Source organism: Helicobacter didelphidarum (assembly GCF_003364195.1).
GTDB lineage: Bacteria > Campylobacterota > Campylobacteria > Campylobacterales > Helicobacteraceae > Helicobacter_A > Helicobacter_A didelphidarum.
In genome coordinates, this window is record NZ_NXLQ01000007.1 from 1 (window position 1) to 57,671 (window position 57,671).

Annotated in this window: 50 protein-coding genes, 1 tRNA gene and 4 pseudogenes (1 of these 55 running past the window's edge); 35 read left to right on the top strand and 20 right to left on the bottom strand. The window is 30.8% G+C overall.

All coding sequences use genetic code 11. The annotated features are described in order from the left end of the window. From CQA53_RS04465 to CQA53_RS04480, 4 genes are all read left to right on the top strand, one after another. Positions 1-913, top strand: a 913-nt coding sequence (locus CQA53_RS04465; protein ID WP_115542833.1) for an ATP-binding protein, incomplete at its 5' end; no start/stop codon positions are given. Then, complete coding sequence (locus tag CQA53_RS04470; protein ID WP_115542834.1) at positions 910-1,317, top strand: hypothetical protein; 408 nt, start codon at positions 910-912, stop codon at positions 1,315-1,317. The genes CQA53_RS04465 and CQA53_RS04470, both read left to right, overlap by 4 nt. A gap of 10 nt (positions 1,318-1,327) precedes the next feature. Beyond that, the gene (locus tag CQA53_RS04475) at positions 1,328-1,654 is read left to right on the top strand and encodes a hypothetical protein (RefSeq protein ID WP_115542835.1); all 327 of its coding nucleotides are present in this window, start codon (positions 1,328-1,330) and stop codon (positions 1,652-1,654) included. Positions 1,655-1,691: 37 nt separating this feature from the next. Further along, entirely contained in the window at positions 1,692-2,078 is a 387-nt protein-coding gene (locus tag CQA53_RS04480; protein ID WP_115542836.1) for a hypothetical protein, read from the top strand. 119 nt (positions 2,079-2,197) lie between these two features. Here CQA53_RS04480 and CQA53_RS04485 read toward each other — a convergent pair whose 3' ends face one another. Together CQA53_RS04485 and CQA53_RS04490 are read right to left on the bottom strand one after the other, a co-directional pair. Further along, entirely contained in the window at positions 2,198-2,743 is a 546-nt protein-coding gene (locus tag CQA53_RS04485; protein ID WP_115542837.1) for a L,D-transpeptidase family protein, read from the bottom strand. A gap of 57 nt (positions 2,744-2,800) precedes the next feature. Then, positions 2,801-3,313, bottom strand: coding sequence for a hypothetical protein (locus tag CQA53_RS04490; RefSeq protein WP_115542838.1), 513 nt, complete (start codon positions 3,311-3,313; stop codon positions 2,801-2,803). 155 nt (positions 3,314-3,468) lie between these two features. Here CQA53_RS04490 and CQA53_RS04495 point away from each other — a divergent pair, with 155 nt between their 5' ends. Then, complete coding sequence (locus CQA53_RS04495; RefSeq protein ID WP_115542839.1) at positions 3,469-4,158, top strand: hypothetical protein; 690 nt, start codon at positions 3,469-3,471, stop codon at positions 4,156-4,158. Between the two features lie 59 nt (positions 4,159-4,217). On the opposite strand, the gene gap is transcribed toward CQA53_RS04495, so the two are convergent. Beyond that, on the bottom strand, positions 4,218-5,201 hold the full coding sequence (gene gap / locus CQA53_RS04500) for a type I glyceraldehyde-3-phosphate dehydrogenase (RefSeq protein ID WP_115542840.1): 984 nt from the start codon (positions 5,199-5,201) through the stop codon (positions 4,218-4,220). 285 nt (positions 5,202-5,486) lie between these two features. On the opposite strand from gap, the gene hypE reads away from it, so the two are divergent. Continuing rightward, positions 5,487-6,572: a hydrogenase expression/formation protein HypE gene (hypE, locus tag CQA53_RS04505; protein WP_115542841.1), complete on the top strand. Its 1,086-nt coding sequence runs from the start codon at positions 5,487-5,489 to the stop codon at positions 6,570-6,572. Positions 6,573-6,678: 106 nt separating this feature from the next. Here the strand turns inward: hypE and CQA53_RS04510 are convergent, their stop codons facing one another. Beyond that, positions 6,679-9,402 carry a Kae1-like domain-containing protein gene (locus tag CQA53_RS04510; protein WP_456237295.1) on the bottom strand — a complete coding sequence of 908 codons (2,724 nt, stop codon included), beginning with the start codon at positions 9,400-9,402 and terminating at the stop codon, positions 6,679-6,681. A gap of 288 nt (positions 9,403-9,690) precedes the next feature. Continuing rightward, a pseudogene (locus CQA53_RS13770) lies at positions 9,691-9,834 on the bottom strand (acylphosphatase); the annotation flags it as partial. A gap of 564 nt (positions 9,835-10,398) precedes the next feature. Between CQA53_RS13770 and gatB the strand changes: the two are divergent. Further along, the gene (gatB, locus tag CQA53_RS04515; RefSeq protein ID WP_115542842.1) at positions 10,399-11,829 is read left to right on the top strand and encodes an Asp-tRNA(Asn)/Glu-tRNA(Gln) amidotransferase subunit GatB; all 1,431 of its coding nucleotides are present in this window, start codon (positions 10,399-10,401) and stop codon (positions 11,827-11,829) included. 78 nt (positions 11,830-11,907) lie between these two features. Here gatB and CQA53_RS04520 read toward each other — a convergent pair. Then, positions 11,908-11,983, bottom strand: a tRNA-Ala gene (locus CQA53_RS04520). Positions 11,984-12,227: 244 nt separating this feature from the next. On the opposite strand from CQA53_RS04520, the gene CQA53_RS04525 reads away from it, so the two are divergent. The 5 genes and pseudogenes from CQA53_RS04525 (at position 12,228) to CQA53_RS04540 (ending at position 17,621) form a co-directional block, all read left to right on the top strand. Then, entirely contained in the window at positions 12,228-13,007 is a 780-nt protein-coding gene (locus tag CQA53_RS04525; RefSeq protein ID WP_115542843.1) for a tetratricopeptide repeat protein, read from the top strand. Between the two features lie 150 nt (positions 13,008-13,157). Next, positions 13,158-13,922: pseudogene (locus CQA53_RS13775) on the top strand (anaerobic C4-dicarboxylate transporter family protein); the annotation flags it as partial. A gap of 411 nt (positions 13,923-14,333) precedes the next feature. Then, on the top strand, positions 14,334-14,921 hold the full coding sequence (locus tag CQA53_RS13780; protein ID WP_456237296.1) for an anaerobic C4-dicarboxylate transporter family protein: 588 nt from the start codon (positions 14,334-14,336) through the stop codon (positions 14,919-14,921). A gap of 327 nt (positions 14,922-15,248) precedes the next feature. Beyond that, positions 15,249-16,421 carry an aminoacyl-tRNA hydrolase gene (locus CQA53_RS04535; RefSeq protein ID WP_115542845.1) on the top strand — a complete coding sequence of 391 codons (1,173 nt, stop codon included), beginning with the start codon at positions 15,249-15,251 and terminating at the stop codon, positions 16,419-16,421. 198 nt (positions 16,422-16,619) lie between these two features. Next, entirely contained in the window at positions 16,620-17,621 is a 1,002-nt protein-coding gene (locus CQA53_RS04540) for a lipid A deacylase LpxR family protein (protein WP_115542846.1), read from the top strand. A 114-nt stretch (positions 17,622-17,735) separates the two neighbouring features. Here CQA53_RS04540 and CQA53_RS04545 read toward each other — a convergent pair whose 3' ends face one another. The 8 genes and pseudogenes from CQA53_RS04545 to CQA53_RS04580 form a co-directional block, all read right to left on the bottom strand. Further along, positions 17,736-19,736, bottom strand: a complete 2,001-nt coding sequence (locus CQA53_RS04545; protein ID WP_115542847.1) for a methyl-accepting chemotaxis protein — start codon at positions 19,734-19,736, stop codon at positions 17,736-17,738. A 240-nt stretch (positions 19,737-19,976) separates the two neighbouring features. Further along, positions 19,977-20,186 carry a hypothetical protein gene (locus CQA53_RS04550; RefSeq protein ID WP_115542848.1) on the bottom strand — a complete coding sequence of 70 codons (210 nt, stop codon included), beginning with the start codon at positions 20,184-20,186 and terminating at the stop codon, positions 19,977-19,979. 171 nt (positions 20,187-20,357) lie between these two features. Then, positions 20,358-21,023, bottom strand: a complete 666-nt coding sequence (locus tag CQA53_RS04555; RefSeq protein WP_115542849.1) for an amino acid ABC transporter permease — start codon at positions 21,021-21,023, stop codon at positions 20,358-20,360. A 7-nt stretch (positions 21,024-21,030) separates the two neighbouring features. Beyond that, positions 21,031-21,726: an amino acid ABC transporter permease gene (locus CQA53_RS04560; protein WP_115542850.1), complete on the bottom strand. Its 696-nt coding sequence runs from the start codon at positions 21,724-21,726 to the stop codon at positions 21,031-21,033. Between the two features lie 27 nt (positions 21,727-21,753). Next, positions 21,754-22,575 carry a transporter substrate-binding domain-containing protein gene (locus CQA53_RS04565; protein ID WP_115542851.1) on the bottom strand — a complete coding sequence of 274 codons (822 nt, stop codon included), beginning with the start codon at positions 22,573-22,575 and terminating at the stop codon, positions 21,754-21,756. 169 nt (positions 22,576-22,744) lie between these two features. Beyond that, the gene (locus CQA53_RS04570) at positions 22,745-23,473 is read right to left on the bottom strand and encodes an amino acid ABC transporter ATP-binding protein (protein WP_115542852.1); all 729 of its coding nucleotides are present in this window, start codon (positions 23,471-23,473) and stop codon (positions 22,745-22,747) included. Between the two features lie 203 nt (positions 23,474-23,676). Next, positions 23,677-24,981 (bottom strand): annotated as a pseudogene (locus CQA53_RS13650) (MATE family efflux transporter). Positions 24,982-25,195: 214 nt separating this feature from the next. After that, positions 25,196-25,489: a LicD family protein gene (locus tag CQA53_RS04580; RefSeq protein WP_115542853.1), complete on the bottom strand. Its 294-nt coding sequence runs from the start codon at positions 25,487-25,489 to the stop codon at positions 25,196-25,198. Positions 25,490-26,044: 555 nt separating this feature from the next. Here CQA53_RS04580 and pyrD point away from each other — a divergent pair. The 5 genes from pyrD to pseB all read left to right on the top strand — a co-directional run bounded on the left by pyrD (position 26,045) and on the right by pseB (position 31,474). Continuing rightward, positions 26,045-27,124, top strand: coding sequence for a dihydroorotate dehydrogenase (quinone) (gene pyrD / locus CQA53_RS04585; RefSeq protein WP_115542854.1), 1,080 nt, complete (start codon positions 26,045-26,047; stop codon positions 27,122-27,124). Positions 27,125-27,146: 22 nt separating this feature from the next. After that, positions 27,147-28,415, top strand: coding sequence for a M16 family metallopeptidase (locus CQA53_RS04590; protein WP_115542898.1), 1,269 nt, complete (start codon positions 27,147-27,149; stop codon positions 28,413-28,415). A 365-nt stretch (positions 28,416-28,780) separates the two neighbouring features. After that, positions 28,781-29,434 carry a hypothetical protein gene (locus CQA53_RS04595; RefSeq protein ID WP_115542855.1) on the top strand — a complete coding sequence of 218 codons (654 nt, stop codon included), beginning with the start codon at positions 28,781-28,783 and terminating at the stop codon, positions 29,432-29,434. Positions 29,435-29,461: 27 nt separating this feature from the next. Further along, on the top strand, positions 29,462-30,154 hold the full coding sequence (gene ung / locus CQA53_RS04600) for a uracil-DNA glycosylase (RefSeq protein WP_115542856.1): 693 nt from the start codon (positions 29,462-29,464) through the stop codon (positions 30,152-30,154). 327 nt (positions 30,155-30,481) lie between these two features. Beyond that, entirely contained in the window at positions 30,482-31,474 is a 993-nt protein-coding gene (pseB, locus tag CQA53_RS04605; protein WP_115542857.1) for a UDP-N-acetylglucosamine 4,6-dehydratase (inverting), read from the top strand. A gap of 500 nt (positions 31,475-31,974) precedes the next feature. On the opposite strand, the gene CQA53_RS04610 is transcribed toward pseB, so the two are convergent. Continuing rightward, positions 31,975-32,313, bottom strand: a complete 339-nt coding sequence (locus CQA53_RS04610) for a histidine triad nucleotide-binding protein (protein WP_115542858.1) — start codon at positions 32,311-32,313, stop codon at positions 31,975-31,977. A 212-nt stretch (positions 32,314-32,525) separates the two neighbouring features. Here CQA53_RS04610 and pheS point away from each other — a divergent pair, with 212 nt between their 5' ends. Both pheS and pheT read left to right on the top strand, forming a co-directional pair. Beyond that, positions 32,526-33,539 carry a phenylalanine--tRNA ligase subunit alpha gene (gene pheS, locus CQA53_RS04615; RefSeq protein ID WP_115542859.1) on the top strand — a complete coding sequence of 338 codons (1,014 nt, stop codon included), beginning with the start codon at positions 32,526-32,528 and terminating at the stop codon, positions 33,537-33,539. Beyond that, positions 33,539-35,926, top strand: a complete 2,388-nt coding sequence (gene pheT / locus CQA53_RS04620) for a phenylalanine--tRNA ligase subunit beta (protein WP_115542860.1) — start codon at positions 33,539-33,541, stop codon at positions 35,924-35,926. Before pheS ends, pheT begins: the two co-directional genes overlap by 1 nt. A 388-nt stretch (positions 35,927-36,314) precedes the next feature. On the opposite strand, the pseudogene CQA53_RS04625 reads toward pheT, so the two are convergent. Then, a pseudogene (locus CQA53_RS04625) lies at positions 36,315-37,622 on the bottom strand (chorismate-binding protein); the annotation flags it as partial. A 225-nt stretch (positions 37,623-37,847) separates the two neighbouring features. Between CQA53_RS04625 and CQA53_RS04630 the strand changes: the two are divergent. The 5 genes from CQA53_RS04630 to CQA53_RS04650 all read left to right on the top strand — a co-directional run bounded on the left by CQA53_RS04630 (position 37,848) and on the right by CQA53_RS04650 (position 42,369). Then, positions 37,848-39,290, top strand: coding sequence for a DEAD/DEAH box helicase (locus CQA53_RS04630; protein ID WP_245945671.1), 1,443 nt, complete (start codon positions 37,848-37,850; stop codon positions 39,288-39,290). A 2-nt stretch (positions 39,291-39,292) separates the two neighbouring features. Continuing rightward, positions 39,293-40,078, top strand: a complete 786-nt coding sequence (locus CQA53_RS04635; RefSeq protein WP_115542863.1) for a pseudouridine synthase — start codon at positions 39,293-39,295, stop codon at positions 40,076-40,078. Positions 40,079-40,149: 71 nt separating this feature from the next. Then, entirely contained in the window at positions 40,150-40,668 is a 519-nt protein-coding gene (gene queF / locus CQA53_RS04640; protein WP_115542899.1) for a preQ(1) synthase, read from the top strand. A 150-nt stretch (positions 40,669-40,818) separates the two neighbouring features. Further along, positions 40,819-41,802 carry a hypothetical protein gene (locus CQA53_RS04645; RefSeq protein ID WP_115542864.1) on the top strand — a complete coding sequence of 328 codons (984 nt, stop codon included), beginning with the start codon at positions 40,819-40,821 and terminating at the stop codon, positions 41,800-41,802. A gap of 201 nt (positions 41,803-42,003) precedes the next feature. Beyond that, a complete protein-coding gene (locus tag CQA53_RS04650) occupies positions 42,004-42,369 on the top strand; it encodes a cupin domain-containing protein (RefSeq protein WP_245945663.1) in 366 nt (121 codons plus the stop codon). Between the two features lie 245 nt (positions 42,370-42,614). On the opposite strand, the gene CQA53_RS04655 is transcribed toward CQA53_RS04650, so the two are convergent. The 3 genes from CQA53_RS04655 to CQA53_RS04665 all read right to left on the bottom strand — a co-directional run bounded on the left by CQA53_RS04655 (position 42,615) and on the right by CQA53_RS04665 (position 46,984). Beyond that, entirely contained in the window at positions 42,615-43,490 is an 876-nt protein-coding gene (locus CQA53_RS04655) for a hypothetical protein (RefSeq protein WP_115542865.1), read from the bottom strand. A gap of 44 nt (positions 43,491-43,534) precedes the next feature. Further along, the gene (locus tag CQA53_RS04660) at positions 43,535-44,983 is read right to left on the bottom strand and encodes an amino acid permease (RefSeq protein WP_115542866.1); all 1,449 of its coding nucleotides are present in this window, start codon (positions 44,981-44,983) and stop codon (positions 43,535-43,537) included. A gap of 360 nt (positions 44,984-45,343) precedes the next feature. Continuing rightward, entirely contained in the window at positions 45,344-46,984 is a 1,641-nt protein-coding gene (locus CQA53_RS04665; protein ID WP_115542867.1) for a hypothetical protein, read from the bottom strand. A gap of 501 nt (positions 46,985-47,485) precedes the next feature. Between CQA53_RS04665 and rpmJ the strand changes: the two genes are divergently transcribed. The 11 genes from rpmJ to CQA53_RS04720 all read left to right on the top strand — a co-directional run bounded on the left by rpmJ (position 47,486) and on the right by CQA53_RS04720 (position 56,814). After that, a complete protein-coding gene (gene rpmJ, locus CQA53_RS04670) occupies positions 47,486-47,599 on the top strand; it encodes a 50S ribosomal protein L36 (protein WP_004088486.1) in 114 nt (37 codons plus the stop codon). Between the two features lie 3 nt (positions 47,600-47,602). Further along, positions 47,603-47,965: a 30S ribosomal protein S13 gene (rpsM, locus tag CQA53_RS04675; RefSeq protein ID WP_115542868.1), complete on the top strand. Its 363-nt coding sequence runs from the start codon at positions 47,603-47,605 to the stop codon at positions 47,963-47,965. Positions 47,966-47,975: 10 nt separating this feature from the next. Next, complete coding sequence (gene rpsK / locus CQA53_RS04680; RefSeq protein ID WP_115542869.1) at positions 47,976-48,371, top strand: 30S ribosomal protein S11; 396 nt, start codon at positions 47,976-47,978, stop codon at positions 48,369-48,371. 9 nt (positions 48,372-48,380) lie between these two features. Continuing rightward, positions 48,381-49,007 (top strand): 30S ribosomal protein S4, encoded by a 627-nt coding sequence (gene rpsD, locus CQA53_RS04685; protein WP_115542870.1) that lies wholly within the window; start codon positions 48,381-48,383, stop codon positions 49,005-49,007. 17 nt (positions 49,008-49,024) lie between these two features. Beyond that, the gene (locus CQA53_RS04690) at positions 49,025-50,032 is read left to right on the top strand and encodes a DNA-directed RNA polymerase subunit alpha (RefSeq protein ID WP_115542871.1); all 1,008 of its coding nucleotides are present in this window, start codon (positions 49,025-49,027) and stop codon (positions 50,030-50,032) included. An 11-nt stretch (positions 50,033-50,043) separates the two neighbouring features. Further along, entirely contained in the window at positions 50,044-50,397 is a 354-nt protein-coding gene (gene rplQ, locus CQA53_RS04695; protein ID WP_115542872.1) for a 50S ribosomal protein L17, read from the top strand. Between the two features lie 145 nt (positions 50,398-50,542). Next, complete coding sequence (locus tag CQA53_RS04700) at positions 50,543-50,761, top strand: DNA-directed RNA polymerase subunit omega (protein WP_115542901.1); 219 nt, start codon at positions 50,543-50,545, stop codon at positions 50,759-50,761. A gap of 195 nt (positions 50,762-50,956) precedes the next feature. Then, the gene (locus tag CQA53_RS04705) at positions 50,957-53,098 is read left to right on the top strand and encodes a RelA/SpoT family protein (RefSeq protein WP_115542873.1); all 2,142 of its coding nucleotides are present in this window, start codon (positions 50,957-50,959) and stop codon (positions 53,096-53,098) included. A gap of 152 nt (positions 53,099-53,250) precedes the next feature. Then, entirely contained in the window at positions 53,251-54,528 is a 1,278-nt protein-coding gene (gene tyrS, locus CQA53_RS04710; RefSeq protein WP_115542874.1) for a tyrosine--tRNA ligase, read from the top strand. After that, a complete protein-coding gene (locus CQA53_RS04715; RefSeq protein WP_115542875.1) occupies positions 54,512-55,609 on the top strand; it encodes a nitronate monooxygenase in 1,098 nt (365 codons plus the stop codon). The genes tyrS and CQA53_RS04715 overlap by 17 nt, the downstream gene beginning before the upstream one ends. A gap of 8 nt (positions 55,610-55,617) precedes the next feature. Continuing rightward, a complete protein-coding gene (locus tag CQA53_RS04720; RefSeq protein WP_115542902.1) occupies positions 55,618-56,814 on the top strand; it encodes an N-acetylmuramoyl-L-alanine amidase family protein in 1,197 nt (398 codons plus the stop codon). A gap of 97 nt (positions 56,815-56,911) precedes the next feature. Here CQA53_RS04720 and CQA53_RS04725 read toward each other — a convergent pair whose 3' ends face one another. Continuing rightward, on the bottom strand, positions 56,912-57,671 hold the 3' portion of the coding sequence (locus CQA53_RS04725) for a hypothetical protein (RefSeq protein ID WP_115542876.1). 62 nt of this gene lie beyond the right edge of the window; 760 of the gene's 822 nt are visible here — the last part of the coding sequence; its start codon lies beyond the right edge, outside the window — the gene reads right to left on this strand; it ends in the stop codon at positions 56,912-56,914.

Here is a 57,671-nt window from a genome sequence, read left to right on the forward strand (position 1 = left end):
GACTCCTCGCTTCAAAATGGAGCAAATCCAGCTTGATAAAAAGACAAGAAAGGCATTGCAAGAGTGCATTACACTTGTGAAAAAGCAACCACTTATATACGATACTTGGGGATTTCGTCAAATTGATAGTGTGCCTAAAACGATTATCAATTTTTATGGTAAGCCCGGCACAGGGAAAACTATGAGTGCACATATCATAGCAGATGAACTCAAGAAAAAAATTATTCTTAGCAATTACGCAGATATAGAATCCAAATATGTGGGCGATGCACCAAAAAATCTAGTCGCTACTTTTGATTTAGCACAAAAACATGACGCAATTTTATTCTTTGATGAAGCAGATAGTTTTTTAGGCAAACGTATCACAAATGTATCGCACAGTGCAGATCAAGCGATAAATTCTTTGCGTAGTGAATTGCTCAAATTACTTGAGGAAAGAGCTGTAATCGTAATATTTGCGACAAATTTACTAGAAAATTATGATAAAGCCTTTCATAGTAGAATCTTGCGCTCTATTGAGTTTGTATTGCCAAATGCAAAACAGAGAAAAAAGATCATACAAAAGACAATTCCCACTAAACTTTATGAACAAGGAGTGCAATTCGATGATACACAGTTAGATATTTTAGCATCATTAAGCGAGGGTTTTGCAGGGCGAGAGATAAAAAATGCGGTGTTAAATGCTCTTATTAGTGTGGCAAATAAGAGTGAATCTCAAGGAGCTAAGAATGTAGATTCTGAAAAAGAACATGAAATTTTGCCAACTTTTAAGGATTTTAAAAAGGCTTTTACATCTTTCAAAAGAGGTTTTGAGGTATCTCATGCAGATGAGATAAGGAATAAAAATGTAGGAAGCAAGATTCATAAGAATCTTGCAAATAAAAATTATAAGGTAATTAAGGAGAAAAAATGATACAAGAAATTATCAAACAATTAGGGGGAAAAATCCCTGATATTAAAGCATGGTTGGAACGCAATAAAGTAGATTCAAAAGAGATTGCAAATCTTTTTACCACGATATTTGGCACAGAAACATTAAAAGCAGCATGGAATTATCGCGAGGTGGAAACCGATAAATATACTTTTAAAGAATTGCTACAATGGGCAAAGGATAATATACAAGAAGGGAAGCATAATGGTGTGGCTGTTGTGCGTGAAAAAGCCGATGGCAAGATTATTTTATCAGCTATGTTTCTTGGTAAGAATGATGAGCCTTTATCGAGTTTGGGCGAACCATATTTGCATGTAAAGACGCAAAGTATCGATTCTGATTTAGAAGAAAACTTTGGCGATAAAGATATGATAGTATTACAGTAAGGGGTTGGGTATGTTAAGTTTTTTACACAGTGTATGGGCATGGGTTAGCAAAATTATAAAAATGGTTATTGCTTTTCAAAATATTGTTGATTTTTTTAGAAATCCAGAGAGGTTAAAACAATTACAGAGAGATAAAAATCTTATAGCAGTTTCAATAAAAGAGAAACAGTCAAATGGTGAGTATAATATTTTAAATTGTCTTTTTAACGAAAAAACAGAGAAAATAGTCGGTGAGGAAAATAGCTCCAATCGAAATGCACAAGGTGTTGAGACTAGACGCATGGATGCTGAAACAGAAAGGAGTTTTGGTAATAAAGATATGATTGTGTTAGAGTGATGGTTTTTAGATTGATAGTTTAATATAAAGGGAAAATATGTCAGAGAATAGTGGTTTTATTATCGGTGGTGTTGCCATAGCTGCCATCGCATTTGCAGGTTTTATGATATTCAATAAGACGAAAAAATTGAAAAAGTCTCATATGATGAATCATATAGACAAAGATATTTTGACGATGAAAGAGGTCATAGAATATTTTAGAGATACTCATGTCTTAAACCAACTGCAACAAAATAAAAACTACATTGCAGTTGTGATGAGAGAGCAAACACAAGATGGCAAGATAGGAATCATTTTAACGCTTTTTGATGCACAAAATGAAAAGATACTCGATACTTTCAATGCAAAATACTATTGTGTAAAAGAGCTAGATTCTGATTTAAAGGATAGCTTTGGTAATAAAGATATGATTGTTTTGGAATAGTGATTTGAGAATTGAGTGAGCATATATTGTGCATGTGTAAGGATAGAGTAGATATTTTTTGTAGTGGTAACTATGCTACATCAAATTGAGATTGGAGCAAAAGATATATTTGAAGATTCTTATGGTAGGATAACAATTGGTGTGCCAATTTTTACTGATTCATAAATTTCTTTCACATCTCTATTATCAAGGGCTATACAACCATCAGTCCAATCTCCATACGATTGAAATAACCCCGCTGCAATATTCATACCATTTGGCAAACCATGTATTTTAATATCACCACCAGCACTTTTTCCGTGTTGTTTAGCATACTCTCTATCCTTTGTATTTGGATAATTTATGCCAAGATTAAGAAAGTATCGCGATTTTGGATTTTTAGAATCTATAATGTAATTTCCTTCGGGTGTTTTGCTATCCCCCTCAAATTGTTTATGCCCAATAGGATTTTTCCCCAATGCGATATGATATTCTTTTAGAATCTCCTCATTGTGATAAAGCTGTAATTTTCGCTTTTCTTTCAACACAACTATCTTTGTAATCTTATTTTTTAATGAATTATCAATCGCGTATTGCCGATTCTTGTCCGCATAAACCAATGACATAAAAAGAATTGAGCATAGAGTAATGATGCCTATTGAAGACATCAGTAATATTTTTCGCATAGTTTAAATTCCTTTAAATATACTTGCAGTAATTATGAAAGCATATTATTTTTCAAATCAATACTGTTCAAAGCTTGATTTAAGGGTTGTTGCATTTGCTTTTTGTTCAAACTCTAACACTTCTTTTGCACAGAGATTCTCCCCATCAAGTCTTGTAGCGGTTATAGTAAGCTTTGAATTCCCATTCCAAATATACATTAAGACATATCCCAAAGGATTTTCTTTTGTAGAATCAACCTTAAAAGCTTTATTAGTTTTAGGCAAATCTTTATGTAAAATATTTGTGCCAATACCATTATTCAGATTTGCATCTGCATAGGCTTTATATGCACTTTCTAATTTTTGATTTGGAAAAGTATATATATCATATTCGTTGGTTGTCTTAAAATTCTTTTTTAAGAAATTCCTTTTTTGCACTAAAGTTTTTAAGTCATTTTGATAAAGTGTGTCAAAAACCCTTAACCGTGCTTCTTCAAGTGGTAATAATCCAGATTCTTCTGCTTGCAAACCTACTGCTACACTCGCACTGATACCAAATGCAAGTAAAAGATGTTTAAAATTCATTTTCATTGTGTTCCTTTTCAAGAGAATAAGCTATAATTATACAATAAAAAAATGAATTTCTCTATTTTTATATCTCTTTTAAAAATTTCATAACAACTTTTTATTAATAAAATTCAATATTTTATAACAAAATTTAATCTCAAGTATAAAAAGGTATTGTAATGCAAGTAAAATTTTCTCTTGTTTTCTCTTGTTTTCTTATTTTATTTTTTAGTGGTTGCACATTTTATGCTTTTGACCCACAATATTATAAGGCAAAAAAATATGCAAAGCAATATAGCGGAATCTATGTTTTCAACCAACAAGCTTATCATGAGATTTTAGAATCTATAAAAGATTCTAAAAAATATGATGATGAAAAATTAGAATTTCAAAGACAACTTTTTAAACAAATACGAGCAAATACAAATCAAGAATGGCTTAAAAACAAAGAGAAATATCAAGAACTTACACGCAAATTAAGTGGATACACAAATGAAAAAAATGCACAAACACTTTTTGTTTTAGCAAAAATTGATGAAAAATTTTCGCCCACAAATTTCCTTTCAAATGGTAAAAAATACCATCATATTTTATATGTCAGTGATTATGATATAAAGATTCCAGAATCTCTTATGAAGAAAATACATGGGGAAACTATGCAAGATTCTAAATTCCAACGCATTATTTATCCCCAATATTTTTCTGTGAGTGAAAACGCAGAAATTGAAATTATATCAATAGGAGTGGTATATCTTTATAAGAATATTAATAAGGTTTATAGTTTAAAAGAAGATTCTTTAATTGATATGGAATTTGCAAGTGGAGAATGGAAATACCTTGTCGGTAAAAAAGTTTTTATTATAAAATGAGGAAATATCATTGATATAATAATGAAACACAAAAACTATCATACACTTTTTATAGGATCTTAGTGAAAGGTGGAAATAAATTCTGCCATATCTAAGATTCTGTTTGCATAACCAGTTTCATTATCATACCATGACATAATTTTTATCATATTTCCCACTTGCAAACTTAAATCTTTTGCTACTATGCTACTATATGAGCTTCCTAAAAAATCGCTACTTACACGATATTTTGTATCAAGTGTGAGAATATTACGCATGCTATTTTGAGCATAAGATTCTAAAAGGGTATGCACCTCATCTTTATCTGTTTGCTTTTGGAGATAAAAATTTAAATCTGCCATAGATACATCAATCACAGGAATACGCAAACTTTGTCCATGTATTTTACCCTCTAAGTTTGGCAAGACTCGTTTTAAACCGATTGCCGCACCCGTTGTAGTTGGAATAATATTGTTTGCAGCGGCTCTTGACCTCCGCTTATCGACTCTATGTGCGTTATCGAGTAAATTTTGGTCGTTTGTGTAACTATGGATTGTTGTCATTGTAGCACTTATGATTCCATAGTGTTTTTCAAGGATAAAGCAAATTGGAGCAATACAATTTGTGGTGCAAGAAGCATTTGAAATAATTTGCTCACCTTGATAGTATTTGTGATTTACACCCAAGACAAAGGTCGGAGTGTTGTCATGTGCTGGAGCTGAAATAATTATTTTTTTTGCTCCTTTTGCAAGATGATGTGAGACAGATTCTGAAGTGAGAAATTTGCCACTTGATTCTATCACAATATCAACTTCACCAAAATCAATGTCTTGAGAATTAACATGATTACTAAGTTGAATGGCTTGCTGATTAGCAAAAAGTATATTGTTTTCTAACCTCAAATCGCCATTAAAATTGCCATGTGCTGTGTCAAACTCAATTAAATAAGTGAGAATCTCCCATTTTGCTATGTCATTCATAGCTTTAATAGTGTGTCCTCTCTGCAATGCGATACGCAATATTGTTCGCCCCATTCTCCCTAATCCATTAATTCCAAGCGTCATATTTCTGCCTCGTTTATAGAGATAAATATAGAGATTATACACTAAAGTTATGCACTTTCATAAGAAAAATATGTTTTATTTGCAGAAGTTAATGAAACTTCAATCCAAGAATGATTTTTATGAAGAAAATATATTTGATATTTTATGGATTTTATGCAATAGTAAAGAGATGGTTTGTGATGATTATTTAGAATTGTGTTCTTTCTAAGATAGCTTGATATGATATGCAAAATTTTAAAAATCATTGTATAATATTATTTTCTGATTTAAATTTTAGGTAAAATTATGGATATAGTAACTCTCTCTCATGGTAGTGGTGGTATTAACTCTGCCCATTTTATACAAAATATTTTTATGCCATTTTTCCAAGATATGATGCCCTTTGCTAATGAGGATTCTGGAATATTTAGAGCCAACGATAATAATGAAAAATATGTCACAAGCACAGATTCTTATACAATTAATCCTATTTTTTTTGAAGGTGGGGATATCGGAAAACTCTGCGTATGTGGTAGTGCAAATGATGTTGCAATGATGGGCGGGAAACCCACATATTTAAATATTGCTTTTATTATAGAGGAAGGATTTAAGATACAAGAACTTAAAAAAATTATAGAATCTATTGCATGTGAATGTAAAAAATTAGATTTACAAATTCTTGCTGCTGATACAAAAGTATTGCCAACCTTTAATAAAGATTTGGAAAAAAAAAATATTTTTATTAATACAACTTGTATTGGCATGTTAGAAAAAGTAAATATAAGTGCAGCAAGTATTCAACATGAAGATTGCATTATTCTAAGTGGTAAAATTGGAAATCATGGTGCAAGAATATTTCTAGAGCAAAATAATATTGCACTTGAGAGTGCAATAAAAAGTGATTGTGCTTCACTTTATCCTATGCTCTCAAAACTTTTTGCAAGTGAAATCCCATTACATGCTTTACGAGACGCTACAAGGGGAGGTTTGGCAAGTGTATTGAATGAATGGGCAATCAGTTCAAAAGTTTGCATTGAAGTCAATGAGGAATATATAAACATTGATGAAGAAGTGCGTGGTGTGTGTGAAATTTTAGGACTTGAAGCCTATGACCTTGCAAATGAAGGTGTGTGTGTATTGGCATTACCACAGGAATATGCTACACAAGCAATAACAATACTTCAAGAACATGAATTAGGAAAATATGCAAAAATCATTGGAAAAGCTATTCAAAAAGATATTATTAATAATCTTAAATTAGCTCATTCTTCTATGCAAGATTCTGAAACTCTTGAAAAAATGTATTTACAACGAGTCGTATTACAAACAAAATATGGAAGTAAAAGATTCTTAGAATACCCACAAGGGGAACTTTTACCAAGAATTTGTTAATTTTAATAAATTTATTTGCAGGATTGTTTCTTCCTTGAATAAATATCTTTTAGGGAGAAATTTTTGAGATGAAAATCAAAAAGTTTAGACCTCCATGCAACAAAAACTATAAGTGATTTGCAAATGCTATTTGTCCCAAACTAATAGAATAGTCATTACAAGGAAGTGTTGGAAAAAAGCATTCTATACCATGCAAACGAAGTAAATATTCTATACGAGCACAAAGCATAAAGTTTGCAAATACACCACCACCAAATAAAGCAAAGTCTGCTCCAATTTTTTGCAAAGATTCTAATACACAAAATGCTAAAGTATCAAGGAATCTGAAAGCAATTTGTTCTTTTGCTATGTTGCATTCTCTTTCATAAAACATTTCAATAAAACAATCTTTTAGGTCAATTTGCTCTTGTTTAATACTAAAAGAGTAGGGGACAAAGGTAGATTCTACAACTTGTGTTGCGACTGTTTGATAATTTGTTATACTCTTTTGAGAATTATTCATCGCAATATATTTAAGAGCCAAACTCGCAATCATTTCTCCGCTTTGCCCCTCATACTCAATCTTTTCTAATCCTAGTAAAAATCCTGCAATATCAAAAAGCCTCCCAACAGAGCTAGTGAGTGGGGAATTGATACCTCTTTTTTCTATATTTTGCAAAGTTTGTAACTCTTCTTTGTTATAGAATCTCTCTTCTAAAAATGTAAGAATTGGTGTTAGATTATTCCTTAAAGCATAGCTTAAAGTCAATCGCATAGAATCCTTAATGTGTTTTTCTCCACCTAAAATACGAAATGGTTGAAAGCTCATAAGTCTTTTTACGCTTTTAAAATCACCATACAAAAATTCACCACCCCAAATAGTAGAATCTTCCCCAAGCCCACTTCCATCAAAAATTACACCAACACCATTTGTATGGTTAGATTCTAAGAGAAGTGCATTGAGATGAGCATGATGGTGATAGATTGAAGCAATATGCGGTTTAGTTGGTATTTGCAAGAATAAATCGTTTGCAATATCTACACTTGCATATTGTTTATGTTTATCTGTAATAAAAATTTCTGGAAACCCATAAAGTTTGCTGAAAAAATAAAAGGTTTCATAAAAATTTTGGATATTTTGGATATTTGAGAGATTTCCTAAATATGGACTTATCACAACATTATGTTTTTTTGCAAAAGTTAAACTACTTTTTTGCATTGCACCAAATCCCGCACTTAAAACTTTAGTGTGCAACTGTTGAAAGTGTTTATGTAAAGGTGCAAAACCACGAGATACACGCATTAATTGTAACTGGGAAGATTGGCTTGTCTTATTAGAATCTATTTGTATTTGCTCCAATGGATTGTGTTGTTGAGAATTTTTGATGGTAGAATCTACTTGTATTGATGATGCAATGTTGTGAATTTTTTTGTTCGCATTTTTTGATTCTATATTCTTAGTTTGTGTATTACAAAATTTGTTTTGTGTAATGTAATCATGATAAAAATTAATACCATTTATAATACTATCATCTAACCTATGTAGAATCTCGCGTTGATAGATTAAAATAAAAAGATTATTTTGTGTAGCTTGCTGACAAAATGTGTTCTTTTTATGTTTAGTTTTGTTGTCATAAGATTCTGGTTTATTATTTTTTATCGCAGTATCATACAAAGTAGATGTGATTGTAGAATCTTGATAAAGAGATGATTGCTTATAGGTGTTTTCGTGTTTGAATGATTGTTTGTGTAAAGAGATATTGCAATCATGCGATGTTTCTAAGGTATGTAATATATCGTAAAGATTACATTCTTCTAATTGCTTAGCAATCATTGCTCCTTTTTTATTTGCAGAAGTATAGAGTAGGGCAAAATCCTCTTCTAAATGTTCAAAAAGCAACACGAGCATAGCAGTATATGGAATCATAACACCAATTGTTTCTAAATTACTAATCTCTGGAGAGAGATTGTATTTTTTATTTTTTAGTGCAAGAATAATTGGTGATGCGGGGCTGTTTAAAGCATCAATCGCTTTTGGGGAGAGTAGAGCAATCTTTTTCAGTTCAGATTCTCTTGCCATAATGACAAACGGTTTGCTTGGACGATTTTTTATAGCTCTTATTTTTCTTATTGTGTCTGTATTTCTTGCATTTGCCAAAAATGCAAAACCACCTAAACCTTTAAAAAGTATTATACGATTATTTTTAAGTGCATCTGCACAGGCTTTGATTGCATCGTAATTATAGGACAAGGAATTGATATGGGAAAAATTGCTTCTTGTAAAATGTCGCATGTCAGGAAAATCATGTTGTAGTTGTTTTACTAAAGATTCCGTAGCAGAGATTTGATTTTGTTGTGCATAATATTCAAAAGAGAGAACTTTTATCCCACATTGCTTACAACTTATTGGCTCTGTATGGAATCTTCTGTTGGTAGGATTTGTATAATCATAATTGCAAGAACTGCAGAGTGCAAAATCTTTCATAGATGTATTTTTTCTATCATAGGGTAGGGCGTTTAAGATACTAAAACGAGCACCACAATTTACACATGAGGTAAAAGCATAATGCCAGAATCTTTGATGACTTTTTAAATTTTCAGGATATATTTCATGTGATATGGAATCTTTGCTCGTTAAAAGATCTTGATAGCAATCCTCACAAATTTTAAAATCAAGAGGTAGTTGTAATTGTAGCTCACTATCTCTAAGCTGATTTGCTTGATGTTGATATGATTCTAAAATTTTGAAGTTATTCTCGTGTATATTTTCCTTGTCATTTTCATTGTAAATAGATAGAGATTCTATAAATTCCAGAGAAAGGGAATCTATGGAAGCATTTTTTGGTAGCACAAGATTTAACGCAGTATTTTTTAAAATCTTATAAGCATTAAATAAGAGTTGAGATAATATATTGAGTATATTAATTGCATGTCTTTTTTTAGTAATCTGGATATTGTCTTTATAAGCATTATTTATTATATCTGCTTGTATAAAATCTTGATAGTTACATACTTGCAATAAAAAAAGCAAAAATAGTATAATATTTTGTTCTGTATTGGGATCATTTTGGGGATTCCAAAAAGGATTGTTTTGACACTGCAATACCTCAAAATATTGCAATATATCTTGAGTAGAAAAATCTTGCGGGTTACATTGCAATATAATTTCCACACAATTACCCATATTTCTTACAAAACCATGAAATTTAAAAATATGTGCAAGATTATAAACAAAAGGACGAAATCCAACCCCTTGCACTAAACCAAAAATTTTAATTTTTATGTTTTGTTTCTTTTGCTGTCTTTTCCGTGAAACTAAAAAATCCAATAAAGATTCTAAGAAATTGGCAAGATTCGCAACATAAGATTGGAATGTTTTGTTTTGATGATATAGCTGTGATTCTTGAATAATTTGCATCCAATAAGTTATTTTATTTTGTGTATAAAAATCATAAGAAAAAAAGTTTGTGGTTTGTTGCATTGAGTTTATTTGCCTCTTAGGTGTTCGAAGTGAATAAGTTATGTTTTAAATTTAAATCCAACAAAATGAGTAACAATATTATTCCAACTTTTATTAACTTTAGTTTAGGTTAGAATTGTAACATATATTTTTAAAAATCTATTCCATTGTGGAAATATATATATTTTGGGAACAGAAAATTATTTCACAAGATTAAGATTTCAAAAAAAGAAAGGGTAGTGATATGATAAAAAATAAAAAAGTTTGAAAATTTAAGTTTTCATAATTTTATATTGATATTTTAAAACTTACGTGGCTTCCTTTGTGTTATTTACTTCACATAATTATAATATAATAAAAATATCAATATTTCTTATAAGGATAAAAATGAGTAATTTTGAAACAATTATTGGATTAGAAGTTCATGTGCAATTAAATACAAAAACAAAAATTTTCTGTTCTTGTGCAACAAGCTTTGGTGATATGCCAAATACAAATGTCTGTCCTGTATGTTTGGGTTTGCCTGGTGCTTTGCCGGTATTAAATAAAGAAGCTGTAAAAAAAGCAATTTCTTTTGGAACTGCTATCCAAGCTAAAATTAATCAAAATTCCGTTTTTGCACGCAAAAATTATTTTTATCCCGATTTACCAAAAGCATACCAAATTAGCCAATTTGAGATTCCAATTGTTGGGTATGGCACTATTGAAATTGATGTTCATGGTGAAAAAAAGATAATTGGTGTAACAAGAGCACATTTAGAAGAAGATGCAGGGAAAAATATCCACGATGGTAATATTTCTAAAGTGGATTTAAATCGTGCTTGCACACCGCTTTTAGAAATTGTAAGTGAGCCTGATATGCGTAGTAGTGATGAGGCAATTGCATATCTCAAAAAATTGCATTCCATTGTCCGTTTCCTTGAAATTTCAGATGCAAATATGCAAGAAGGAAGCTTTCGTTGTGATGCTAATGTATCTATTCGCCCAAAAGGTGAAACAAAATTTTATACGCGCGTAGAAATCAAAAATCTCAATAGCTTTAAATTTATTCAAAAAGCTATTGAATATGAGGTTGTAAGGCAGAGAGAAGCTTTTGAATCTGGTTGCTACAACGATGAAATTGTGCAAGAAACACGGCTTTTTGACACACAAAAAGGTGTTACAAAATCAATGCGAGGAAAGGAAGAAAGTGCAGATTATCGTTATTTCCCTGATCCTGATTTATTGCCTGTATTTTTAGATTCTAAATTCTTAGAAGATGCCCAAAAGATTCCTGAAATGCCAGAGAGTAAAATTGTACGTTATGTTACAGATTTTGGGCTAAAAGAGAATGATGCAAAAATTATTACGCAAGACATTGATATGGTTAAATATTTTGAATTTTTAGTGCAGCAAAAAATCCTTGCAAAAACTGCTTACACATGGCTTACGACAGAGTTGCAAGGGAGGTTAAAAAATGGTAATACACTTGCTACTTGCGGTATTAGTAAGGAAGTTTTTTATACTCTTTTAGAGAGATTACAAACACAAAAAATTAGTGGATCTGGAGCAAAAACCATCCTTGATAATTTAGTAGAAAATCATGGTGGTGATGTAGATTTTCTTATTAAAGAATTGGGATTAGAACAAATTAATGATGATAGTGCAATTTTGACTCTTATAGATTCCATTCTGAATGCAAATTCTGATAAAGTTGCTGAATATAAGGCAGGAAAAGAAAAAATGTTAGGTTTCTTTGTTGGACAAGTAATGAAAGCTTCAAAAGGTGCAAATCCTGCAAGAGTAAATGAATTATTACGTGAAAAATTAAGTAAATAGAGTGTAGAAAGTAACCATTTTATAATTTTATTGAATATGAATATAATTGAAGCTATAAAAATTTAAAAAACATAATAATGGTGGAGTGTAGGGGGTTCGAACCCCTGACCCCAACGCTGCCAGCGTTGTACTCTCCCAACTGAGCTAACACCCCATATATACTAAAGATATAAATAAATTTTCAGAGAAAGAATTAAAAAACTCCCATTCTAGCATTTTAAAGCTTAAAAGACATTTAAACTACGAAATAAATTGCCAAATTAAATTCCCCTTTTTTCTTAATGAAGTTAAAATCTTAAATGTTTTTTACGAGTGAATACATTATTTTTTTATAGTTAAGATGATTCTGTAATAATATTAAATGTAATTGATATTAATATTTTGAGAAAAGGCAAAAAATGATTATCTTACGAATATATTTTATGTTACTATGTATGATTTTCTATTCTGCATGCTCACACAAAGAACATGTAGCAATAGCTGAAGATTTACAAGATAAACAAAACATTCAAGAAAAAAGAGAATCTACCTATCAAGATTTAAAACAAAATACATCTTCTCATTCCTCAAATTCCATAGAATCTTTATTAGATTCTAATACTCTTTCGCAAGATGATATAATACAACAAGCATTAAATGAAGAATTAAAAAGCAAACGTAACCAATACAGAAATGAATGTAATAAAAAAAATGGGGATTCTTGTGTAAAACTTGCAATTTCCTATCAAACTTCACACGACCTCGATAAAGATTCAATAACAAAAATATATGAAAAGGCAGCAATGTATTATCAAAAAGATTGTGAAAATGGTAATATGCACGCATGTTCGGGCTTAGGTACACTTTATGAGGCAGGAGATGGTATTAAGCAGAATAAAAAATATAGTAAAGAACTTTATAGTCATGCTTGTAGAAATGGAGATTCAAGAGGTTGTATAAACCTCGGAATTATAGCAAAAGGTTGCCTTGCATGTCCTTCAGAAAACACTCCGCAAACTAGAGAAGCACTCAACTATTTTAAACAAGCGTGTAAGTATAAAAATTCTAATGCGTGTTATATGGTTGCACAAATTTACTTAAAGGCTACACAGCAACTAGATTCCAATCAAGACGAGCTTATCAAACAATATTTAAAACAATCTTGTGATTTTGGTAAACAGAATGCTTGCAACAATTAAAAAATTATTTCACAATATTTATATTTTTTAAACACAAAATGATTAAAACTAAGATAAAATTATTCTATAAAGTTTAGAGATTGGACAACCTCCTTTTTTCTAAAATGGAAAAATAAGATTGTTCAATCAAAAATATGAGGAGATTTTGGCATGGATATATTGTTATTAATCGGACAACTCATCGTCTTATTTGGAGCAATTTTCTTGGGTATTCGGCTTGGTGGTATGGCTATTGGATACGCTGGTGGACTTGGTGTCGTTGTGCTTAGTCTAGGACTTGGCATGAAGCCTGGAGATATTCCTTGGGATGTGATTTTAATCATTATGTCTGTTATCGCAGCTATCGCAGCAATGCAATTAGCTGGAGGCTTGGACTATATGGTGCAGGTAGCTGAAAAGATTTTGCGTAAAAATCCTAAATATATCAACTACCTTGCACCTACAGTTACTTACTTTTTGACATTTTTAGCAGGGACAGGACACACGGCGTTTTCTATGATACCTGTCATTGTGGAAGTAGCAAAAGAGCAAAATATCAAACCATCCGCACCACTCTCTATCGCTGTTGTCTCATCTCAAATTGCTATTACCGCAAGTCCCGTGAGTGCGGCAGTTGTTTATATGAGCGGTGCATTAGAAGAATTTGGCTGGAGTTACCCTACTCTCCTTCTTGTGTGGCTTGTTACAACTTATATCGCATGTATGCTTACTGCTTTTGTTGTTAGCAAATTTTTTCCTCTTGACTTGAGTAAAGATTCTGTTTATCAAGAAAGACTTAAAGCTGGATTGGTAAAACCATCTGTTGGCGCACAGCATATCGAACTCAAAAAGGGTGCAAAGTTAAGTGTTGGGATCTTTTTAATAGGTGTTTTATGTGTAGTTTTTTATGCAACATCTATTTCTGATGTTGTACGCAAACCGCTTTTGAATCTTGTAAATTCCCATATACCTGTTGATATGGAACAAGAATTATTTAATATTAAATCAAAAGCCCTTAGCATGTTAAAAGAAGCACAAGGTGATGTGAGCAAGGGACAAGCTGAACTTGATTCTAACTTTAGTAAAATGGAAAATTTATTTCTCAAATCTAAAGATGAATTTAAAACAGCAAATGGTGAATTTAATGAAGCCAAAATTGATAGCTATGTGGATTCTCTAGGGAAATTTAAAGAGGCAATATTTCAAGCAAAAGAGTTGCATACTGATGCTAAACTTTCTGAAGTAAAAGCTTATTTAGAATCTGCATTAAGTGAACTTCATGCAAGAGCAAAAGATTCTATAAAAGAAGATATAAGTGAGGAAACTTTTGGTGTGAAACTTGCAAAAATGGTAAAAAGCTACATAGATCCTGTGCGGCTAACACGCGATGGAGCAATTATGAGCTTTATGCTTTTGATTGCAACCTTTATTGCAATATTTTGTAAAGTTGATACAAGCAAACTCCTTGATGCAAGCACATTTAAAGCTGGTATGACAGCGTGCGTTTGTGTGCTTGGTGTCGCATGGTTGGGCAATACATTTGTAGCTGGATATAAAGAAGAAATCGGAAGTCTCGCAAGCAAACTTGTAGGTGATTATCCTGGACTTTTAGCTGTTGCACTATTCTTTGCTAGTATGCTCCTTTATTCGCAAGCAGCTACCGCAAAGGCAATTATGCCTGTTGTTATTGTTGCATTAGATATAACAGCCACTACACCAGAATCTAGTTATATTTTAGTAGCAAGTTTTGCAGCGGTATCAGCACTTTTTGTGCTTCCTACTTATCCAACGCTTCTTGGTGCAGTCCAAATGGACGATACTGGTTCAACTCGTATAGGGAAATATGTGTTCAATCACAGCTTTATTGTGCCAGGAACAATTGCTATTATTTTTGCCGTAGGACTTGGATTTATTGTTGCTCCAATATTTGCATAAAATATTCTGATAAAACAAATATAGATATTTTTTAGACTATATTGCAAAAAAATGTCTGTATATTCCAAATCTTAATATTTACAAACAAAGGTAAAATTTTTCTATCTTAATGAGACTCACTCAATCTCTGTATTATTCCCAATGAAAAATTACGATATAATATGTATGAGTATTTATTAATGTATTTTCTGTAAAAATAATTACAATAAATTTTTTAAAGTATTAATAAATTACATTGTACATTCAATAAGAAGAGATTTTAGCAATTTTCATAATTAAAAAATCTCAAGGTAAATGTTATGCCATTTATCAATATAAGGGTTTTATATGCAAACTATTCTTCTTGTTGGCTTGGGTAATGTTGGCACACAATATGCACATACGCGACATAATATTGGCTTTATGTGTCTTGACAAGCTTACAAGTATATTAAATGATGAAAATAAGCAAAAAAGTCCGCTCACAGAATTTTATACTAGAGATTCTAAAAATACGGAACGAGTAAATCCCCACATTATTTCATATAATATAGAATCTCGTCTTAATAATAAAAATACACAAATTATATGGAAGGCTGATAAAAAAAATCATTGCATAAAAGCTGAAGTATCGCTTAAACATTTTATAGAATCTTTGAGAGATAATATACAAATTTTAAGGCAATTTAAATTTCTTGCACCAAAGTCTTTTATAAAAAAACACAATGCCACACTCCCTATTCCCTCTACAAAACAACAATATCCTAATGATTATTATCGAGAGAATGAACAAAAATGGATAGATTTTTTACAAGAATCTTTTCAAGAAAAGTTACAATCTATTCATCCAGATTACAATATACTTATGGTAGCTCCAACAACTTTTATGAATAATAGTGGGGAATGCTTACGAAATATCGTGCAGCATTATAATATTGTTAAAACAATTATAATCTACGATGATTTAGATACAAAATTTGGAAGTATTAATTTTCGTTACAAAGGAAGTAGTGGGGGACATAATGGATTAAAATCAATTCATACATATTTTGGAGAAACATATTTACGCGTAAAACTTGGTATTGCAACAAATATATTTTTAAGCGAAAAAGCTTCAAAGATTATTGGCAAATCACAAGATTTTGAAATAATCTCTGAATTATTTTTACAAACTCTATATGAAAAATTTAATTTTTTTGAGCAATTTAAAACACAATCATTTTTTAAAATTCTAAAAAATAAACTGCTCAAGCAAAATTTACTTGCTACAAATCTGGAATCTTATTATAATGAAATATGGCAAAAATTCCAACAATTTCATAAGAGTGGTAATGATGAAATTCCTCATTTTGTTCTATCAAATTTTACCCCGTGTGAATCTTTCGTGCTAGAAGACATTTTAAGCTATACTTCATTTGTTATAATTGGTGCAATATTTGAGTGGAGTTATTATAGCTCTTTACACAAGAAAGATACAAATGATTTTATGTCTCTTGATATTTTTAATGTAAATTTTAAATAAATTATATAAATTATATATATGAAAGAATCTAAATTAGTTTTATATGAAAAAGTTAATTGTTTGTTATGCAAATGGATTGAAGCTATATTTTTAAGTTTATAAGACAAACGAAATTTTGCTATAATACTAAAAATATATAATAAAAGCTTTAAATTCCATAAATATTAATACAACAACAACTAATTGTAAAGTAACACCATGTTCAATGTCTTTAAATTTATTTTATTATTTCTTGTTATTGACATACTTCATGCGAGAGATATTGTAGCATATAAAAAACAGACTTTTTCTCTTGCTACGGACAATGACGCGTATTTTGAACCAACAAATTATGATAGGTTCTATACTGCTGGACATAGTTTAAGTTATACTTCCAAAGAATTTCAGCAATCATTTTTACACTATGTCGGGATTTCTTCTTTCTTGTCTAAAAATCTTAGCCTTACCCTACCCTATTCTTCTGTAATTTCTCGTTTCAGCATAAATCTTGCACAAGAAATTTATACACCAAATAGCAAGTATGTAACCATTCCTCCAAAAGATGATATGCCTTATGGGGGATATTTATACGCAAACTTTATGGCACAAAATCGCATTGGGAATTTTATGGAACAAGCTTCGTTAAATATTGGTCTTGTTGGTCCTTATGCACTTGCAAAAGAGACACAAGATATAATCCACATACTTACAAATGTAAGTCGTTATGCAGGTTGGGATTCTCAAATTCATAATGAATTTATTTTTAATCTCTATTACAAAGCAATGTATAAGATTCCAATTATAGAAAATATTATTGAATTTTTACCATTTGGGACAATAGCACTAGGAAACGCACATACTCATGTTGATTTTGGAGCGAGATTGCGTATCGGATGGGGACTTTGGGGTGATTTTGGAATCCAAAAAGCCCATACAAATAATCTTGGTAGCACAAGCATTGATGATAATTTTAGATTCTATCTATCTGGTGGAATACTTGGTAGAGTTGTCGGGAGAAATATCTTTATACAAGGCAATACAATTGGCGGGGTGCAAACTTCATTAGATGTAAACCACTTTATTTATGAAGCAGAACTTGGAATGGCGATTGCATGGAAAGGATTTGTTGCTGGTGTTGTATATACTTATAAACAAAAAGAATTTTTAACTCAAGCAAGAGATTCTAATTATACAACACTTAGAATAGAAGTAAGCTTTTAAATTATATCATCTAGCCACTATTGTTAGGATAATTTATTTATGGTGGTGTTGTGATTGAGCAAAATTTCATTATTTTCCACAATAAACACAACAATGACTTTTATAAACTCTCATTCAGATTTTAAATTCGCTTAAATTACGATTAAGTTCATTGGTTTTATCGCTAAGCTTTGTGGAAGATTTGTGCATATTTGTATTAATTTCCAAAAGAGTAGCAACACATGTGGCAATTTTACTTCCATTCTCAAGAATATTTGTAGCATTTACATTTACCAATTTTGCACCCTCAAGACTTTCTGCAGATTTTTCAGTTACAAGATTGATAGTGTTTGAAAGATTCTTGATATCTTCTTGCATATCATCAAATTGTTGTGTTAAAGTCTGCATAGACTCTGATCCCTCTTGCATCTCATTGCTGATGTCATTAATAGATTGTAAGATACTATTAATAATTGAGCTTGTTTCAGCTATTGATTTTTGCGTTCTCTCTGCAAGTTTTCTGACTTCATCAGCTACAACAGCAAATCCTCTTCCATGTTCTCCTGCTCTTGCTGCTTCTATTGCTGCATTAAGTGCCAAAAGATTTGTTTGTGTTGCAATTTCAGTAATTACCACCAAAACATTTTGTATATTGTTTGCTTCATTGGCAAGATTCTGAATCTTGCTTACATTTTCAATTTCCCTCGTCGCATTTGTTTGAATATGCCCATTCACTTGATTGATAATATTTTTTGTTTCATCAAATTTTGTAAGGACAGATTGCAGTTCATTATTTACATCAATTGACATTTGAATATTTTGGTTAATAATTTCACGACTTTTTTCACCAAGATTTGTATTATTATTGCTAATATGTTCAATTTGCTTAGTATTTTCATTGAGCTGCATAGAAATGACACCAAGATTTTGCACAATATCAAGATTGATACGTGTTTGGTTTAATACTTGCAAAAAGGTGCTTTGTATATATTGAATAAAGGTATTAATGGATTTTACCATAAAGCTGATTTCATCATTTGTTTGTGTAGGTAAGCTTTCTGTAAGAGCCTTATTTTCAATAATATAATGCAAACGCGTATTGACTCGCTTTAATCGCACTACAAGATTACTAATAACTACGATAGAGAGGAATATTGTCAGAGCTATGACTAAAGATTCTATAATAATTAATGTCAAAAAATAATTTTCCTTTGTATCAATTTGTGTTTGTATAGATGCACTTAAATGTTGAGCTATTGCATCTTCTACATTTTTTAATAAATCAATTTTTTTTGTAATGGTTGCAAACCACACAGATGGTTCTATACCATAATCCCCTACTCTATGTTTTACTATTGCTGTATTACGCATATTTTGCACTTCCTGAAAAGACGAATCTTTTATTGTTTGTGCATAAAGTTCTAAAATAGACTTTGGACTAAATGCAAGAAAAAGCTTATTGAAGACTTCCTGTTCTGCCAATAATGAAAGGAATTTACCATATTGGGCTTCATTTGCGGGAATATTTCCGGAAAATATTACATTCAACATAGCTCGTTCTAATCCAGAACGTTCTTTTGCATACAAGAAATTTGCATAACCAAACATTTCTCTTGTAATCTCTGTATTTGAGATTAATGTAGAAGATTCTAGCACACTATCAAGCAAGATTCCAATTGTTCCACTAAAATAGTTAAGTGTTTGTGTGACAGCAGGTGTATTATGAATAGAAGAATCTGCTTGCATACGGATTTCGTTAAGTTTTTTTAATTGTTCTAAGGCGTTGTTTAATGTTGCTATATAATGTGGACTTAAATTGTATTCTTTTGATGCAATATCTACAAATATGGTGTATTGTTTATCTGTGATTTGTCTTTGGTTTCGTAACTCATTTGCAAATTTTTTACCACCACTAGCAAGATATCCAGCACTCATTCCACGTTCTTTTTGCATTTCATGGACTAATAAAGAAAGTTTTTGTGATATATTAATTTGTTGTTGTAGAGATTTATTTATTGCTATATAGTTATATGAGTTTTTAAGTTCAATCATCATAAAAAAAAGCATTGTAATAGTAGAAATAAGGACTAATAGGATAATCCTAGACTTTAAACTCATCTTATTTAGCAAAAACATTCACACTCCCCCTATCTAATCAATAAAAGCACTTCTAGTATATCTAAGTTATTTTAATAAGTCAAACATACAAGCATATATACTTAAGAAACCGACATGATTCCCTATACTTGTACTATTTTAATTTCTATATTTATAGTTCGTATATGAAAATTAAAATAAAACTCAACATTTAGATTTTTACAAGCAAGTGCAATATTTATATTTCATACTTTTCTTTTGGAATCAAAATATTAAAATCTATACATATATCTTACCACAAACGAAAAAGTTTCTTTTATATAGTATTAAAAAATACTTCTCTTTATTTTGCAAGAGTGATGTTCCTACTTGCACACCAATAAAACCATAACTTTTTTCTTTTACTAAACTTTCGGCTTGTAAGTTGATACAAGTAAGCATCTCTGTTAACGCAATAACCTGTACGTTATATTTCAATGTCATTCTCATGACTTATCCTTTATTTTATATAGAAATAGATTGGTATTCTACAAAAAAAAACAAGTCAAGACCAAAATAGCATTTTGTAAAAATAACCATTATATTAGGATTATGCCACCCTAAAACACGGCATTACATTCAATATCAATAAAGATTCAGTAATTTTTATTGATTAGGAATTTAATGAAGATTAATTTTCGTTCTATTAGAATAATATCGAACAATGAGTGAAAGTGAAAAACAAACAATAAAATATAATCCTGCCACTGTGGCAAAAACACTTACAATCTCTTGAAAACTTGTAACACGACTTAAAATGTCTTTTGAAGCATTGGTAAGTTCCGCTACATTTAAAGCTGCGAGAAAAGAAGTGTCTTTGATAGTTGTTACACATTGAGAAAGTATCGTAGGTGTTACCTTGCGATAGCATTGTGGGAAGATAATATACCATAGCGTAAAAGGAAAGCTAAAGCCCTGCGAAGCTGCTGCTTCAAACTGCCCTTTAGGAATAGAATTCAACCCTCCTCGAATAATCTCCGCCATTACAGAAGAAGTATATAAAAACAACCCAATTGTCCCAAGGACAGCATAATTTGCAGGAATCCCAAGCACAATGGGAAGCACAAAGCATGCTGCATACATCCATAACAATAGCGGGGTATTTCTAAAAATTTCTACATAAATTCCTGCTAAATATCCAAAAACCCTATTTACACCATGAGTGCCATAATTTCTCATTACCGCAAGGATTGAACCAAAGATAATCGCACCTCCTGCGGCAAAAAATGCCATGATGATTGTCAGTTTTAACCCATTGAGTAACATATAAAAATCAACTATATGCATTCTGCACCTACCTTGCTAAGTGAGCTTTTTTGAGCTTTTCTTCATAAAAGCGAGTAAAGAGTGCCAAACAATAGCACACGACGAAATAGAATATCCCAGCAATTACATACGCAGGAGCATAATTAAGACTTGATTGTGCATAAGAATCTGCATTATACATAATCTCAGCTCCTGCAATGATAGCAAGCACAGACGTGTTCTTAATAAGATTTACCGCTTGATTTGTCGCTGGTGGTAAGATTACCTTGATAGTCTGCGGTAAAATAATATACATCATCGTTTGTGCATAGCTAAAGCCCTGCGAAGCTGCTGCTTCAAACTGCCCTTTAGGAATAGATTGGATTCCACTTCGGACAACTTCACTCATATATGCTCCCGTATAAACACCGATTCCAACTACACCTATGGTAAAAACATCAAGTGTTATACCAATATAAGGTACTTTAGGCAAGACATAATACAAGAAAAAAAGGTTAATGAGTAAGGGAGTATTTTGAAAAAACTCCACATATGCTCTCGCCCACCATCGTAATAATGTAAATTTACCGGTTGCCATAAGGGCATGAAAAATACCCATAAAAAGCGAGATAGATAATGCTAAAACCGCAACTAAGAGGGTATAGCCAAATCCTTGTATAAAAATATCAATATGTGAGAAAGTGTCAACCCATCTCCATAATGCAAAAGGTGAATTATCATTCATTAAAAAATACTCCGAATAGGATTTCTTTTATTTGAGATTCCATTTTTTTGCTAATTCATCAATTTCTTCATGATTATTTTTTACAAAGTTATTAATATAATCACTCCATTCTTGATCATTTTTTCGTGTTACGATACCATATTCTTGTGCATCTAAGCTATCTTCTAAGATTATGTTATTTTTATCAAGATAACCCCTCAAGATGGATTTATCAACAGAAAATGCATCAATTCTTTTAGAATCAAGTGCAGTTTTTAGTGATGGATAATCAGGAAGTTCTTGCACTGTTACATTAATCCCTGCCACTTCCGCTGCTTTCTTAATAGCCTTATTGGTTGTTGCTGCTTGTGCTACACCAATAATTTTGCCATCTAGGCTTTTAAAATCAGTGAAATTATTTTCTTTTAGCACCAAAAAGCCAATAGGATCACTATAATAAGAATCTGTAAAGTTATAAGTTTTCTTTCTCTCTTCAGTAATTGTGAAAGTTGCAATTACTGCATCAAGTGTGCCATTGTCAAGCAAAGGACCTCTTGTTTTTGCTGTTACAGGTTCTAATTTTAGTTTTGTTTCGTCTCCAAGAATTTCTTTTGCTAATAGTTTTGCAATATCAATCTCAAAGCCTTCTATTTGCTTGGTATCAGGATTCAAGAGAGCAAAATTGGGTGCATCTTTTTTGACTCCTATAACAAGTTGATTTTTTGCTTTAACAGACTCTAAATGGCTTTTTGAACTTTTTTCTTTATCGCCACAAGCAACTAATCCCAATGCTAATGCTCCTAAAATACTAAAACTTACTATACTAGATTTTAGTATATCCGAACCAAATTTTTTAATCAATGACTTCATAATTTGCTTCCTTTCCTTAAAAATGTAAATACGATTCGTATAATAAATAAGATTCAAAAAAAGAGAATTTATATTCTATATTTCTCACTTCTTATAGAAACCTATTATTGTGGAATCTAACCTATATTGTCTCTGTAACCCCATAGGTTAGATTCCACAATTATGCAGTCTAATGTGAGAGAATCTTGCTTAAGAAATTTCTTGTCCGTTCATTTTTTGGATTTTCAAAAAACTCTTTTGGCGTATTATCTTCCACAATCATTCCATCTTCCATAAATATAACTCTATCTGCCACTTCTTTAGCAAAACCCATTTCATGTGTTACAACAACCATTGTTGTACCTTTCTCTCCAGATATTTTACGCATAACATCAAGCACTTCTTGCACTGTCTCTGGGTCAAGTGCAGAAGTTGGTTCATCAAAAAGTATAATTTTTTTCTGTGTGCAAAGACTACGTGCGATTGCTACTCTCTGTTGTTGCCCACCACTTAATGTTGCAGGATAAACATTTGCTTTTGCTTCTAATCCCACGACTTTAAGATATTTGTAAGCGATTTCTTCTGCTTCTTTTCTGCTTCTTTTCTGAATCTTTGTTGGAGCCAAAGTAAGATTCTGTAATACTGTCATATGTGGGTAAAGATTAAAATGTTGAAAAACCATAGCACAATATTTACGACAAATTTCGAGTTTCGTTTTATGATTTAATTCAATATCATTGACTATTACCTTTCCCGATGATATTTCCTCAAGTCCATTCATACAACGAATTGTTGTGCTTTTACCACTTCCGCTAGGTCCAATAATAACTAATTTTTCACCTTCACCAATAGTAAGATTGACATTTTTTAGCACATGATGTTCACCAAAAAACTTATTTACATTTTCTAAACAAATCACTTTATAAAATCCCCATTATTCTTAATTTTTTAAGTCTATGAATTAATATTATCCGATATTTCTAAATTAATATACTATTAATAACTTATAATTTTATGGTATTTTTAGAATTTTTACAAAAAGTAACATTAATTATATATTATAGCTTATTTATATTACATTTTGATACTAAATTTTAGACTATATTTATTTTTATATATTTTTCATACAATAGACTTATTCTGCCACTTACGACTTCTCCAACGCAGTGCATTGGCGATTCCTCGTAGCCATTCATCGGTACAAAAAACCTATCCAAATACCAATAATACCTAGATTAAAATAAAAACATAGAGTGTATCCTACGGGCAAACTTACTCCAAGCGTGAATACAATCCCCATAATAAATGGAAACCTTGCATCGCCACTAGTACGCAAAGCATTTACCATGACTATATTAAATGTCCTTTTAACCTCTAAATGATTGAAATTGTAAATAAAGGTAACATAATCTCATCCAATGTAGGATTTAAGTCAAGTTTATCCCATAAGTATATTTTTTCTATATATGCTACAATTATTATGCAAAAACTTATAAACACACTTAACCATAATACATTAAAAGTATGTTTATAAGCAACTTCTACATGTTTTGCTCAAACAAGCTTGCCGATAATGATTTCATTTGCGATACTGATTGCTTGTCCTGTTAGCATAATAAATAGTGAAATTTAGAAAAAAATTGTTTGCACACTCGCATTATCTTGACCAAGTAGATTTACAAAAGAAAATACGATGATATATCGTATAATCCAAATAAGATTCTCTAGCACTAAAACCAACAATGTTTAGAATCTTTGCAATAACATCTTTTTGTAAGAAAAAACCTTGCCAAGAAAATCGGATCTTGAGTTTCCAATAAATCACGATAAGAAGTAAAGTTACAGCACATACGCGTCCGATTATTGTAGCAAAACCAACTCCCAATATTCTTAAATCTGTAAAATGTAACACATAATAATTTACAAGCAAAGTAATAATATCCATAATGAGTGAAATAAATGTAACGAAAATGCCATATTATAAATACACACGATCGAATATAGTATAATACCTAAAGCATCAAAAGGTAAGTAACCAAGCATTTGTAAATAATCTTTAGCATGCAGAAATTGCTCTGAAGCAACATTCATAATAGAAAGCAGAAAAGAACCTTGAGTATAAATAAATATTGCACAAAATAATCCTAATATGGAATTAAAAATAAACTTTGGTGCATTGCTTTTAAGGCTACGATTTTATTTCTCACCCCAATAGCTTGAGATACTACAATGCTACACACTACACTTAAAAAGCTAAAAATTGCCATAAACAAATCCATAAAAAGGTTACCAATACCCATAGCGCCCACAAGATCATTATTATAATGTGTAACCATCGAAGTATTTATCATAAGGGAAAGATAGCGTAAGAATATTTCGATAAAAATTGGCACAGAGAGATTTTACAGAGAGTTGCTTAGATGTCATGTTCTTTCAAGGAGTGATTACATGAAAAAAGTATATCGTAAAAATTATAAAAGTATGACACCCTGAAAAGATTTTTAAAATTCTTTATTGAGAGACTTTTTACAAAAAAAAAAATAAATGTCAGAATCCATAATAATTAGATACAACAAATTTATCTTCTAAGATTTTCTAAAAATAATGCTTGAGCTATACAAAATATATTAAGTTTTATTTTTTAGCAAATTGCTTTTAAATGAATTGTCGTAGTAATATCTACCATTCTTGTAATTGGGAGATAGTAATTTATTTCGTCTCCAAAAAAACGCATATTAAATTGTTCACCAAAAATTTTAGGATTCTGCTTATATAACTCAATCAATTTATCATAATCTTCTCTTAGCATACCAAAATCCATATCATCATCCCATGGAATGAACCCCAGATGTCTCACTGCACCGAGTAATGACCCTCCATATAAAAAGTATTTTAATTTATGTTTATCACATACTTTTTTAAAGGCTTTAGCAATCTCTAATAACTTTTGCTACATCTCTGTCATTTTTTTACCTAATAAATAAAGTTGATTGTTTTTGTATTGTATTATGTTAATCTCGCAACATAACAAATTACCTAAACTTCTCTTTAAAATTATAACAAACTTTTTATTTTAATATACTTAAAATTATATAGAATAATTAAAAAATAGAGTTTTCTTGTAATTTTTATTTCTTTATACCTCAATTTATACGATATGATATAAATATCTATTTTCCGGAATTCACTTGTATCTTGGTATTACTATAAGAAGTTTTATTATTTATACAATAACTGCATTTGTATAGTTTCAAAAAATCCTAATATTATCCATGAAATATAAAATTATGACCATTTTAAACATAATCAATAAAATTTTACTTTGAAGACGAATTTTACAGTAAATAAATTATGTGCTAATTAATTATATAAATTTTCTTATAATTTACAATTTTACTGATATTTTAAGATAGAATGTATAAAATTTAAATTCTTTGCTGGGTAAAACATAGATATACATAGGAACATAAATTTAATAAAAGGATAGAACATGAGCTTTTATCAAAAATTAAAACCATTCATTTTCAAGTTCGATGCAGAAAGAATGCACAATGTTGCTATGAGTCTTATGCATTTTTCAAGTAAATTTCCTCTTTTGGAATCTTATATTGCAAAATCGCATTGTTGTATTTATGAAGAACTTTCACAGAATATTCATGGATTAAAATTTTACAATCCAATAGGACTTGCAAGTGGATTTGATAAAAATGCGGAAGCTATTCGTCCATTAGCTAGTCTTGGCTTTAGTTTTTTAGAGCTAGGAAGCATTACACAAATGCCACAAGATGGGAATCCAAAACCTAGAATCTTTCGACATATTGAACAAGAAAGTGTCCAAAATGCACTTGGATTTAATAATAAAGGTGCACGTGGAGTGTTGGCTAATTTACAAAAAAACTATCCTTTTTGTATTCCAATTGGTATTAATATAGGAAAAAATAAAAATATTGTTATGGCAGATTCTCTTAAAAATTATGAATTGAGTTTAGAGACATTAAAAGATTATGGGGATTATTTTACCTTTAATCTTTCTTCGCCAAATACTCCCGGTTTGCGTGATTTGCAAAATGAAAGCTTTGTTGTGGATTTACTTGATATGGCTCATGCTATCACAACAAAACCTCTTTTCATTAAAATTTCTCCTGATATGGAAATAGATTCTATGCTACGTGTATGCCAAAAAGCTATTGAAAAAAAAGTGAGTGGAATTATAGCAACAAATACGACGATTGATTATTCTCTTGTCCCACAACCAGCACAACGCAATGGACATAATATTGGTGGATTAAGTGGTAAAGTTTTGACATCAAAATCGCGTGAGATTCTTAAAATCTTAGGACAAAATTTTTTTCGTCAAACAACTCTTATTTCGGTTGGTGGAATCGCTTCTGCTGATGAAATATATGAAAGATTAAGGCTTGGTGCCAGTCTTGTGCAAATCATGACTTCTATGGTTTATGGTGGGCCATCAGTTGTTAAGCACATGAATATACAGTTACACAAAAAGCTTGAAGCTGATGGCATAAAACATATCAGAGAACTTATAGGAACAGGAATTAATCGTGATTAAATTTATTATTGGAGCAGTATTTATGAGTAGTTTAGCCTTTTGTAGTGTTTTACCAAAACATGAAAGCAAAACTTTGGAGAATGGATTGCAGGTTGTTGTGATTCCACTCCACAATAAAAGTAATGTTATTGAGACAAGTGTATTTTATAAAGTTGGTTCGCGCAATGAAGTTATGGGAAAAAGCGGTATTGCTCACATGCTGGAGCATTTAAATTTTAAGACAACCAAGAATCTAAAAGCAGGTGAATTTGATGAGATTGTAAAAAAAATGGGTGGTAACAATAATGCTTCTACGAGTTTTGATTATACAAGATATTATATTCAATCGAGTTCCAAGAATCTTGATACTTCGCTAAAGCTTTTTGCTGAACTTATGGAAAATTTAGAATTTGTAGATTCTGAATTTCAATCAGAGCGAGATGTGGTAGCACAAGAGAGGCTTTGGAGAACAGACAATTCACCAAGCGGGTATCTCTTTTTTCGATTCTTTAATACTGCATACACTTATCACCCATACCATTGGACGCCAATTGGTTTTATGAACGACATTCAATCATGGAAATTAGATGACATTAAAGCATTCCATTCACTCTATTATCAACCCCAAAATGCTATACTTGTTGTAGCGGGGGATATAGAATCTCACAAAGTCTTTAGTGGTGTAGAAAAGTATTTTGGTAAAATTAAAAATCATGGGCAGATTCCTCAAATCAATACGATAGAACCAAAACAAGACGGGGCGCGAGAAGCTCACATTAAAAAGGATACAGGCGGCATTGAATGGATTATGCTGGGATTTAAAACTCCGAAATTTAACCATCAGGATCAAGTTGCACTTGAAGCAATGAGCGAGATTCTAGGAAGTGGAAAAAGTGCCGTACTTCCAGCAATTTTGACTGATAAACTTAAACTTGTTTCTGCAATTAGTGTATATAATATGGATTTAATCGATGAAGGTATGTTTATTATTGTGGCAACAGGCAATGCTGGCGTGAAAGCAACTGAATTAAAAAAAGAGATTCTCAAAGAAATTGAAAGACTGAAAAAAACACCAATTTCACAAGCCCAACTTGATAAGATAAAAATTAATACCCGTGCTTCTTTTATTTATAGTCTTAATTCTGCTAGTTCCGTGGCTGGGCTTTTTGGTTCATATCTTGTGCGTGGTGATTTAAATCCATTATTGCATTATGAGGAAAATCTCAATAAACTAGATTCTCAAACAATACAAGATATTGCAAAAAAATACTTTGTTCTTGATAACTCCACAACTCTGATTATGACAAAATAGTCTATCAAAAATTCTTTGCAAACTGCAGTGAAGAATAATGGTAATAATGTTTCGCTTACATCGAATAACTATTCTTGCAATATATTATTTCTAAGAATATATATTTGTTGATAGTAACTACATTGTAAGCGATTAGCATGATGTTACAAAAAGATTCTAAAAATCTAAATTGGTTACTTTGAATTTTTATGTGTTACATTAAATCCTAATAAAATATCAAGCTTTTGATTATTATATTTTTTCAAAAATTTCATGCTATAATTCTTTAATCAACTTAGACAGGGAATCTTTTTTGCTTTAGTAAAATAAATAAGAATTGTCGTTTGTTAGCAAACCTTAATTTTAGCCTTATAAAAGGAAAGTAAATGACCAAGATTATCTTAGCTACTAAATTATTGATATTTACTATCTCATCTGGTTTTATAGCATTAGTTTTTACTGCTTGTTTAGGCAACGGAAATCTTAAAGCAGAATATTATTCTACAGTATTGCCAACTTATGATTTTGATACTAATGCACCAACTATCATTGTAGCAGATCCTTGGGATCTCTCATCAAAATATTATGCTGGTCAGGCTTTAGAGGCTTTTAAAAAACGGGGTTTTAATAATATTTATTTACAGGGACAAATAGATTCTTCGTTCGCTCGAAATATGATTTATGTAAAAGTAGGTAAAGAACGCGTAGATCCTGCAAGCAATTATCAATATACTTTTAATACAACAGGTATCTGCAATGTTATTAATGGTGTTCCAAAATGTAGTGTAGATACAAGAAATAGTGAAGCAACACCGACGAATGTAAAACGAACAATTCGAGATTCTTATAGAATCTCGTTTGACTGGTTTGATGTGTATAAAAAAACTCGTGTATTATATGTAGCAGGAAGTGCGACAATTGATAGCGGAACATACACTGATCTGCAAGTTTTAACAATACTTCTAAATGATACCATTACACGTATGGAGTTTCGAAAGCCAGTGCAATATATCTATAATAGTTCACTTGGTGGACATTAAAATAAAACAAAATATAAAGATATTTCCATGGTCCCAAAGACATTAGACAAACAATGGGTAGCATTCCTTCAAGATGAATTTAATCAGCCTTATTTTATAAAAATTATCCAGCATTATAAAAAGGCTCTAGCAAATAACCAATGTATTTTTCCTCCTAATTATCTTATTTTCAACGCTTTTAATCTTACACCATTGGAAAATATTAAAGTTGTTATTTTAGGACAAGACCCATATCACGGAAGTATTATTGTAGATAATAGAGAAATTCCACAAGCGATGGGATTAAGCTTTAGCGTTCCTCAAGGTGTTCCAATCCCACCAAGTCTTAAGAATATTTATAAGGAGTTGGAGCAAGATCTTGGATTAAAAATGCCAAATCACGGGGATTTAACCTCTTGGGCTAAACGAGGTGTTTTATTATTAAATTCTATTTTAAGTGTTCAAAAAAATATTGCTGGATCACATAAAGATTTTGGCTGGGAGCAATTTAGCGATGCAGTAATTGTTAAGATTTCAGAGAATCTATGCAATATTGTTTTTCTTTTATGGGGGAATTATGCAAAGAAAAAAGAGAATCTCATTGACACAACAAAACACTGTGTTATAACTGCACCGCATCCAAGTCCTCTTGCAAGAGGGTTTGTTGGGAGTAAAGTCTTTAGTCAAGCTAATCAAGCTTTAATGCGATATGGTAGAGAACCTATGGATTGGAGTTTATAAGAATAGATAAGCTTATTTATATTCATATAAATTTTTTCCATAAAATAAGTAAGAGAATCTCTTTGTAATTTTTATTTCATTTAATTGGAATTTATAGAGCATTGGGATTAACAAATTTGTTGTAATTATTAAAAAAAATTATATCTCTCACACTTTTAGTTATATTCAAAATTATGCTAATTATTATATCTTACAAAGTATTTTGTAAGATATAATATAATTTCAAATAGAATAAATTTTTTTGATTAAATTAATTTATATTTCAATTTGGAACAAAAATAGCAAGAAAATTGAGATTCTCTATCCCACTTCCTTTAAGGAGCAAATATGCTAAATAACAAAAGTATTTTAATTACCGGTGGCACAGGTAGTTTTGGTAAAAAATTTGTAGAAATAGTTTTAAGAGAATATAAACCAAAAAGATTAATAGTTTATAGTCGCGATGAACTCAAACAATATGAAATGGCACAAGTTTTTAAACAAAATTGTATGCGTTATTTTTTAGGTGATGTGCGTGATTACGCACGATTAGAATCTGCTTTACGAGATGTTGATATATGTATCCATGCTGCCGCCCTTAAACATGTCCCAATTGCAGAATATAATCCTATGGAATGTATCAAAACAAATATACATGGTGCAAGTAATGTCATTGATGCCTGTCTTAAAACAGGAGTTAAACAAGTCATTGCACTCTCTACGGATAAGGCAGCAAATCCTATCAATCTTTATGGTGCAACAAAATTATGTAGCGATAAACTCTTTGTTAGTGCAAATAACATTAAAGGGAGCAATCCCGCAAAATTTAGTGTTGTGCGTTATGGGAATGTTATTGGTAGCAGAGGGAGTGTTGTTCCATTTTTCCGTAAATTAGCAAGTGAAGGGGCAACAGAGCTACCGATTACAGATACTGAAATGACACGTTTTTTTATATCTCTTGACATGGGAGTAAAATTTGTAATAAAGAATCTTGAGCGTATGCATGGAGGTGAAATTTTTATTCCTAAAATTAAAAGCATAAAAATTGCAGACTTAGCACATGCAATCGCTCCAAATGCAACATTTAAAATTATTGGTAAAAGGGCTGGAGAAAAACTTCATGAAGTTATGATTAGCGAAGATGATGCACATTTATCGTATGAATTCAACGATTTTTTCATTATTTCTCCTAGTATCATGTTTCAAAAACCTATTGATTATTCCTTAACCCTTTTACATGAGAAAGGGAAACGAGTTGCTCAACATTTTACTTATGCAAGCAATACAAATACACAATGGTTAAGTAAAACAGAGATTCTAAAAGAATTGGAAAAACTATAAATAAAAGTAAATGAAAAGACTACATTCTAATCTTAGTAAAAAGGTAAAACTTTTCAAAAGAAAGACATGTATGGAAATCCCAAAGTATCTTGGTAAATTAAAAATACTTAGATAATACCCAAGTTTATAAGCACAAACCATGTATAAAGTTTTATTTTTTAAATTCTGTATTAATGACAGCTCTAATAAGAAATCTTGTTTATATTACTTTTAGCAAATAAAAATATATTGATTCATCATATCTTTATAGTTTAGTAATAAATACTTTTTTATAAAGACATAATGCTGTGGTAAGTTGAGGGATTAGACATTCTTTCAATCTAAAACATCAACAATCATGATAATATGTAGTTTTTATATTGATTATTTCATGAAACTCATGTAGTTTGAGAGCATAAATAATGCCATTAAGAAGAATAGTCTTAGAAAAGATTCTATAACATATTTTATTCTTCAATTATCAATGCCGATAAACTTTAACATGGAATCTTCTATATTGTTTATCCAAAGTTAGCTTCCAATTTGCGTTTAGCAAGTAAATGAAAATGTAAATGTGGGACTTCCTGTCCCCCATCTGTTCCTATATTTGTAACTAAACGATAGCCACTCTCACGCACTTCGAGTGTATCAACAAGTTGCAAAATAAACTCACTCATTTTTCCCATGAGGTCTGCATTTACTCCATTAAAATCTTTGACCCACTTTTTAGGAATGATTAATACATGAATTGGAGCTTTCGGGGCAATATCATGAAATGCCATAAACTCATCGTTCTCAAGCACAATATTTGCAGGAATCTCTCTATCTACAATCTTTTCAAAAATACCTTTCTCTCTCATAGTATATCCCTCATTTCAAAGTATAAAAATTAGATGATATAATATTGTATAGTAAAAACATCATTTTTTTGAAGAAAAAATGATTTTCTCAAAAAAATATATATTATTTTGGTAAAATTATATATTTGTATCTATTAAAATATCCAAACATGTAAAATCAGATAATTTATTTCACACACTACATTTTATATTGTTATTATGAAGGAGAAAAAATGACAGAGATTAAGAAATTAATTGCAGATTCTCTCACAAAGCTTAGGTCCGTGAATAATAAAGAGATGTTAGAATCTTTACGAATAGAAATTAGTGGCAAAAAAGGGTATATTACGCAAGCATTTAGCAAACTTGCACAAGTTGGTGCAAATGAAAAAAAAGAAATAGGTGCGGAGTTACATGCCTTGAAAAGAGAGTTTGAAAGCCTCTTTTATGCAAAAAAGGAAGAAATTGAGTTAAAAGATTTAGAATCTAAACTGAAACAAGAAAAAATTGATACAAGTCTTTTTTATACAACTAATTTTGTGAGTAATGGACACCCAGTATATCAAATGCGAGATATGATTATTGATTATTTTGTTGGATTAAATTTTGCTTTGCAAGATGGACCTTTTATTGAGGATGATTTTCATAATTTTGAGGCATTAAATATTCCCAAATATCATCCGGCACGAGATATGCAGGACACTTTCTACTTTAAAGATTCTTTTTTGTTGCGCACCCATACTTCTCCAATACAAATTCGTACAATGGAGAATACCAAACCCCCCATTCGTATGATTTGCACCGGAGCAACTTTTCGTCGAGATTATGATTTAACGCATTCGCCAATGTTTCATCAATGTGAAGGATTGGTTGTTGAGCAGGGCGATCATATTGGTTTTGCACATTTAAAGTTTATTTTGGAACAATTTGTAAAATACATTTTTGGAGATGGGGTGCGAGTACGATTTCGATCATCTTTTTTTCCTTTTACAGAGCCAAGTGCAGAAGTTGATGTAAGTTGTATGTTTTGCAATGGAAGTGGTTGTAGAGTATGTTCATATACGGGATTTTTAGAGATACTTGGTTGTGGTATTGTAGATAGCAGTGTATTTAAAGCTGTTGGTTATAAAGATGTAAGTGGTTATGCCTTTGGTATGGGGATTGAAAGGCTTACTATGCTAAAATGGGGAATCAATGATTTGCGTAGTTTTTACGAAACAGATTTAAGAATATTGGAGCAGTTTTAATGATAGTTACCTATGAAGATTTAAAAAAATTTATCCATCTTGATGGGATTGAATGGTCGAAAGTTGTTACAATTTTAAGTAGCATTGGATTAGAGGTGGAGAAAGAGTCTTTTATAAGCATTCCAAAAAATGTTATTGTTGCAAAAGTATTAAAAAAATATCAGCACCCGAATGCCGATAGATTAAATGTATGTGAAGTAGATACAGGAAAAAAAATACTACAAATTGTATGTGGTGCAAAAAATGTTCGTGCAGAACAATTCGTAGCACTCGCACTTCCGGATGCATTACTCCCATTTGGTAAAAATAAAGCAACCATTATACAAAAAAGTGAGATACGGGGAGTTGAAAGCAACGGTATGCTGTGTTCTAGTATAGAACTCGGTCTGCCAAAAATTAATGATGGAATTTTAGAGCTTGATTCTAGTATTGGCAATCTTATTTTAGGAAAGGAACTTTGTAGCTATCCAGTTTTTCATCAACCTATTTTAGAGTTAGGTATTACACCTAACAGGGGGGACTGCCTATCTGTTTTAGGAGTTGCTCGAGATATTGCAAGTATTTTTCATCTAATTATTAAGAATATTATTCCCGTAGAACCCAGTGTTGCACTTGGTGTAGGAAGATTTTTACAAATTGTACCACATGGTGAATTACACTCATCATTGCTCTATCGTCTTGTTGAAATCAAGGAAGCTTATACTCCACTATCTATTGCTTTAACATTAGGGTTAATTGGAAAATATAATGATGATGTTGTCATAAATTTTATGCAATACACAACCTATATGACAGGTGTTTTATTTAATGCCTATGCTATGGATTCTAAAGAAGTTTCATATAATGGTAAGGAGGTGCGACTTCTTGTTAAAAATGATGAAAATGGGCTGGAGAGTGTTTATGCGGAAATAAAAGACAATAATAAAAATATCACAACATACAAATTGAATGAAATTGGAGCAAATTTTCATATTTTGCAAAAACATGATTATCCAAGAACATTAATTTTAGAAGCAAGTTTTATTGATTCTGAATATATCAGCAATAAACTTTATGGAAAAAATAAAACAAATTTTAATCATGAGATTATACACCATTCCACACGAGGAACAAATCCAGATTTAGAATTAGGAATGAGTTTTTTATGTGAGCAATTGAGTGCTTTAAAAATTATGTTATATTCTGGTATTCAAGAAATTATCCGAGCAAAAGAACCTACAAATATTCACATGACTTTTGGCTATATTTCAGATTGTATTGGTAATAATGTCGCAAAAGAAGAAATAGCCTTGATTCTCAAACAGCTTAATTTTAGAATCCAAGCAACCTGCGATGAAAATTTCTTCATCGCACAACCACCAGCTTTTCGTAATGACATTAAAAATCGTCAAGATATTGCGGAGGAGGTTCTGCGATTCTGTGGTATTGATAAAATAGTTTCAAAGCCATATACAATTCAGCAAGTTACCCAAAATACACCCGCCTATTTACTTCACAAACAGATAAAAACACTGCGAATGAAAGCTTTAGGAAATGGTTATATTGAATGTGTGCATTATATTTTTGATAATACAAAAGTTTTAAACGATTTGGGTTTTGAAACACTACATGAAGAAAAAGCTCTTATCAATCCAATCACAAGCGAACTGGATACATTGCGTCCATCGTTACTGCCACATATTTTAGAAACTTTAAAGAAAAATAAACGATATGGATATGAAAGTATAAAAGTTTTTGAAATTGGTCATGTATATAATACGAATCGAGATTCAAGCCTTAAATTTGCATGTGCCATGAGTGATTATCTCATGCCACCAACTTATCCCAATACAAAAGGTATAGAAGTAGACTTTTTTTCTTTTGCACAAAATATTAGTCAAATCATTGGACATTTTGATTGTTCGAATATTTCTAGTCAATTTATTCCCAATAAACTTATTCACCCATATCAAAGTGGAAATATACTAAAAGATGGTGAAAAAATTGGTGTAATATCTAAGTTACATCCAAATATTGCAAAAAAATATAGTTTAGATTCTGTATTTTTCTGTGAAGTTGATTTAGCTCCATTGTTGTATAATAATGAAAATAAAAAAGCACATGATTTTTCAAAGTATCAAGCAAATAAACGGGATTTAACAATTCTTATTGCAAAAGGTATTAATTTTAGTGCGATTAAATTAGAACTTGATAAATCACATTTGAAAAATGTAAAAGAAATATTTCCACTTGATATTTTTTCTGAAAATGATTCTACGAATGCTTTAAGTATTCGGCTTATTTTTCAGTCGAGCGAATCAACATTAAATGAATCTCAAATGCAAGAAACACTACAACAAGTATTAGATATGCTTGAGAAAAAATTTCACGCAAAATTAAAAGTATGAAAACTCCTCCAAAATACCTTTATAAATTTTAAAGGTATTTTCAATTATATTACAATATTGATAAAAATTTATTGCTACTTGATAAATAAAAGTAACCAAATACTTATGTATTCAAAATTTAAGTTTTTTCTAGAATCTTTTTTATTTCACTTCATTATATGCTTTCTTTATTTTTTATAATATTATAATAATTGCACTTAGCATACCTAACTAGGATTCTTTATCCTAATTGTTAAATATTTATATTCATATACATTGCTATAACGTAATGACGAATAATATTTTAGACTTCATTCATATATAGAATTCTTCTCTTATTATCAGTATTTGCTTGAGATATTCTACATAATCACACTTCCCTTAATGTGTATATTCAAAAAGTTATTCCAAGAAAATTGCATTTAAGTTTTAATTCTTCGAATTCATGCTCCATGTTAGAGTCCCATACAATACCACTACCAACACCATAACGATAGAAACTCTCATTGGTGGCTTTGCTTAATGTGCGGATTGGGATACTTAATGAAATTTTCTTTTTTGATAATACACCTATTGCACCACAATAAACTCCTCTTTTACGCGATTCTAATTGAGAAATAAGACTCATTGTTTCTAATTTAGGTGCTCCTGTGATTGATCCACAAGGAAAAAGAGCATATAAAATATCCAAGATTCTATATTTTTTTGACAACCTAGCACGAATAGTTGATACCATTTGATGTAATGTTGGATATGTATGAATGGTAAAAAGCTCACTTACTTTAAGACTACCTTGTGTGGCAATCCTACTTAAATCATTACGCAATAAATCCACAATCATTACATTTTCACTGCGATTTTTTAAATCATTTTGTAATTTTTTTTTATTTTTTAAATCTTGCTTTACATCAATTTCATAAGAATGTTGTTTTCTCTTTTTTGTGTGAACAAAACGAGTTTGTTTTGACTTTAGAGTTATATCATGTTGTTGTTTTAAGTTATTTCTATACGCCCTAGCAATTGTTCCTTTCATCGGTTGTGTTATAATTTCATTTCCTTTAACTTTAAAAAATAATTCTGGAGAGAATGAGAGAATCTCAGTATATTCATTTGCAATATATGCACGATATTTTGTATATTGCATTCTTGAGAGTAGCAAAAAATATTGCCAAGATGAAATTTTCAACATTGGCTTTAACTTTATTTCTTGTGTATAATTTACTTGATAACTTTCTCCCTTTGAAATTGCATTTTTAATATCATAAAAATTTTTATGATAACAATCTTTATTTAATCCTTCTAATACTTCAAAAAGTTCAGAATGTAACAGAAAATTCTCATTCCTCACTAAACAATGGGAATTTGTTTTTACAATATTTTTATTTTTAATAAAATCTTTATGCTTATGAAACAATTTCAAATCTTTTTCTTTTTTGATTTTTTTACATTTTTTAAAAAGTGAAAAATATAAAAGTGGTTGCGTAATGGAATCTTCCAATTTATTTGTTTTCATTTGTTTGAAAATCTTATGTTCCAAATAATGGTATGCTTGTAAAATGATGGCGGATTCATAAGTCAAATATCCAACAAAATAGCCTTTTTTTTTCTTATCAATATGTGTTTGTATATATGATAGACATTTAAGAATATCGTGATAATTCCAAGCAATCAAAGTTTTTATGGGCTTTATATAGCGGTATTTTCCATAAATAAACATAACAAAATTCCCTTTTTGAAAAAATAGTATCACACATAATTTATAATAACATAAAGAAACAATAAAAATCAATAAAACCTATATTTTGTGTAAATTTTATTGATTTTTAAGAAATAATGATATAATTATTGTTCTAAATGAATTTTTTAAAGAGTATTTATGAGTAAAAAAGACAATGAAGCAAAAGAGAAAGAAAAAAATAAAGATGAGGCAAAAGATGATTGTATGGCTTCATTTCGCTCTTTGGGCTTAAATGAAAAAGTTTTAAGGGGTGTTAAAGAAGCAGGATTCACAACCCCAAGCCCCATTCAGGAAAAAGCTATTCCTCCGATTTTAGAACGAAGAGATGTTATTGCACAGGCACAAACAGGAACAGGAAAAACTGCTGCATTCGCTTTACCAATCCTCAATACTTTGAAAAATAATTCATCGATTGAAGCTCTTATTATTACCCCTACTCGCGAACTTGCAATGCAGATTAGTGATGAAATTTTTAAACTTGGTAAATTCCTTAAAACACGGACTATTTGTGTTTATGGAGGACAAAGCATTAGAAAACAAATGGAACTGATTGAGAAAAAGCCTCAAGTAATGGTTGCTACTCCAGGAAGATTGCTCGATCACTTAACAAACGGGCGACTCAAGAATTTTACTCCTAGTGTTGTGGTGCTTGATGAGAGTGATGAAATGCTTGATATGGGCTTTATTGATGATATTGAAGAAATTTTTGAATATATTCCCAATAATGCACAAATCCTGCTTTTTTCTGCAACAATGCCACCTCGTATTAAAGAGTTGGCAGATAAGATTCTCTACGATTCTGTATATGTCAAAATTACCTCAAGCAACATAGCAAACACTGATATATCACAACGATATTATATTATTAATGAAAATGAGCGAAATGATGCCATTATTCGTCTTATCGACACAGAATCTCCAAGCAAAAGTATTATTTTTATACGCACAAAAAAAGAAGCTGATGAATTAAATAACTTTTTGCAAAACAAGAGTTACAAAAGCGTTGCATTGCATGGTGATATGGATCAACGTATGCGTCGAGAATCTATTAAAGGATTTAAAGAAAATAAAGCTGATATTATGGTGGCAACAGATGTTGCTGCGCGTGGTTTAGATATTAGTGATATTAGTCATGTTTTTAACTATCATATACCACTTAATATAGAATCATATGTTCATCGTATTGGTCGAACAGGCAGAGCGGGTAAAAAAGGTGTTGCGATTACGCTTGCAACACCTTTGGAATATAAAGATTTAAAAAAGATTCAAAGTGAAACAAATTCTAAACTAGAGCTTTATGAGATTCCAAGTGTTGGAAATGATGAGATGATTACACATATTTTTAACACAAAGGTATCTGATGAAGCCATAAATTTCTATGAGAATATAAAAGATAAGATAGATAGTGCACAACTTATTCTACGATTATTAAGTATTCATTTAAAGCAAAATGCAAGAATTGGATTAAGCAAACAAGAAGCTCATGGGGTGCAATTAGAAAATGATAAAGTAAAAAAAGATAAAAAAACAAAACATTCCAAAGCTTCAGATTTTGGACATACAAAAAAAATAAAAAAACAAGATTTGGCTCGAGAACGGGCGAAGAGGCAAAAATTGCAAAGTGGGCAAAAATATTATAAGGATTAATTTTGCGATTAAATCATTTTATCTCAAAATACAGCAATTATTCTCGCAGGGAAGCAGATAATTTAGTACAAAATGCCAGTATCAAAATTAATCATACTCTTGCTACAAGACACACACAAGTCCCAGATGAAGTAATTAAAAATCCATACAAACCTCATAAAAATTTTAGAATCTTTATACATGGAAAAGAGTTGAAATATAAAAAGGAAGAAATCTTTACTGCAATTGTATATCATAAACCAAAAGGCGAATTGGTAAGTAAAAGAGATGATTTAGGAAGAAGATTAATTTATGAAAGTTTAAATATAAAATATAAACATTTTATGCCTGTTGGCAGACTTGATTTTGCAAGCGAAGGACTACTTATTTTAAGTGATAGTAAAGAGGTTGTGCGAAAGCTTATGGAATCTTCACTACCACGCGTTTATATTATCAAAATTGATATGCCAATGCATAAAAAAATGATTCTCGCAATGCAACAAGGAATTTTTATTCAAAATGCAAAAGCCGGTGGACATCATCTTAGCAAGATTCAAGAAATGGAATTCCAACCAATGGAATTCGAAATTATTAAAAGCGGTAAAATATCTAAGTTAAAAGTATCCTTACATGGAGGACAAAACCGAGAATTACGAAGATTCTTTGCACATTTTCATGCAAATGTTTTAGATTTACGACGAGTGAGCTATGGTTTTATAAATTTGAATGCCTTACCTGTCGGAAAAACACGTTTTTTCACAAAACAAGAATATAATGATCTTAAGGTATTTATGCAGCAATCACGATAAAATATTGAATCAACACAATTATTCTTATAATTTTGTAGCTAAGGAAAAATATGGCAAAAAAAGACAACAACATGCAAGAAATAAACCAGTTGGCAAAATACACGACTACAAATTCAGCATTAAATAGCCTCACACATCTCGGGAAAACAACTCATTACACCTTTGAATATAATCCAAGACTCTTAGAATCTGTTCCAAATCCACATCCACAAAATGATTATTTTATTAAATTTAATTGTCCAGAATTTACGTCACTTTGTCCAATTACTGGGCAGCCAGATTTTGCGACGATTTATATCAGTTATATTCCTAACAAAAAAATTGTAGAATCTAAATCACTTAAGCTTTATCTTTTTAGTTTCCGTAATCATGGAGGGTTTCATGAAGATTGCGTAAATACGATTGCAAAAGATTTGATTATATGCTTATCTCCGAGATATTTAGAAGTGTGGGGAAAATTTACCCCTCGGGGTGGATTAAGTATTGATCCTTATGTGAATTATGGTGCAAACAATACACCATTTCAAGAAATGGCAAAACAAAGGCTATGGCAACATGATATGTATCCAGAAATAATCACGAATCGTTGATTGTTGAAAAGCAATCAATCAAGATGTTAAAGATTCGCATATTATTTAATTTAGATATTTTTTAAATTGCAGTAATCATAAAAATAGATTAAATGTCTTATAGAATCGACATGATATAATACTAATATAGTTTAAACTTTGAGGTGGAAATTGAATAAAAATGATTCCAAAGAACAACCTATAAAATTTAAGATTCAGTATTATCGCAAAGATAATATACGATCTATAAACGCTTTTGTGCGTAATAAAATCGAGAAAGATATGCTTAAGGTTCTGAAAAATATTGCAGAAATTTTGCAAATACACTTACAAGTTGAAAGTGAAACAAGTGTTGGTGGATTGATTGAGATATTAACTTTACATATTGATTTCCCTAAAAATTATGAAAACTCACTCCCATCTTTGCAACCACATATTGCTGATATTCTTGCGTATTATCTCTCATATATAGATGGCGATTCAATGATAGATGATACTGAGAATCTCTTTAAAAATAAAAAGATTCAAAGATTGGTATCAAATTTCTATCAGAAAATTAGTAAGTATGATAAAATCGAAAAAATATGTTATAAAATTGATGGAAGTGAGAGATTTGTAAAGAAAATTTTTTTTACAAATTTTATTTTAGCAAATAAACGAGATATTGAAATAGACAATCATGCGATTATAGAAATTATTTCACCTATTTTGCAAGAAGGAAATTATAAATGGAGAGGCAAATACAAAGATGAAAAAATTGATTTTATTATGGCAGATTCCTTATTTCAACAAGAAGTTATTGCTTCCAAATATGAATTTACGAATGGGTCTTTTCTGCAATGTAATCTTGAGGTTACAAGAACTTTTGATGAATATGGAGATGAAAGCAAGTTGCGTTCATATAAAGTTTTGAAAGTTTATGAATTTAATAAAGAGGGCTTACTAAATAATGAATGTTATAATACAATCAATAATAATTTGTGGAATCAAAATATGGGGGAAGATTCTAAAATAATTCATTCCAATGATTTCACAAAGACAATACATATTCAAAAGATTCATAAAACACAACAATATCAAAGTGAAAATAAGAAAAAAATGAAAAAAAATGAACAAGAATCACAAGAAAACCAGCCGAATCTTTTTGATTTTTAATTTCAATGTTACACAGATTTTGGGTAGAATTCATTTATAGTAGTTGATAGAAAGAAAAAGAACTTTTATGATATTAGATTTTTTAATTATATTATCATAATAGAAACTTTCGTGAGTAAATAATTCAATAACCTATGTTAATCTTTTAATTGAAAAATCTTGATAGAATTTTAGTCTATAATTTAATAAAAGGAATAAAACATGGAGAAAGTTTCTGATTTTGAGACTTATCATATAGTATCTTGGAATATCGAGAATTTTATATATAATGAGATAAAACTGAATGTTTTAGCGCAAAATAGTGCAAGTAAAGAAATTCAAATCATTATGCCTAAGAATAGCGAGATGAAAGAACATAAAGCACCATTTGCTATAAGTGTACAAGTACTTCGTGGATGGATTGAATTTAGTATAGATGATAAAATTATGAAGTTACAAGAGCTTGATATGATAAGTTTAGAAGCGAATATCCCCCATTCATTAAAAGCTTTAAAAGATAGTATTGTGCGTTTGAGTTTGGCAAAAAATGATTCTGTTGCTCGTGTGAATGCGGTGTTAAAAAATTAGTTCAGATTTTATATTTTTTATAATTTCGTGCAGCTTAGTCTTGTCTCATTATTATTGCATATAATCTAAAAATAAACCATAAATACTTCATATTCATTATTTGAAGAAATAAGATTGATTAATTAAAAAATATAGTCTAAAATTTTGTTCCTGACTGCAATATACACTTTTTACTTGATTTTTTCAAAACAAAGAATTGAATAAATCTTTATTTTGAAGTGTTTTAGAATTTTTAGGTTCAATTATTAACGAAAGAGATTCTGCAAATGAATTACATTATCATGAAAACTACGAAAATCTCTACGCTTTTGTTTTGAAGGATATATCTTGCCTAAGACTTTTGATACAGTAACACTTGCCTGCATATCTTTTCGACTAATAAAATCTGATATTGCTTGTTTTTTTCTAGAATCTGAAAGTCCATATTCTGCAGGTTTATAGTCCTTATAAGTGAAACAATCATATTTTTTCATAAGCATACTAAAGATACTTTGGTCGTGGCGATTTTCTCTAAATTCAGGGTAATTTGGTGTGATTGATGGACTATCATCGACAAGGTAAAAATGATTATAAATAATCTCAAGCCATTCGTTGATAAGCTGAAGTGTAAATGGAGATTTTTTCATAAAAATCGCTGTAGCCTTAATTTGTGGGGATTCTATAAATTTTGGATTGTCTAACACTCCAAAATGTGCGAAAATATCACCTTTTGTCCATTGTTTTTCTAATAGTCCTCCAAGTCGAAATCCAACAATATCATGATTTTTTAGAATCTGTAATTTTTCCAAAAGATTTTTCCCTTGATTATGTATAAATTCGCAACCACTATCAGCATATATAAGCCAATCGTTATCATTCATTTGTTCTAAGCTTTGTAATATAACTTGAGGTTTCCAGCACCAATAGCCAAATCCGCGAGTGGGTTTTACCCCCCCCCCCCCATCGTTTTTCTGATAAAATTTATCTCCGAGCCGTTGTTTGAATCTCAAGTCAAGATTATACTCATTATAGAGCAGAATATCTGTAAAGATTCCCATATTTGTAGCTTGACTAAGAAATCTTAGACTACTTGGTAAAAGATTTATGTTAGCAAATGTACAGACATATATATTTTGTTGCATTTTATTTCCTTTAACAATTTATTGAATCAAAGATTCTATGGATATTAGTTTTTAAATTTATTTTTGGTGGCAAAATATATGATATAGCATATCACAATGTATATAATTGTTCCCCAAATAGCAATGCGTTGGCTTTCATCAAAATACACACCAATCATTGATATAACACAACCAAAGATTCCAATAATTTGTATGTATGGTGTAAAAGGTGTTTTATATGCTAAATCATCTAGTTTCCCGCCACTAGCAAGATATTGTTTGCGAAAGGCATATTGACAATAGCTAATGCTAGTCCATACAATCATCATTGTAAAACCACTCACAGTAATTAAAGATTCCATCATATTATCAATATTTTTATTGTTGATATATGCACTGAAATCAGGGTTTATTTGCAGTGCAATATAAATAACTAGTTCAAAGAAAAATGGTAAAAGTGAAAATCCCATTGTCATTAATAATGCATAAACAGGAATTCCTCGTTTATTAATTGTAGCAAAAATTTTTGGATACATTTTCTTTTGTGCTAACCCCCATATCATACGCGCACTTGCATATAAGCCAGAATTTGCGGTAGAAAATAAAGCGGCGATCAGAATAAAACGCATAATATCGGGAATATAGGGCAATCCATTTTCGACAAAAGGCAATTTGATAATTTGGAGGGTTGTTACAAATGGACTCTCTGTAATTCTTGCATCATTCATAGGAACAAAAGTCGCAATAATAAATACAGAACCAATGAAAAATATGATAATTCTAATAAGTGTGGCTTTAATAGCTTTTGGCATAGCATTTCTAGGGTCTTTTGTCTCACCAACTGCAACACCAATAACCTCTGTCCCAGTAAATGCGAAATTGACGGCTAAGATTGTCATAAATACTGCACTAAAACCATTTGGAAACCACTGATCATTATTTGCACTATAAAAATTTGCAAAAGTCATATTAAATCCATATAGATATAAATTATAAATAATACTTATAAAACCCAAAAGGAGAAAAATTAAAACTGCAAATACCTTAATGAAGCTTACAATAAATTCGCCTTCAGCAAAAAGTTTTACCGTGAAAATATTAAGAAGAAAAATTGCTATGGCACATAACGCTACCCATACATAGAGATTTACATCGGGAAACCAAGCTGAAATCAACAAAGCAATTGCTGTGTATTCTACCGCAACAGTTGCTACCCAATTTAACCAATACATCCAAAAAATTACATATCCAGCACTAGGGCTAATAAATCTATGTGCATAATCTCCGAAACTACCGGTATTTGGAAATGCACTTGATAATTCACCAAGTGAAAGCATAACACTATAAACAATCACGCTAGCCACGCAATATGCAATAAGTGTGCCTAATGCACCTGCTTGATGAATACTGCCACCACTTCCTACAAAAAGTCCTGTTCCCATAGCCCCACCAAAAGCTATCATGATTAAATGCCGTGTTTTTATTTCGCGTATAAATGTGTTATTTCCACTCATTCTATTTGAATCCTTGTATCGTATAATTTCTATACCATTTGTTATGCACTATACTATTTTTTATATTCAAGAAACTCTTAATAATATAAGGCAATAATATTTTAGCGAAAATTATTTACTATGTGTGAAAAAAGCACTGGAATAGTTTGTTTTTATAGCCAATACAGATTCTATAACTTTTTGAGAAGTAGTTACTATGATAAGAGTGTCAAAATTTGGAGCAACAAATCTTAATTTATTTGGGAACTGAAAGATAAAACAATATTGAAACATTGTTTAAAACAAAAACTAATGTCCAAAACTCTTAAATTTATCTGTAATTTCGTAGGAGCAGGTGCATTTATCTTTCCACGACACAATTTAATGTGGAATTCTCTTTGTGCTTTCCTCATATTTTTTAATTTGCGTATCAAATACACGAATGAGATTTGGAAGATTTTTTTGTATTCTATATAAAGCACTTAAATGTGCCTTGAGTGGATTGCCCCAAATTGGATTTGGTCGTGATACCGAATCTATTTGCATCTTGCATGCTTCAATAGCCTTATTTAAGCCAACAGAAAGAGAACGTAATTGTGCAAGATAGTCTCTTGCATCTTTGATTTTTATTGCAACATTTGTTTTAAAATTGTTTAATGAGTAATCTACTTTTTTCTTTATTGTTTGTAATTCAAGTTCTCGTGTTTGGACTTCTCGCATTTTTGCTTCAAGAATTTCTTTTGTTTGTTTCAATTTATCTTCCAGCACATTTTTTGCGTCTTGCAATTGCCCTTCAAGATTTAAACGCACCTCTTTATATTGGTCTTCTTTTGCTTTTATCTCGGCTATTTGTGATTCCAATCCTTCCCTTTGTTCTTTAATTTTAGAATCTTTATATTTATTTTCCAACACCTCTCTTTGTTCGCGATATTCCGACTCTTTAGCATTAGCTATTTTTAACCTTTCATCAAGTCCATCTTTTACAGATTTGAATGCCGATCGTTTTAATTGTACTTGTGCCAATTGCGATTCCTTCAGATCCATTTCTTGCAACTGCGTTTCTTTTAATCTTTGCTCACATTTACGTAATTCTTGTAAATCAGCATCCATTTCCGCATAATGATTTTGAACAATAAGATTTTGATAATGAGTGTAAAACTTTTCTATTTTTTGAAATATTTCATGATGTTGAGTATTTGGAGATGATGAATACGGAACATAAAATAAAAATTCCACATTGGGTATAAGCGTAGATTCTGTTTCATATCTTTTTGAAAATTCTTCTTTGCAAGTGCGTTCATATTCTTCATCATGAAAAATAAATGTTGGCAAGTTTTCATCCGATAAACTTGTGCAAATAGTAGTTTCAAGATATTTCACTCCATCAGACCAATCCCGAAGGCAATAATAAAACATACCAAAATCCATAGCTGTGATATTATTTCTATCATTAATAATGAGATTAACAGCAAGAATATGAAGAAAATCTCTAAATCGTTTATCGGAAATATTAGAAAGTTGTTTTACAACATTGTTTTCATCATTATCAGTAATGAGTGTTCCTGTAGGATTTGCATGAGCAACAAGAGATTCTATAAAATTGATTGCCTGTGTTTTATTCTCATCATTCCAAAATTGTTTAAAATTATAAGTATCAAAGAATTTTTTTAACTTATGTGCTTCTGGAGCGAATTGTTTGAGTTTTTCAAAAATTGCTGTATTTCTTTGAGTAAAAAGATACTGGTAGAGATGATCTGTGTTTGTATGACTCCCCATTTCACAATATGCGGTATATTTATCTAGCTTATTTTTATTTTTAATAAGACTATTTGCTTTTGCTTTAATTGGCACTTCACCAAATAATGCTGCAAAACGCATTTGTATATCTAGTGCATCATCATGTCCATAAAGCAACAAAGTTTTATTGCTCAATGTGCATAAAAGTGCTAAACGTACCTCTTCTTCCCTTCCATATAACCCTTGGTTTAAAATAGATTCTAATCTTTCGATAGCTTCCTTCATAACAATACTCCACATAAGAATACACAAATTTATATTATATCATATTTTAATATGTATTTATAGTTATTGTTAAAATATCAAATTACATTTTTGTAAAAAGTCACATCATTTGCTATATGTTGCTCTAAAAAATGTTTTTATCTTTAAAAGTTCATTGTTAAAATATATTTTATGCCATATCAACATCTTATAGTCATAGAGATAGAATTGGAGTCGTTTGTTGCTTATAAAAAAATAAAAAAATGATTTTTTTATTGAAATATTAATCTTTTTTCTATATAATTCTTGGTTTAATTCTTTAATATAGATTAAATGAATTAAAAATTTTACCTTAAATCAGAAAACAAGAAACTTATATTTAAAGTAAGAAAATTGTAAAGAGCCTTAAATTATGAATATTATAAAAACAACAATATTCAATTAGGGTATATTTCATTTTTAGAAATTATTACATTAAGTAAAAGATTGTAATTACTGATATTTTAAGGTTGGGAGTTCGTTATGAAAGTAAGACCATCGGTTAAAAAAATGTGCGACAAATGTAAAGTCATTAAGCGCAAAGGTGTGATTCGTGTGATTTGTGCGAATCCAAAACATAAACAAAGACAAGGATAAAGCATGGCTAGAATTGCTGGTGTAGATTTGCCAAAAAAGAAGAGGGTAGAATATGCTCTAACATATATTTATGGTATTGGACTAAAAAGCTCAAGAGATATTCTCAATGCCATAGGTATTTCTTTTGATAAGCGAGTTAATGATCTCAGCGAAGATGAAATTTCAAGAATTGCGAAAAAGATTCAGGAAAACTACATTGTTGAAGGTGATTTGCGTAAAAAAGTTACAATGGATATTAAAGCATTGATGGATTTAGGTAGTTATCGCGGTTTGCGACATAGAAAAGGCTTACCTGTGCGTGGGCAAACAACGAAAAATAATGCCCGTACACGAAAAGGTAAGAAAAAAACCGTTGGTAGTAAGTAAGGAGTAGAATATGGCTAAAAAACAAACGAATCTTAAAAAAAGAGTGGTGCGAAAAAATATTGCACGTGGAATTGTTTGCATTTCTGCTTCTTTTAATAATACAAATGTTACTGTTACTGATGAAATGGGTAATGTTGTATGCTGGGCTACTGCGGGTGGTTTAGGATTTAAAGGAAGTAAGAAATCTACCCCATATGCTGCACAACAAGCTGTGGAATCTGCAATGATAAAAGCTAAGGAACATGGTATTAAGGAGGTGGGTATTAAAGTCCAAGGTCCAGGTAGCGGACGTGAAACTGCTATAAAGAGTGTAGGTTCAGTTGAAGGTATTAAGGTATTATGGATTAAAGATGTAACCCCATTACCACACAATGGATGTCGCCCACCCAAAAGAAGAAGAGTGTAAGGAGGAAGTATGGCACGATATAGAGGACCAGTAGAAAAAATCGAACGACGATTTGGTGTTTCTTTAGCTCTTAAGGGTGAAAGAAGAATAGCAGGTAAATGTGCTATTGAGCGCAGAAGTTATGGACCAGGGCAGCATGGGCAAAGAAGAAGTAAAATTTCTGACTATGGCTTACAGTTACGTGAAAAGCAAAAAGCAAAGCTGATGTATGGTGTAAGCGAAAAGCAATTTCGATCTATATTTAAAGAAGCTAATCGCCAGGAAGGTAACACTGGTGAAAATCTTATTAAATTGCTTGAAACAAGACTTGATAATGTTGTATATCGAATGGGATTTGCAACTACGAGAAGATTCGCAAGGCAACTTGTAACACATGGGCATTTGCTTGTGGATGGTAAAAGAGTAAATATTCCATCATATGTTGTGAAACAAGGGCAAAAAATTGAAATCAAAGAAAAAAGTAAGAACAACGCCCAAATTGTTCGCTCATTAGATCTTGTTGCTCAAATAGGTATTGTTCCTTGGGTTGATATTGATAAAGATAAACGATATGGTATTTTTACGAGACATCCAGAGAGAAGCGAAGTTGAGATTCCAATAGAGGAGCGTTTGATAGTAGAGCTCTATTCAAAATAAGATATGAGGGTAATGTGATGAAAAGTATAAAAATAAGACCATATATTCCAGAAAGACTCGAAATTGAGGAGTTTTCACCCAATCATATTAAATTGCACGCTTATCCATTTGAGCCACATTATGCTATTACAATAGCTCACCCTGTGCGTAGATTGTTGCTTTCTAGCACAGTTGGATATGCACCTATTGCAATTAAAATTAAAGGTGTTGCACATGAGTTTGATTCAGTACGCGGTGTTTCTGAAGATGTTGCACCATTTATTACAAACATCAAGAATTTAAAATTTAAGATTAACAGCGAAGCACAAAAACAAGAGAAATTTGAATTACATTATGAGTTTCGTGGACCTATAGAACTAAAAGGTGAACATCTTAATAATGAGATAATAACAATTTTAGATTCAGATTTACATTTAGCAAATATTAACAATGAAGCAGAACTTAAGTTTTCTCTTATTATACAAAAGGGGTTGGGATATGTTCCTAGTGAGGCTATTAGGGCGGAAATAGGCAATGATTATATTCCACTTGATGCTTTTTTTACTCCTGTAAAAAAAGCTGTATATGAAATTGAGAATGTTTTGCATGAAAGTAATCCTAATTTTGAAAAAATTATTTTTGAAGTTGAAACAAATGGGCAGGTTGATCCAATGGATGCTTTTAAAGAAGCTGTTGGAATTATGCATTCTCAAATGAGCGTTTTTGGTGCAGAGCTAAATGATGTACCTACAAGTAATAATCGTCTTAATGATGATAGTCCAGAATTAAAAACACTACTTTCTAGCGTTGAGATTCTTAATCTTGAACACAGACCAAGTAATTGTTTGCAAAAATCCAACATAAAATACATTGGTGAGTTAGTTTTAATGAGTGAAAGTGATTTGAAAAATATTAAGAATCTGGGAAAAAGATCTTTTGATGAGATTGTCCAAAAACTTGCTGAAGTTGGATATGCTATTGGTGGAGATCTTCCTAATGATTTGGTTATTACACTTAATAAAAGATTAGCTAAACTTAAGAACTAAAAGGAATATAAATGAGACATAAACATGGATATAGAAAGTTAGGTAGAACTTCTTCTCATCGTAAAGCATTATTAAAAAATCTTAGTATTGCTTTAATTAAATATAATCGTATTGAAACAAGTGTGTTTAAAGCTAAGGAATTACAAACCTATATTGAAAAACTTATAAGCATATCAAAAAAAGCAGATTTTAATACACATAGATTTATATTTGCAAAATTGCAAGATAAAGTAGCGACTAAGAAATTAATTGCAGAAATTGCTCCAAAATTTGAAAGTCGCAATGGTGGTTATACTCGTATTCATAGAAGTTGTATTCGTCGAGGAGATGCATGCATAATGGCAATTATTGAGTTTGTAGAATAAAGATATTTTTGAGCTTATAATTTTAAGTTTTTGTAATATTATATAATTAGTTATTGTGTATATCATTCATGCTTTTAAGATATGAATGATACCAAAACAAAAGTTCTATGATATTTTTTCTATTATAATATGTGAGGTGTTTGTTATGGTAAGAATAGAGCAAACTATTTCTCAAGCTTTAGATAAGACAGGAAACGATAGGTATAAACTATCGGTTTTAGTTTTTTCGAGAGTGAAAGAATTGAGTAATGGTGCCAAACCGCTATTAAAATATTCAGAAGAATATTTAAAATGTATGGAGCCTTGTGATATTGCACTTACAGAAATCGCTGAAGGAAAGATTACTTTTGCTAATCCATTGTAGCAAAATGTTTGTTTTGTTGTAATATTTCAGCATTTGATTTCTATGATTTATTTTTTTTAATATTTTAACAGAAAAGATCTTGTATCTACAAGAAAACTAAAGACTTGTATTTTCTTATAATTTTAGATTGAAGAGAATACAATTATAGATTGTCTATATTTTATTCTATTTTGCAGTTGAAGTAGGTTGTTTTTTATGAAATTTTTTGATACATTGTCAAAAATTGATAATATTAATGATGCGTTAGTGCAATTTGAGTCATTGCAGGCATTTACGCCAAAAATCACGCAAGCATTAGAAGATACAAAGAAGTTTCATGAGGGACAATTACGAAAAAGCGGTATTCCTTATGTTATTCACCCGATTTGTGTGGCTTGTATTGTTGCATACTATGGTGGCGATGAAGCTATGATTTGTGCTGCACTTTTACATGATGTTGTAGAAGATACTTTATGTGAAAGTAACTACATTTATCAAAATTATGGTAGTGTTGTTGGTGATTTAGTAGAGGCACTTACAAAGATTATTGAGATTCGCAATGAGGAATTGCCATCTGCAACAAACAATGAAAAACTTATTATGCAAGCTCTTTCTTTTAGAAAAATACTTCTTGCAAGCATTAAAGATGCACGAGTGCTTGTTATAAAAATTAGCGATAGAATGCATAACATGCTTACTCTTGATGCACTACATACAAAAAAGCAAATGCGTATTTCAGAAGAAACACTTGTGGTTTATGCGCCAATCGCTCATAGACTTGGTATCTCATCATTAAAAAATGAATTAGAAGATAAAAGTTTTTATTATATCTTCCCAGATAAATACAATAAAATTCAAAGTTATATGTCCGAAAAAAGACAAAGTCTTAATTTGCGTTTAAATGATTTTACAGAAAAGGTTACTACCTTACTGCTTAATAATGGTTTTTTGCGTGATGATTTTACCATAGAAAGTAGAGTAAAACGTAATTATTCGATCTATCTTAAGATGCAGAGAAAAGGTATTAGTATTGATGAAATTTTGGATTTGTTAGCATTGCGTATTATTGTTAAAAACCCACTTGATTGTTATAGAGTTTTGGGGATTATTCATATTAATTTGAAACCTATTCCTTCACGATTAAAAGATTATATTGCATTACCCAAAGAAAATGGGTATCAGACAATACATACAACGGTTTTTGATAGTAGTGTTGTATATGAAGTGCAGATTCGAACTTTCGATATGCATAAAAATGCAGAACTTGGGGTTGCTGCACATTGGAAATATAAAAGTGGTATTGTTCCAAATACAGCATGGTTACAAAATATGCAATATGATAATAACACAATAGAAGAGTTTTATGAACTCGCTACAAATGATTTATATCGTGAAGACATTGTTGTTTTCTCTCCTGCGGGAGAAACTTTTAATTTGCCTGTTGGTTCTGTTGTCCTTGATTTTGCGTATGCAGTGCATAGTAAAATTGGTGATACAGCAAAAGAAGCATTTATTAATCATCAAAAAGCCTCGCTATTACAGAAATTAAAGAGCGGTGATATTGTAAGGATTGTAACAGGTTCAGATATAAAAACTCGTTGCACTTGGATAGATTTTGTAAAAACTTCAAAGGCAAGAAGCCATATGCGTACAATTTGCCACAATAAAAGTAAAGAAATAGATAAAAAGGTTGCAATTAATATTCTCACAACAATTTTTGACAAAGATCATAGTATGTTTGAAGAATTTATTCATAAATATAGCCTTGAAGATCAAATAGGAAGAGTAACAACAGATTTGGGTTTTTTAACAGATATTAAAAATCAAATTAAAACAGAATACCATATTAATGATAGTTTTTTTGCAATGATGAGATTTAAAACAATTAAACTGAAACCTTTAGAATTTGATAATATTGTTCTTTGGACAAATCGCAATATTCATGATGTCATTTTTGATTATTGTTGTCACCCTCGATATGGAGATTCTATTGTTGCTATAAAAAATGGGCAAAAGGTTATTGTCCATCATAAATTATGTGATAAAGCGAATGAACAAATTAATAGGGGTATTAATCAAATTTTTGTACAATGGACAAAAAATGCAAAAATGAATTATAAAATCATTATTTCTCTTGAAGACAGACGTGGCGTTATTGCAGATTTTCTCACAACACTTGCAAAATTTGGTTTCAATGTATTAAAGGTAAGTTATGATGGTTATCAAAATACTTTTTCTCCTTTATGTGAAGTAATTGCAGAAACAGATGTTAACGATATAAAAAAACTTAAGGAAGCTATGCAAAGAAAATACAAAATAATCAAGTTTTCAAATCTAAAAGATGCATATCAAGAATAATATTGTTTGAAACTTCGATATAATTTTATGTTTAATTTAATGAAATCAGAGCAATTGTATTAGAGAATCTTTTTACTCTATTTTATAGAAAGACAATAAAAATAGAATTTTAAGTTTTGATTACATCTTAAGTTGCTGGTTGAAGGAATGGTATGAAAGAAGATTCTGAAGATAAAGTATTATGTGATAAAATTGATGAGGCTATGGCAGAGATTTCACGTGGATCTGTTGATTTTATTGGCAAGGAATATATTAAATCTCTTGTAAGAAGGTTTTACACTTCAGGAGAAAATTTTATCGTAAAAGCGGGTTTTGATCCCACGGCTCCAGATTTACATTTGGGACATTCGGTATTATTGAGAAAGCTCGCTACTTTTCAAAAATATGGTGGGCGTATAAAATTCGTTATTGGTGATTTCACTGCCACAATTGGTGATCCATCGGGAAAAAGTGAAACAAGAAAAATTCTTAGTTTTGAAGAAGTGGCAAATAATGCAAAAACTTATGCAATACAAGTTTTTAAAATCCTTGATCCTGAAAAAACAGATATTTGTTTTAATAGGGATTGGCTAGGAAAGCTTACAAGTGCCGATATTATGCGTTTGACAGCACATTATTCTGTTGCGAGAATGATGGAGCGAGATGATTTTGAAAAAAGATTTAGAGAGAATACACCAATTTCTATTGTTGAGTTTATGTATCCTCTTCTACAAGGATATGATTCTGTTGCATTAAATTGCGATATTGAATTAGGCGGAAATGATCAAAAATTTAATCTTTTAGTTGGGAGATCATTACAACGAGCATATCATTGTTGCAAAGAACAAAGTGTCATAACCATGCCTTTGCTTGAAGGATTAGATGGTGTAAATAAAATGAGTAAAAGTCTTAACAATTATATTGGTTTAACAGATGATCCCAACAATATGTATGCAAAGATTCTAAGCATTTCAGATGAACTTATGTGGAGATACTATGAACTATTAAGTGTAAAAAGCCTCAAAGAAATCGAGGCATTAAGACAAGGTATGCAAAGTGGTAGTCTGCATCCAAAACATATTAAAGAAATATTAGCTCTTGACATTACCACAAGCTTTCATAATGAGAATCTTGCTAAGAACGCACAAGTAGAATTTAATGCAGTATTTGGTAGAAAGGAGATTCCAACAGATATTCCGACATTATGCGTATCACTTGGTGAATGGATATGTAAAGTTTTGGTTGATTTGGGATTTGCCCAATCAAATTCACAAGCTCGTAGAGATATTCAAGCAGGGGCATTGTATATTAATCAAGAAAAACAAAGTGATGAGAATTTTAAATTTTTACAAGAAGGTGATTTTGTTTTAAAACTTGGTAAAAGAAAGTTTGCTAAAATAGTTGTTACAAAACAAAAAAGTAAGGTTAAAGATTATGAACACAGTGTTTAAAAGTTTAAAAATTGGAAAATATATAATTAAATATCCCATTTTTCAAGGGGGTATGGGTGTAGGCATTAGTTGGGACGAACTTGCAGGAAATGTATCCAAAGAAGGTTGTTTAGGCATTATATCTGCTGTTGGAACAGGATATTATAAAAATATGCAATTTGTAGATAAGATTTTATCTAGTAAACCATTTGAAGCCATTAATTTTTATAGCAAAACAGCACTGAATGAGATTTTTAAAAATGCAAGAAAGATTTGTGGGAATAAACCACTTGGCACGAACATTCTTTACGCAATTAATGATTATGGCAGAGTAGTCAAAGATGCATGTGAAGCTGGAACAAACATGATTATTACCGGAGCAGGATTACCTACAAATATGCCTGAATTTACAAAGAATTTTCCCGAAGTTGCTCTCATTCCGATTATATCATCTGCAAAAGCTTTACGAATTATTTGTAAAAGATGGAGCGAACGATATAAACGCATTCCAGATGCGGTTGTTGTAGAAGGACCTCTTAGTGGCGGTCATCAAGGTTTCAAGTATGAAGATTGCTTTAAAAAAGAATATCAATTAGAGAATATTGTTCCCGAAATTGTTCAAGAATCAAAACAATGGGGAAACATTCCCATCATAGCTGCGGGTGGGATATGGGATCATGATGATATTCATAAAATGATGTCTTTGGGAGCTAGTGGTGTGCAAATGGGAACAAGGTTTCTAGGCACAAAAGAATGTGATGCAAAGACATATCAAAAGATTCTTCCATATATCAAAAAAGAAGATATTGAACTTATAAAATCCCCTGTTGGCTACCCTGCAAGAGCATTGCGTGTTGGTGTTTTAAAAAGATTGGAAGAGGGTAATGCTCCAAAAGTCCAATGTATTAGCAATTGTGTAACACCATGTCAAAGAGGGAAAGAAGCAAAAAAAGTGGGGTATTGCATAGCGGATAGCCTTGGGAAAGGACATTTAGGAAATCTTGATGAAGGCTTGTATTTTAGTGGTGCAAACGGATATCGTATTGACAAAATTCTCAGTGTGAAAGAGTTAGTTAATGAACTTACACAACGCGATAAGTGAGAATTTCTATGCGCTTTATCGTCTTATTTGCGATCCTTACTTTTGGATTATATGGCGATACATTGCGTATTATAGGATCTGTTCCATTTGGTAGTTCAAGTTTGAGGCTTGAGGCAAATCGTAATATTCAGAAAAAAGACATAAGTGTTCATAAACTTAATGATACAAGCACCTTTATTGATATATATGGGGTATGGACACCGGCAAGCAGAAAAGAATACAATTTTCCTAATCGCACACAAATTACTATTGCACAAAACAATAAACAAAGATTAAGAATTTTATTAACACTAACCTCAAAAACTGATTTTGAATATTCTATAAAAAATAAGTTTTTTTATATTGCTATTAAAGAAAAAGTTTCTATAAAAAAGGCAACAACCACACCAACTTCAAAACCAATACAAAATCATTCAAGCAATCAACAGCAAGGCAAGGTGACACCAGTAAAAACACCAATAGTGAAACCCCGAATAGATAAAAAGAATCAGCCAAAACCAATTCTTGTTTCGAAAGCAAAACCAACTGATAAGGCACATAAAAAAATTGTTATTCTTGATGCGGGACATGGTGGAAAAGATTGCGGGACACAAGGAGTAGCACAAACATGTGAAAAAACTATTGTTTTAAGTGTTGCTCAACTTACTGCAAGAGAGCTTGATAAACAAGGGTATGTTGTTTATATGACACGAAATAGTGATGTTTTTATTGAATTGCAAAGACGTACAGAAATGGCAAATGAGATTCATGCTGATTTGTTTGTTTCAATTCATGCAAACTCTATGCCAGTGGGTTCTTCGAGGCAACCAAAAGGAGTTGAAACATATTTTCTTTCTACCGCACGCACAGAGAGAGCTGTTAATGTTGCAGCAAATGAAAATCAAGGTATGGCTGAATACTCACCCACAACGATTGCCTCTTTTCTTACTTCCCAAAGGATTATTGCCTCCAATAAACTTGGTATGGATGTGCAATCAGGCGTATTAAAACAGATTCGCACAATGTATAATGAGAATCTTGATGGTGGTGTTCGTGAGGGACCATTTTGGGTATTAGTGGGTGCTCTTATGCCTTCAGTACTTATTGAGATTGGCTATAATTCTAATCCAATAGAAGCAAAACGTTTAAAAGATCCAAAGTATCAAGCTCTTATCGCAAAAGGTATTGCAAATGGTATCAATGGATATATTAAGAAAAACCCATAAAGTATTTATTTAAGAAACAGCTTATTATAAGTAGATAGTTGGATAAAAGATATGTTTGTAACCTCACGTGCCAAATCAACAAACTCAATAGATAACTTTAATTTTTCAGTTTCTTTTTCTTTTTGAAATATCTCCTTATATTTCTCTCAATATTTGTTATACCTCTATAGAATCGTATCAAAGGTAAAAGTCTCTTATAGAGCTTTGGGGAATACATTGCTAGTCTTTGATATTTATTTGGCTTTTGTATATATCCTTGAAGCATTGGGAATTTCTCTATGAGATTCCAAGGATCATACTTCAATAGGGGAATGTTCAGAGATTGCTCTACATAAAAAGGAAGCAATTGCTTTCTTATAGATTCACTCATTTCTGTATCTTTATGATGTTCTAAGAATTGGTGTAATTCGATGAATGTAATAAAATAACTTGCTGTAAAATGATATTCTTTTATTGCTCTTACATTATTCTCAAAAGCAAGAGCTATATCTTGCATGTATGGCGGAATATTACTTCGTTGTATATTCTCTATACCTTCATGGTTGCAAGTGCTATTTGGACGAATACGATAATTATAGAGTTTTTTAGGAAGGATAAAGATATTTTTTGCTTGCATAAAAAGTAGAATGCCAAAATAGTGATCTTGACCCATGATTCTATCAATAAATCTCAAATGTATCTTTTGCAAGAATCTAAAATCTATGATGCCTCCATATACCCATGCAAAGTATGGTATATTTGCTTTTATCACACTCTGTATCCAATCTTTTGGGGTAATAACTTGTCCTTGTGTATATCCTAACTTTTCGAAATATATTTTCCATATTTCATCTTCTTTTCTTTTTATCCCATCATAA

Excerpts from the sequence above, each read along its gene's own strand:
- CQA53_RS04470 (WP_115542834.1), top strand. The coding sequence starts at position 910 with ATGATACAAGAAATTATCAAACAATTAGGGGGAAAAATCCCTGATATT.
- CQA53_RS04475 (WP_115542835.1), top strand. The coding sequence starts at position 1,328 with ATGTTAAGTTTTTTACACAGTGTATGGGCATGGGTTAGCAAAATTATA.
- CQA53_RS04480 (WP_115542836.1), top strand. The coding sequence starts at position 1,692 with ATGTCAGAGAATAGTGGTTTTATTATCGGTGGTGTTGCCATAGCTGCC.
- CQA53_RS04485 (WP_115542837.1), bottom strand. The coding sequence starts at position 2,743 with ATGCGAAAAATATTACTGATGTCTTCAATAGGCATCATTACTCTATGC.
- CQA53_RS04490 (WP_115542838.1), bottom strand. The coding sequence starts at position 3,313 with ATGAAAATGAATTTTAAACATCTTTTACTTGCATTTGGTATCAGTGCG.
- CQA53_RS04495 (WP_115542839.1), top strand. The coding sequence starts at position 3,469 with ATGCAAGTAAAATTTTCTCTTGTTTTCTCTTGTTTTCTTATTTTATTT.
- gap (WP_115542840.1), bottom strand. The coding sequence starts at position 5,201 with ATGACGCTTGGAATTAATGGATTAGGGAGAATGGGGCGAACAATATTG.
- hypE (WP_115542841.1), top strand. The coding sequence starts at position 5,487 with ATGGATATAGTAACTCTCTCTCATGGTAGTGGTGGTATTAACTCTGCC.
- gatB (WP_115542842.1), top strand. The coding sequence starts at position 10,399 with ATGAGTAATTTTGAAACAATTATTGGATTAGAAGTTCATGTGCAATTA.
- CQA53_RS04525 (WP_115542843.1), top strand. The coding sequence starts at position 12,228 with ATGATTATCTTACGAATATATTTTATGTTACTATGTATGATTTTCTAT.
- CQA53_RS13780 (WP_456237296.1), top strand. The coding sequence starts at position 14,334 with ATGGTAAAAAGCTACATAGATCCTGTGCGGCTAACACGCGATGGAGCA.
- CQA53_RS04535 (WP_115542845.1), top strand. The coding sequence starts at position 15,249 with ATGCAAACTATTCTTCTTGTTGGCTTGGGTAATGTTGGCACACAATAT.
- CQA53_RS04540 (WP_115542846.1), top strand. The coding sequence starts at position 16,620 with ATGTTCAATGTCTTTAAATTTATTTTATTATTTCTTGTTATTGACATA.
- CQA53_RS04545 (WP_115542847.1), bottom strand. The coding sequence starts at position 19,736 with ATGTTTTTGCTAAATAAGATGAGTTTAAAGTCTAGGATTATCCTATTA.
- CQA53_RS04550 (WP_115542848.1), bottom strand. The coding sequence starts at position 20,186 with ATGAGAATGACATTGAAATATAACGTACAGGTTATTGCGTTAACAGAG.
- CQA53_RS04555 (WP_115542849.1), bottom strand. The coding sequence starts at position 21,023 with ATGCATATAGTTGATTTTTATATGTTACTCAATGGGTTAAAACTGACA.
- CQA53_RS04560 (WP_115542850.1), bottom strand. The coding sequence starts at position 21,726 with ATGAATGATAATTCACCTTTTGCATTATGGAGATGGGTTGACACTTTC.
- CQA53_RS04565 (WP_115542851.1), bottom strand. The coding sequence starts at position 22,575 with ATGAAGTCATTGATTAAAAAATTTGGTTCGGATATACTAAAATCTAGT.
- pyrD (WP_115542854.1), top strand. The coding sequence starts at position 26,045 with ATGAGCTTTTATCAAAAATTAAAACCATTCATTTTCAAGTTCGATGCA.
- CQA53_RS04590 (WP_115542898.1), top strand. The coding sequence starts at position 27,147 with ATGAGTAGTTTAGCCTTTTGTAGTGTTTTACCAAAACATGAAAGCAAA.
- CQA53_RS04595 (WP_115542855.1), top strand. The coding sequence starts at position 28,781 with ATGACCAAGATTATCTTAGCTACTAAATTATTGATATTTACTATCTCA.
- ung (WP_115542856.1), top strand. The coding sequence starts at position 29,462 with ATGGTCCCAAAGACATTAGACAAACAATGGGTAGCATTCCTTCAAGAT.
- pseB (WP_115542857.1), top strand. The coding sequence starts at position 30,482 with ATGCTAAATAACAAAAGTATTTTAATTACCGGTGGCACAGGTAGTTTT.
- CQA53_RS04610 (WP_115542858.1), bottom strand. The coding sequence starts at position 32,313 with ATGAGAGAGAAAGGTATTTTTGAAAAGATTGTAGATAGAGAGATTCCT.
- pheS (WP_115542859.1), top strand. The coding sequence starts at position 32,526 with ATGACAGAGATTAAGAAATTAATTGCAGATTCTCTCACAAAGCTTAGG.
- pheT (WP_115542860.1), top strand. The coding sequence starts at position 33,539 with ATGATAGTTACCTATGAAGATTTAAAAAAATTTATCCATCTTGATGGG.
- CQA53_RS04630 (WP_245945671.1), top strand. The coding sequence starts at position 37,848 with ATGGCTTCATTTCGCTCTTTGGGCTTAAATGAAAAAGTTTTAAGGGGT.
- queF (WP_115542899.1), top strand. The coding sequence starts at position 40,150 with ATGCAAGAAATAAACCAGTTGGCAAAATACACGACTACAAATTCAGCA.
- CQA53_RS04650 (WP_245945663.1), top strand. The coding sequence starts at position 42,004 with ATGGAGAAAGTTTCTGATTTTGAGACTTATCATATAGTATCTTGGAAT.
- CQA53_RS04655 (WP_115542865.1), bottom strand. The coding sequence starts at position 43,490 with ATGCAACAAAATATATATGTCTGTACATTTGCTAACATAAATCTTTTA.
- CQA53_RS04660 (WP_115542866.1), bottom strand. The coding sequence starts at position 44,983 with ATGAGTGGAAATAACACATTTATACGCGAAATAAAAACACGGCATTTA.
- CQA53_RS04665 (WP_115542867.1), bottom strand. The coding sequence starts at position 46,984 with ATGAAGGAAGCTATCGAAAGATTAGAATCTATTTTAAACCAAGGGTTA.
- rpmJ (WP_004088486.1), top strand. The coding sequence starts at position 47,486 with ATGAAAGTAAGACCATCGGTTAAAAAAATGTGCGACAAATGTAAAGTC.
- rpsM (WP_115542868.1), top strand. The coding sequence starts at position 47,603 with ATGGCTAGAATTGCTGGTGTAGATTTGCCAAAAAAGAAGAGGGTAGAA.
- rpsK (WP_115542869.1), top strand. The coding sequence starts at position 47,976 with ATGGCTAAAAAACAAACGAATCTTAAAAAAAGAGTGGTGCGAAAAAAT.
- rpsD (WP_115542870.1), top strand. The coding sequence starts at position 48,381 with ATGGCACGATATAGAGGACCAGTAGAAAAAATCGAACGACGATTTGGT.
- CQA53_RS04690 (WP_115542871.1), top strand. The coding sequence starts at position 49,025 with ATGAAAAGTATAAAAATAAGACCATATATTCCAGAAAGACTCGAAATT.
- rplQ (WP_115542872.1), top strand. The coding sequence starts at position 50,044 with ATGAGACATAAACATGGATATAGAAAGTTAGGTAGAACTTCTTCTCAT.
- CQA53_RS04700 (WP_115542901.1), top strand. The coding sequence starts at position 50,543 with ATGGTAAGAATAGAGCAAACTATTTCTCAAGCTTTAGATAAGACAGGA.
- CQA53_RS04705 (WP_115542873.1), top strand. The coding sequence starts at position 50,957 with ATGAAATTTTTTGATACATTGTCAAAAATTGATAATATTAATGATGCG.
- tyrS (WP_115542874.1), top strand. The coding sequence starts at position 53,251 with ATGAAAGAAGATTCTGAAGATAAAGTATTATGTGATAAAATTGATGAG.
- CQA53_RS04715 (WP_115542875.1), top strand. The coding sequence starts at position 54,512 with ATGAACACAGTGTTTAAAAGTTTAAAAATTGGAAAATATATAATTAAA.
- CQA53_RS04720 (WP_115542902.1), top strand. The coding sequence starts at position 55,618 with ATGCGCTTTATCGTCTTATTTGCGATCCTTACTTTTGGATTATATGGC.